Source organism: Pelagibius sp. Alg239-R121 (assembly GCF_947331435.1).
Lineage (GTDB): Bacteria > Pseudomonadota > Alphaproteobacteria > Kiloniellales > Kiloniellaceae > Denitrobaculum.
Map to the genome: position 1 here is coordinate 1 of NZ_CAMZOF010000010.1, position 57,671 is coordinate 57,671.

The 57,671-nt window shown below is 57.4% G+C and carries 51 protein-coding genes (1 of these 51 running past the window's edge); 27 read left to right on the plus strand and 24 right to left on the minus strand.

The features are described from left to right. Positions 1 to 539: 539 nt before the first annotated feature. From QMZ18_RS28105 to QMZ18_RS28120, 4 genes are all read right to left on the minus strand, one after another. Positions 540 to 1,376, minus strand: coding sequence for a flagellin (locus QMZ18_RS28105; protein ID WP_282609717.1), 837 nt, complete (start codon positions 1,374 to 1,376; stop codon positions 540 to 542). Positions 1,377 to 1,794: 418 nt separating this feature from the next. Beyond that, entirely contained in the window at positions 1,795 to 2,634 is an 840-nt protein-coding gene (locus QMZ18_RS28110) for a flagellin (RefSeq protein WP_282609718.1), read from the minus strand. A gap of 517 nt (positions 2,635 to 3,151) precedes the next feature. After that, positions 3,152 to 3,982, minus strand: a complete 831-nt coding sequence (locus QMZ18_RS28115) for a flagellin (protein WP_282609719.1) — start codon at positions 3,980 to 3,982, stop codon at positions 3,152 to 3,154. A gap of 358 nt (positions 3,983 to 4,340) precedes the next feature. After that, entirely contained in the window at positions 4,341 to 5,519 is a 1,179-nt protein-coding gene (locus tag QMZ18_RS28120; RefSeq protein ID WP_282609720.1) for a DegT/DnrJ/EryC1/StrS aminotransferase family protein, read from the minus strand. Between the two features lie 153 nt (positions 5,520 to 5,672). On the opposite strand from QMZ18_RS28120, the gene rfbA reads away from it, so the two are divergent. Genes rfbA through QMZ18_RS28135 form a run of 3 tightly spaced genes read left to right on the plus strand, consistent with a single transcriptional unit; the run spans position 5,673 to position 8,637 of the window. Further along, entirely contained in the window at positions 5,673 to 6,569 is an 897-nt protein-coding gene (gene rfbA, locus QMZ18_RS28125; protein ID WP_282609721.1) for a glucose-1-phosphate thymidylyltransferase RfbA, read from the plus strand. After that, complete coding sequence (locus tag QMZ18_RS28130; RefSeq protein WP_282609722.1) at positions 6,566 to 7,249, plus strand: class I SAM-dependent methyltransferase; 684 nt, start codon at positions 6,566 to 6,568, stop codon at positions 7,247 to 7,249. The genes rfbA and QMZ18_RS28130 overlap by 4 nt, the downstream gene beginning before the upstream one ends. Beyond that, positions 7,246 to 8,637 carry a hypothetical protein gene (locus QMZ18_RS28135; protein ID WP_282609723.1) on the plus strand — a complete coding sequence of 464 codons (1,392 nt, stop codon included), beginning with the start codon at positions 7,246 to 7,248 and terminating at the stop codon, positions 8,635 to 8,637. Before QMZ18_RS28130 ends, QMZ18_RS28135 begins: the two co-directional genes overlap by 4 nt. A gap of 68 nt (positions 8,638 to 8,705) precedes the next feature. Here the strand turns inward: QMZ18_RS28135 and QMZ18_RS28140 are convergent, their stop codons facing one another. The 5 genes from QMZ18_RS28140 to QMZ18_RS28160 form a co-directional block, all read right to left on the minus strand. Beyond that, entirely contained in the window at positions 8,706 to 9,632 is a 927-nt protein-coding gene (locus QMZ18_RS28140; protein WP_282609724.1) for a polysaccharide deacetylase, read from the minus strand. Positions 9,633 to 9,663: 31 nt separating this feature from the next. Next, the gene (locus QMZ18_RS28145) at positions 9,664 to 10,605 is read right to left on the minus strand and encodes an ABC transporter permease (RefSeq protein ID WP_282609725.1); all 942 of its coding nucleotides are present in this window, start codon (positions 10,603 to 10,605) and stop codon (positions 9,664 to 9,666) included. A 31-nt stretch (positions 10,606 to 10,636) separates the two neighbouring features. Further along, complete coding sequence (locus tag QMZ18_RS28150; RefSeq protein WP_282609726.1) at positions 10,637 to 11,719, minus strand: ABC transporter permease; 1,083 nt, start codon at positions 11,717 to 11,719, stop codon at positions 10,637 to 10,639. Next, positions 11,713 to 13,233: an ABC transporter ATP-binding protein gene (locus tag QMZ18_RS28155; protein WP_282609727.1), complete on the minus strand. Its 1,521-nt coding sequence runs from the start codon at positions 13,231 to 13,233 to the stop codon at positions 11,713 to 11,715. The genes QMZ18_RS28150 and QMZ18_RS28155 overlap by 7 nt, the downstream gene beginning before the upstream one ends. A gap of 108 nt (positions 13,234 to 13,341) precedes the next feature. After that, positions 13,342 to 14,322: a BMP family protein gene (locus QMZ18_RS28160; RefSeq protein WP_282609728.1), complete on the minus strand. Its 981-nt coding sequence runs from the start codon at positions 14,320 to 14,322 to the stop codon at positions 13,342 to 13,344. 215 nt (positions 14,323 to 14,537) lie between these two features. On the opposite strand from QMZ18_RS28160, the gene QMZ18_RS28165 reads away from it, so the two are divergent. Next, complete coding sequence (locus QMZ18_RS28165) at positions 14,538 to 15,155, plus strand: TetR/AcrR family transcriptional regulator (protein ID WP_282609729.1); 618 nt, start codon at positions 14,538 to 14,540, stop codon at positions 15,153 to 15,155. 221 nt (positions 15,156 to 15,376) lie between these two features. Here the strand turns inward: QMZ18_RS28165 and QMZ18_RS28170 are convergent, their stop codons facing one another. The 7 genes from QMZ18_RS28170 to QMZ18_RS28200 all read right to left on the minus strand — a co-directional run bounded on the left by QMZ18_RS28170 (position 15,377) and on the right by QMZ18_RS28200 (position 23,776). Continuing rightward, complete coding sequence (locus QMZ18_RS28170; protein WP_282609730.1) at positions 15,377 to 16,372, minus strand: GNAT family N-acetyltransferase; 996 nt, start codon at positions 16,370 to 16,372, stop codon at positions 15,377 to 15,379. Beyond that, a complete protein-coding gene (locus QMZ18_RS28175; RefSeq protein WP_282609731.1) occupies positions 16,372 to 17,250 on the minus strand; it encodes a methionyl-tRNA formyltransferase in 879 nt (292 codons plus the stop codon). The genes QMZ18_RS28170 and QMZ18_RS28175 overlap by 1 nt, the downstream gene beginning before the upstream one ends. Beyond that, complete coding sequence (locus tag QMZ18_RS28180) at positions 17,247 to 18,701, minus strand: MBL fold metallo-hydrolase (protein WP_282609732.1); 1,455 nt, start codon at positions 18,699 to 18,701, stop codon at positions 17,247 to 17,249. Before QMZ18_RS28180 ends, QMZ18_RS28175 begins: the two co-directional genes overlap by 4 nt. A 159-nt stretch (positions 18,702 to 18,860) precedes the next feature. Continuing rightward, the gene (locus tag QMZ18_RS28185; RefSeq protein WP_282609733.1) at positions 18,861 to 19,718 is read right to left on the minus strand and encodes a phytanoyl-CoA dioxygenase family protein; all 858 of its coding nucleotides are present in this window, start codon (positions 19,716 to 19,718) and stop codon (positions 18,861 to 18,863) included. Next, positions 19,718 to 20,512 (minus strand): TylF/MycF/NovP-related O-methyltransferase, encoded by a 795-nt coding sequence (locus QMZ18_RS28190; RefSeq protein ID WP_282609734.1) that lies wholly within the window; start codon positions 20,510 to 20,512, stop codon positions 19,718 to 19,720. The genes QMZ18_RS28185 and QMZ18_RS28190 overlap by 1 nt, the downstream gene beginning before the upstream one ends. A 49-nt stretch (positions 20,513 to 20,561) precedes the next feature. Beyond that, on the minus strand, positions 20,562 to 21,227 hold the full coding sequence (locus QMZ18_RS28195) for a WbqC family protein (protein ID WP_282609735.1): 666 nt from the start codon (positions 21,225 to 21,227) through the stop codon (positions 20,562 to 20,564). A 101-nt stretch (positions 21,228 to 21,328) separates the two neighbouring features. After that, on the minus strand, positions 21,329 to 23,776 hold the full coding sequence (locus tag QMZ18_RS28200) for a glycosyltransferase family 41 protein (protein ID WP_282609736.1): 2,448 nt from the start codon (positions 23,774 to 23,776) through the stop codon (positions 21,329 to 21,331). Positions 23,777 to 24,268: 492 nt separating this feature from the next. On the opposite strand from QMZ18_RS28200, the gene QMZ18_RS28205 reads away from it, so the two are divergent. The 15 genes from QMZ18_RS28205 (at position 24,269) to QMZ18_RS28275 (ending at position 41,475) form a co-directional block, all read left to right on the plus strand. Further along, the gene (locus QMZ18_RS28205) at positions 24,269 to 24,724 is read left to right on the plus strand and encodes a flagellar protein FliS (RefSeq protein WP_282609737.1); all 456 of its coding nucleotides are present in this window, start codon (positions 24,269 to 24,271) and stop codon (positions 24,722 to 24,724) included. A gap of 59 nt (positions 24,725 to 24,783) precedes the next feature. Then, entirely contained in the window at positions 24,784 to 26,331 is a 1,548-nt protein-coding gene (locus tag QMZ18_RS28210) for a flagellar hook-length control protein FliK (protein WP_282609738.1), read from the plus strand. A 26-nt stretch (positions 26,332 to 26,357) separates the two neighbouring features. Then, positions 26,358 to 27,059, plus strand: a complete 702-nt coding sequence (locus QMZ18_RS28215) for a flagellar hook assembly protein FlgD (RefSeq protein WP_282609739.1) — start codon at positions 26,358 to 26,360, stop codon at positions 27,057 to 27,059. A gap of 96 nt (positions 27,060 to 27,155) precedes the next feature. After that, positions 27,156 to 28,412 (plus strand): flagellar hook protein FlgE, encoded by a 1,257-nt coding sequence (flgE, locus tag QMZ18_RS28220; protein WP_282609740.1) that lies wholly within the window; start codon positions 27,156 to 27,158, stop codon positions 28,410 to 28,412. Positions 28,413 to 28,656: 244 nt separating this feature from the next. Then, positions 28,657 to 28,986, plus strand: a complete 330-nt coding sequence (locus QMZ18_RS28225) for a DUF1153 domain-containing protein (RefSeq protein WP_282609741.1) — start codon at positions 28,657 to 28,659, stop codon at positions 28,984 to 28,986. Positions 28,987 to 29,269: 283 nt separating this feature from the next. Continuing rightward, on the plus strand, positions 29,270 to 31,009 hold the full coding sequence (gene fliF, locus QMZ18_RS28230; RefSeq protein WP_282609742.1) for a flagellar basal-body MS-ring/collar protein FliF: 1,740 nt from the start codon (positions 29,270 to 29,272) through the stop codon (positions 31,007 to 31,009). 39 nt (positions 31,010 to 31,048) lie between these two features. Continuing rightward, positions 31,049 to 32,059, plus strand: a complete 1,011-nt coding sequence (gene fliG / locus QMZ18_RS28235) for a flagellar motor switch protein FliG (protein ID WP_282609743.1) — start codon at positions 31,049 to 31,051, stop codon at positions 32,057 to 32,059. 15 nt (positions 32,060 to 32,074) lie between these two features. Further along, positions 32,075 to 33,058, plus strand: a complete 984-nt coding sequence (locus QMZ18_RS28240; protein WP_282609744.1) for a FliH/SctL family protein — start codon at positions 32,075 to 32,077, stop codon at positions 33,056 to 33,058. 46 nt (positions 33,059 to 33,104) lie between these two features. Beyond that, the gene (gene fliN / locus QMZ18_RS28245; RefSeq protein WP_322097407.1) at positions 33,105 to 33,410 is read left to right on the plus strand and encodes a flagellar motor switch protein FliN; all 306 of its coding nucleotides are present in this window, start codon (positions 33,105 to 33,107) and stop codon (positions 33,408 to 33,410) included. 42 nt (positions 33,411 to 33,452) lie between these two features. Then, positions 33,453 to 34,295, plus strand: a complete 843-nt coding sequence (locus QMZ18_RS28250; protein ID WP_282609746.1) for a motility protein A — start codon at positions 33,453 to 33,455, stop codon at positions 34,293 to 34,295. A 20-nt stretch (positions 34,296 to 34,315) separates the two neighbouring features. Further along, positions 34,316 to 35,701, plus strand: coding sequence for a sigma-54 dependent transcriptional regulator (locus QMZ18_RS28255; protein ID WP_282609747.1), 1,386 nt, complete (start codon positions 34,316 to 34,318; stop codon positions 35,699 to 35,701). A gap of 116 nt (positions 35,702 to 35,817) precedes the next feature. Continuing rightward, a complete protein-coding gene (flhA, locus tag QMZ18_RS28260) occupies positions 35,818 to 37,935 on the plus strand; it encodes a flagellar biosynthesis protein FlhA (protein WP_282609748.1) in 2,118 nt (705 codons plus the stop codon). A gap of 89 nt (positions 37,936 to 38,024) precedes the next feature. Continuing rightward, positions 38,025 to 39,002, plus strand: coding sequence for a hypothetical protein (locus QMZ18_RS28265; RefSeq protein WP_282609749.1), 978 nt, complete (start codon positions 38,025 to 38,027; stop codon positions 39,000 to 39,002). A 2-nt stretch (positions 39,003 to 39,004) separates the two neighbouring features. Then, entirely contained in the window at positions 39,005 to 39,787 is a 783-nt protein-coding gene (locus tag QMZ18_RS28270; protein WP_282609750.1) for a MinD/ParA family protein, read from the plus strand. Then, positions 39,784 to 41,475: a hypothetical protein gene (locus QMZ18_RS28275; RefSeq protein WP_282609751.1), complete on the plus strand. Its 1,692-nt coding sequence runs from the start codon at positions 39,784 to 39,786 to the stop codon at positions 41,473 to 41,475. Before QMZ18_RS28270 ends, QMZ18_RS28275 begins: the two co-directional genes overlap by 4 nt. 81 nt (positions 41,476 to 41,556) lie before the next feature. Here the strand turns inward: QMZ18_RS28275 and rfbB are convergent, their stop codons facing one another. The 3 genes from rfbB to fliI form a co-directional block, all read right to left on the minus strand. Next, positions 41,557 to 42,657, minus strand: coding sequence for a dTDP-glucose 4,6-dehydratase (rfbB, locus tag QMZ18_RS28280; protein WP_282609752.1), 1,101 nt, complete (start codon positions 42,655 to 42,657; stop codon positions 41,557 to 41,559). A gap of 226 nt (positions 42,658 to 42,883) precedes the next feature. Further along, positions 42,884 to 43,312: a flagellar export protein FliJ gene (gene fliJ, locus QMZ18_RS28285; RefSeq protein ID WP_282609753.1), complete on the minus strand. Its 429-nt coding sequence runs from the start codon at positions 43,310 to 43,312 to the stop codon at positions 42,884 to 42,886. Positions 43,313 to 43,418: 106 nt separating this feature from the next. Further along, positions 43,419 to 44,789, minus strand: a complete 1,371-nt coding sequence (gene fliI / locus QMZ18_RS28290) for a flagellar protein export ATPase FliI (protein ID WP_322097366.1) — start codon at positions 44,787 to 44,789, stop codon at positions 43,419 to 43,421. Positions 44,790 to 45,115: 326 nt separating this feature from the next. On the opposite strand from fliI, the gene ctrA reads away from it, so the two are divergent. The 8 genes from ctrA (at position 45,116) to QMZ18_RS28330 (ending at position 52,975) form a co-directional block, all read left to right on the plus strand. Beyond that, positions 45,116 to 45,853 carry a response regulator transcription factor CtrA gene (ctrA, locus tag QMZ18_RS28295; RefSeq protein ID WP_282609755.1) on the plus strand — a complete coding sequence of 246 codons (738 nt, stop codon included), beginning with the start codon at positions 45,116 to 45,118 and terminating at the stop codon, positions 45,851 to 45,853. A 356-nt stretch (positions 45,854 to 46,209) separates the two neighbouring features. Further along, positions 46,210 to 47,856 (plus strand): cytochrome-c oxidase, cbb3-type subunit I, encoded by a 1,647-nt coding sequence (gene ccoN / locus QMZ18_RS28300; RefSeq protein WP_282609756.1) that lies wholly within the window; start codon positions 46,210 to 46,212, stop codon positions 47,854 to 47,856. Positions 47,857 to 47,860: 4 nt separating this feature from the next. Then, a complete protein-coding gene (ccoO, locus tag QMZ18_RS28305) occupies positions 47,861 to 48,655 on the plus strand; it encodes a cytochrome-c oxidase, cbb3-type subunit II (protein ID WP_282609757.1) in 795 nt (264 codons plus the stop codon). Then, positions 48,652 to 48,822, plus strand: coding sequence for a cbb3-type cytochrome c oxidase subunit 3 (locus QMZ18_RS28310; RefSeq protein WP_282609758.1), 171 nt, complete (start codon positions 48,652 to 48,654; stop codon positions 48,820 to 48,822). Before ccoO ends, QMZ18_RS28310 begins: the two co-directional genes overlap by 4 nt. After that, a complete protein-coding gene (gene ccoP / locus QMZ18_RS28315) occupies positions 48,813 to 49,688 on the plus strand; it encodes a cytochrome-c oxidase, cbb3-type subunit III (protein ID WP_282609759.1) in 876 nt (291 codons plus the stop codon). Before QMZ18_RS28310 ends, ccoP begins: the two co-directional genes overlap by 10 nt. A gap of 2 nt (positions 49,689 to 49,690) precedes the next feature. Continuing rightward, positions 49,691 to 49,885 (plus strand): hypothetical protein, encoded by a 195-nt coding sequence (locus QMZ18_RS28320; RefSeq protein ID WP_282609760.1) that lies wholly within the window; start codon positions 49,691 to 49,693, stop codon positions 49,883 to 49,885. Between the two features lie 45 nt (positions 49,886 to 49,930). Then, entirely contained in the window at positions 49,931 to 50,716 is a 786-nt protein-coding gene (locus QMZ18_RS28325) for a DUF2189 domain-containing protein (RefSeq protein WP_282609761.1), read from the plus strand. A gap of 39 nt (positions 50,717 to 50,755) precedes the next feature. Then, positions 50,756 to 52,975 (plus strand): heavy metal translocating P-type ATPase, encoded by a 2,220-nt coding sequence (locus QMZ18_RS28330; RefSeq protein WP_282609762.1) that lies wholly within the window; start codon positions 50,756 to 50,758, stop codon positions 52,973 to 52,975. 176 nt (positions 52,976 to 53,151) lie between these two features. On the opposite strand, the gene QMZ18_RS28335 is transcribed toward QMZ18_RS28330, so the two are convergent. The 5 genes from QMZ18_RS28335 to QMZ18_RS28355 all read right to left on the minus strand — a co-directional run. Further along, positions 53,152 to 53,991 (minus strand): protein-glutamate O-methyltransferase CheR, encoded by an 840-nt coding sequence (locus QMZ18_RS28335; RefSeq protein ID WP_282609763.1) that lies wholly within the window; start codon positions 53,989 to 53,991, stop codon positions 53,152 to 53,154. Beyond that, positions 53,988 to 55,133 (minus strand): chemotaxis response regulator protein-glutamate methylesterase, encoded by a 1,146-nt coding sequence (locus QMZ18_RS28340; RefSeq protein WP_322097368.1) that lies wholly within the window; start codon positions 55,131 to 55,133, stop codon positions 53,988 to 53,990. The genes QMZ18_RS28335 and QMZ18_RS28340 overlap by 4 nt, the downstream gene beginning before the upstream one ends. Before the next feature lie 2 nt (positions 55,134 to 55,135). Further along, positions 55,136 to 55,501: a PleD family two-component system response regulator gene (locus tag QMZ18_RS28345; RefSeq protein WP_282609765.1), complete on the minus strand. Its 366-nt coding sequence runs from the start codon at positions 55,499 to 55,501 to the stop codon at positions 55,136 to 55,138. 76 nt (positions 55,502 to 55,577) lie between these two features. Beyond that, a complete protein-coding gene (locus QMZ18_RS28350; protein ID WP_282609766.1) occupies positions 55,578 to 56,057 on the minus strand; it encodes a chemotaxis protein CheW in 480 nt (159 codons plus the stop codon). Beyond that, positions 56,054 to 57,671 carry the 3' portion of a chemotaxis protein CheW gene (locus QMZ18_RS28355; RefSeq protein ID WP_282609767.1) on the minus strand. 1,181 nt of this gene lie beyond the right edge of the window, so the window shows 1,618 of its 2,799 coding nt (coding positions 1,182-2,799); its start codon lies beyond the right edge, outside the window — the gene reads right to left on this strand; its stop codon occupies positions 56,054 to 56,056. Before QMZ18_RS28355 ends, QMZ18_RS28350 begins: the two co-directional genes overlap by 4 nt.

Genomic DNA, 57,671 nt, shown 5'->3' on the forward strand with positions numbered 1-57,671 from the left:
ATGCGCGAACCAGAGGCCAGCTTACCGACCGAGGACGAAGCCATAGCTGTGTTGTTGTTCAGAAAACGTGTGGCCGTGTTGGCGGCCGTATTCGTAGCAACTACAGGCATGTTAAAAAAATCCTTCTACTTGAAGTACGCAACCCCTCCTTCCTGGAGAGGTTCAAAAGAGACCGCCTACTTGGCCATCCCAGTGCCTTGAATCCATACAGCGGACACATGGCACCGGAAAGTTACACGCAAATTCAGTGCCATTTTTTCTGAATTTAAAATTTTAAAAAAACTATCTTTTCCAATGATTTACCCAACAGTATCAGCGGGACTAGGCAGTATTTACCCAGGCGCACTAAGAAAAATCTGCCCCGTGCTCCCAAAGTCGGCAAATTTTTCCCTGCCGATAGGCTCAAACCATAAACTGCAAGGCGGTGACTGAAGGTCAGGTTTCCATCTGGGTCAGCGTGAAAACGAAATTGAGCACCCGGAATCAGAAAGGGCGGCGTGAGACGCACGCCGCCCTTCCCTAAAAAGTGTCTACTAAGCCTACTGAAGAACTCGCAGGAGCGACTGCGGGATCTGGTTTGCCTGAGACAAGGCCGAGACTGAGGCTTGGACCAACACCTGCGACGACACCAGTTTGGCTTGTTCAGCCGCGAGGTCGACGTCGGAGATAGCCGATTCAGCGGCCTGGATGTTCTCGGTAGAGGTCGCAATCTGCTGACCGCGGAACTCAAAACGCGAAATGAACGCACCAGCGTTCGCCCGTGCTTCCGAGATCACGTCAATGGCCGTATCAACCTGACCCATTGCCGTGGTCGCATTGGCAGCCGTCGAAACAGATGCCGTCAGAGTCATGGTTGCCGCGGTAAAGTTCGTCACAGTCGCAGACAGTGACTGAAAGCCGACCGTAATAAGGTCGGTAGCATCGGTACCCACGAAGAAAGAAGTCGTTCCCGTTCCGGTACCGTCCAACAGGGAATCACCGTTAAAGCGGGTCGTCGCCGCAATACCGTTGATTTCGTTGATCAGCTCCTGATACTCAGCATCGATGAAAGCACGTTCGTTATCGGTCGGAACACCGGACAGCGAGGCCGCCGCCAGGGCTTTCATCCGCTGCAGAACGTCGCCGACACGTGCCAGGCCGCCGTCGGCAACCTGAACCATCGAAGCACCCTGGGAAGCGTTGATCGAGGCCTGCTGAAGAGCAACAACGTCGGAGTTCAGACGTGAGGCAATCGCCAGACCGGCAGCATCGTCAGAAGCCCGCACAATGCGCGAACCAGAGGCCAGCTTACCGACCGAGGACGAAGCCATAGCTGTGTTGTTGTTCAGAAAACGTGTGGCCGTGTTGGCGGCCGTATTCGTAGCAACTACAGGCATGTTAAAAAAATCCTTCTACTTGAAGTTCGTAACCCCTCCTTCCTGGAGAGGTTCAAAAGAGACCGCCTACTTGGCCATCCCCGGCCCGAATCCAATCATCCTGAACAGACTCTGGGCCTCTCACTAAGAAGCAACAAACATACCAAGGCACTCAAAGCTCTATAACCAATTGATAACGCACATATTAAGCAAATTTTTATACATCAAAACGCGGCATCAAACGGCAAAATTTTCCCGTTTTACCCGGCAAAAACTGCCGCGCGCAGGCACAAAGGGCAAATATTTCCCTGTCTGCCAAGCACGATCACTATGGTTCCCTACCCGCCAATTCTTCGGCGAGAACCAATCCCCTGGAAAGAAAGAGCGGGATGCGCAGTCACGTCCCACTCACAGTGACAGTAACGTTAAGGACCTTCGATTACTGAAGGAGCTGCAGCAAGGTCTGCGGTAACTGGTTCGCCTGGGAGAGCGCCGAGACCGACGCCTGTACAAGCACCTGGGAGGACACCAGTTTGCTCTGCTCTTCGGCCAGATCGACGTCCATGATCGCGGAACGTGCCGCAGCGACATTCTCGAGCGCGGTCGAGATCTGCTGCTCACGGAATTCAAAGCGTGACAGGATCGCACCCACGTTGGCACGTGCTTCGGAGATCACATCGATCGCCGAGTCGACCTGGCCCATCGCTGAAGTCGCATCGACGGTGGTCGCAACGCTGGAGAGGAGACCGAGAGCAGTCGCGCCGAATGTGGTTCCCGCGGTACCGCCGGCCAATGAAGTAAAATCAACGGAAATGAGATCGGCCGGATCTGTGCCGACGAAGTAACTTTGCTGTGTCGCCGTGCCGTCCAGCAGGGAATCACCGTTAAAGCGGGTCGTCGCCGCCATACCGTCGATTTCCGCAAGCAGGCTCTGGAACTCCGCGTCGATGAAGGCGCGCTCCGTATCGGTGGGAACACCGGACAGGGACTGTGCCGCCAGCGCCTTCAATCTCTGCAGAACATCTGCAATACGGGCGAGACCACCGTCGGCGACCGACATGATCGAGCCGCCCTGCGAGGCGTTGATGGCGGACTGCCGCAGTACGGTCACGTCGGAGGTGAGCCGCGTGCCGATCGCCAGACCGGCGGCGTCATCCGACGCCTTCACGATCCGCGAGCCACTCGCCAGCTTCGATACCGAGCTGGTGGACTGGGCGTTATTGTAATTTAGAAACCTTAGGGCCGAATTTGCTGCGGTATTTGTCGTTACTGTCGGCATTCCGCATCTCCTTAGTTCTTCTGCTCGCTTCAGAGCGTTTATCTATGACCGCATGCCGGAGCGTCTGGTCTTCCTGACTCAATGGCACGGCATGGAAATTCCGTCACAAGCAATTGAGCAAACTACGTGCCAAATTTTATCTATTCTTTTTTCTCTTTTGTTTTCTGATAGTTATAGTGTTTTTCTCACGGTTTTCTCTCTGATTTCCAGGTACGGATCCACCTTGTTCCGAGCAAAAAATTCCACCCCCCGGCAAAGACTGCTGCCGGCGGGACAGATTTACCCAGTGGGAGTCTCAAGCACGAAAAGAAGACGCAGGTTGGCTGGAGCGGAACCACTGTTCTGGTTTCGGTCACAGCCCGAATTAGGGAGGAATTTTCGATCCGGACAAGCGGCTGGAGTCTGACCGTTTTTCACTGAGCTAATGAAAAACGGTCACGCTCCAGAACGGCTTTGACGCTAAGAGTGTCTCGGCGTCACACACCGCTCATAGTGACAGTAACATTAGGGGCTCTGATTACTGAAGGAGCTGTAGTAGAGCCTGCGGTAGCTGGTTCGCCTGGGAGAGCGCCGAAACTGACGCCTGCACAAGGACCTGAGAGGACACCAGCTTGCTCTGTTCCTCGGCCAGATCTACGTCCATGATCGCAGAACGTGCCGCAGCGACGTTCTCGAGCGCGGTCGAGATCTGCTGCTCACGGAACTCAAAGCGCGACAGGATCGCACCCACGTTGGCCCGAGCTTCGGAGATCAGATCGATCGACAAGTCGACCGCCGTCATGGCAGAGGTAGCAAGGACAGTCGTCGATACGCTTTCACCGGCGAGCGAGATACCGCCAGTGGTATAGTTGGCCGCACCGAATCCCGTGAAATCAACGGCAATCACATCAGCCGGATCTGTACCGACGAAATAGCTTTGCTGTGTCGTCGTGCCGTCCAGCAGGGAATCACCGTTAAAGCGGGTCGTCGCCGCCATGCCGTCGATTTCCGCAAGCAGGCTCTGGAACTCTGCATCGATAAAGGCGCGCTCCGTATCTGTGGGAACACCGGACAGGGACTGTGCCGCCAGTGCCTTCAGCCTTTGCAGAACGTCTGCAATACGGGCGAGACCACCATCGGCGACCGACATGATCGAGCCGCCCTGCGAGGCGTTGATCGCGGACTGCCGCAGCACCGTCACGTCAGAGTTGAGCCGCGTGCCGATCGCAAGACCGGCAGCGTCGTCCGACGCCTTCACGATCCGCGAGCCACTCGCCAGCTTCGATACCGAGCTGGTGGACTGGGCATTGTTGTAATTTAGAAACCTTAGGGCCGAATTTGCTGCGGTATTTGTCGTTACTGTCGGCATTCCGCATCTCCTTAGTTCATCTGCTCGCTTCAGAGCGTTTATCTATGACCGCATGCCGGAGCGTCTGGTCTTCCTGACTCAATGGCACGGCATGGAAATTCCGTCACAAGCAATTGAGCAAACTACGTGCCAAATTTTATCTATTCTATTTTTTATTTTAATATCAATATCTTACTTATCGTTTTTTCGAAATGCCGACACCGAAACGACGAAACGCTGTTGCCGCTTTCTCAGCAAAAACTTCCATCACCCGGCAAAGACTGCCGCCGTGTGGACAGATCTTCCCGGTAATCAATGGAGACGTCTCGAAGGTCTGAAAGCACGGAGCGCCTAAGATCGAACTTCTTTAGCAAACGGCTCATTCCAGGCACTCGGCGAGCGCAGCCCGGACCCGAAGAATTTCGTCTCGTGTCATGCCAACGTAGAATGGCAGGCCGATAACGGAGTCGACCAAGCCTTCGGTCACTGGAAGGTCGCTCTGCGGATAACTGGAAAATGCCGGTGCTGCATGGCAACCGTCGCCCCACCATCGACGCGCCTGGATGCCACGTTGATCAAGTTCAAATATCAGGGATGTTGCTCTGGCACGGCGGATCGAGAAGTTGATTGTTGCGGACACCCAGTCTTCGCACCCGCCTGGTTGCGGCTGTAAAGCGGGCAAATCGGCCAAGGCATCCAGATAAGCATCCCGAACCTCCAGGAAGCGCTGTCGTGTCGCAGACCAGCTGTCCAGCCCCGCTAACCCGACAGCAGCGCTGTATTCGCTGAATTTGCCGTTGATTCCTGGCAGCAGCGCGGATCGGCCGGCAGCCTTACGCTCTAAAGACATGGGAAAGCCGAAGTTTGAGAGGCTGTGAACCTCGGAAATCAGTGCCTTATTGGTAGATAGAACAGCGCCGCCCTCGCCAACCCCAAAGACCTTGGTCCCGTGCAGACTAAGAATAACCGGCGCCTGCCCCACCTCGGCACCGTCAAAGCTGGCGGCACCGTCGATCACCACCGGGATTGACGTTTCGAGAGACAATTCGTCCCAGGCACTCACCGCGACCGGACGCCCAAAGACCGAAACGGGCATAATGGCCGCAACCCGCCCGGGGGCACTCTTTAGATAATCTTTCGCCCGGCCAGGCTCCAAGGCCCAGGTCAAAGGATCGACATCAACGAACCAAGGCACGAGACCGGCAGCAAGCACTGCAGAGGCAGAGGCGGTAAAGGTGAAGGCCGGAAGCATGCAAAGATCGCCGGGCAGAGGCGCCAGGGCTTTTAACGCCAATATCAGACCGACCGTGCCGTTTGAGACGGCGGCAACACAGCCGGTATCGTCCGTGAAGTGGGCGGACAGGCGATCCTCGAAACGGCAAGCCAGCGGACCAAAGTTGGAATACCAGTGATTGGCATCGATTTCCGACAGATAGGGGAAAATCTCCTCTGCCGCCGGCAGACGCGGCCGCATGACGGGAACAGGAGCAACCGCCGTATCGTTCGCGGCAGGCGTGGGGCGGCTGTTGAAGCTGCGTTCGTTTAGAATCTGCGACAAGTGAATCTCACGGCTGGCTGTTCATCCCGCAACGAAGAGACTGAATTTCCTCGTCTTTAAGACAGTATTAAGCAGTAACGTTAATAATTGTACACGACGAAAAACAACGGTTTGTTAACGCGTTCAGGCAAACAGCGGCGATCATGAGCAGACATGACAGAGATCGATAAAACCAACCGCAAGGGGATCGTTCTTGCCGGGGGCTCAGGCACGCGGCTGCATCCGTTGACCGTTTCCGTCAGCAAGCAGTTGTTGCCTGTCTACGACAAACCGATGATCTACTATCCGATTTCCAACCTCATGCTCGCCGGGATCAATGAGGTGCTGATCATCACCGCCCCGGATCAGGAGCATTTGTTCCGCAACCTGCTTGGCGACGGCACTCAGCTCGGCATGCAGTTCGACTACGCAGTACAGGAAAAGCCGGAAGGCGTACCGGAAGCCTTCGTGATCGGCGCGGACTTTATCGGTGACGATCCGGTCACGCTCATCCTGGGCGACAATATCTTCTATGGGCAGGGACTGGTGCAGCAGTTGCGCCACGCCGTCCGCTCGGACCGGGGCGCCACAATCTTCGCTTACATCGTCAGCGACCCGCAACGCTACGGTGTCGTGACCTTCGATGATACCGGCAAACCCGTTGAGATAGCCGAGAAACCTAAACGTCCGCGTTCCGACTATGCAGTGACGGGGTTGTACTTTTTCGACAACGACGTGGTGGAGATCGCGCAAAGCCTCAAGCCCTCCAAGCGCGGTGAAACAGAAATCATCGACGTGGTGCGCGCCTATATGACGCGGGGTGACCTATCAGTCGAACGCATGGGCCGCGGCATCGCCTGGCTTGACGTCGGAACCCATCAGGCCCTCGCCGAAGCCGCCGCCTACGTACAGGCGGTCGACCATCGCCAGGGCTTTAAGATTGCCTGTATCGAAGAAATCGCCTGGCGCCAGCAATGGATTGACGATGCACAGCTAAAGTCGCTTTCGGCCCACTACGGCAATTCGCCTTACGGCGAGTATCTCGCCGGCCTGTTGGAGAGCCGCCTGTGACCAAAGCGCGCCCAAACGGCGTTAAGGACACCGGAGTGAACGGCACGGCGCGCTACCGGCAGCTCGTTGATCACTACGAAAGCTGTTTCCTCGAACATGGTCCGACAGCCCTTGGAGTTGACTGGCCCGATGAAGGGGATCTGGCTGTTCGCTTCGATGTGATGACCGATCTCATTCGTCCCACCGGAAAGAGTATCAAGCTGCTGGACCTGGGCTGCGGCCCTGGCTTGCTGCTCGATCACCTTGCGGTCAATCCATTAACAGTGCCGATCGATTATCTGGGCATCGATCTGTCGGGAAAGATGATCTCCGCCGCAAGGCAGCGGCATGCCGACCGAAGTTTTGAGGTCCGGGATCTTCTGACCGATCCACTGGCCGAACAGTCGGTGGACTACGTGATCATGAACGGGCTGCTGACCGAAAAGCGTGAGCTCTCCCAGGGTGAAATGGTGACCTTTGCAAGAGAGATCATCGCCGCCGCCTATCGGGCCGCAAGAATAGGCATCGCCTTCAATGTCATGTCGACCCAGGTCGACTGGATGCGTGACGACCTGTTCCACTGGGCCTGCGACGATGTCCTCGAATTCGTGACCGGAGATCTCAGCCGGCATGCGGTTATCCGCGCCGATTACGGCCTCTACGAATACACCACCTACCTCTACAGAACGGCAAACAGATGAAGCACTATGACCTTGTAATTGTCGGCGGATCGGTCGGCTGTCTGGTGGCCGCGGTGCAATCAGCCCGCACCGGCAAGCGCGTCAAGCTCTTCCTGCCAGAACGGGGCGTCGGCAGTGGCTTCGGTGCACGCCCGTTTAAAGGCAGACGGCTCGACATCGGCACCCGCGTCTTCGATCTCAACGCCCCCCCAAAGTCATCGTCCCCCGCTTCAAGTCTCGACAAGTACCGGGGAAACGAAGACTTCCGCCTGTTCATGCCGCACATTCGCGCCTTCGTGGAGGAACTGTTGCAGGGTGCTGTGGAAGATCTGCCACCTGCCCAACTTTCCTACGGTGGAAAACTGGTTCCGGAGTTTTTGGCTAGCCTCGACCTTTCCAGTCTGCCGCAACTCCTCAATCAGCATCAGATCGCACAGGTTCGCGAAGAAACTGCAGAGATCCTTGTACATGAGCTCAATGGTACGCCGGTCTTGGGACGGTCCAGTGAACTCAACTTTGCTGGATTGGGCTATCAACTGCTCTCTCTCGCCAACCATGGCAAAAGCTTCCACGACCTCTTCATCGCGCCCTACAGCGCCAAGATATATCCGGAGAACTGGCAGGAAGTTCCCGCCGATCTGCGTCACAAAATCTGGTCGCCGATTTTCTATCCAAAGACACTGAACCAGGCCTGCGACGGCAGGCTTGAACGCGGCCGCGAAACTCTAACTTTCTCGACAGTCAGGGACGGCGATTTCGGTGTCTTCGTGGATCGGCTGATGACACGGATTGAGGCCGCGCCCGACATCGAGCTGGATCGCTTCAGCAAGTTTTTAGGACTGGCGCCGGAGGCCGGCGGCCACAGCCTCTCATTCGAAGGTCAGGAGATACCGGCCCGCGTTTCGGGACAATTGGTTCTCGGCCTCTCGGTTGCCGACATCGTCGCGCTCAATGGTCATTCCGCGGAAATCGACATGCTGAGTTTGGGTGTCGCCTGGGCCGAAGTATCTGAAAGCGACATCAACAGCGCAGCCAGCTACGTCACCGTCCACGATCCGGACAACCCTGCCTACCGCCTCTCCTTCGGCGGCAGCGGCGCGCCCTCCGGCAAGCGGATCGCGAACGTCGAACTGAGTTGCAGAGTCCCGCGAGAAGACTACGAAACAGCTGTGCGTTTCGCCTTGGAACAAAGCGGCATTCTGCGCGAAGGCGCGGCGATCGAGATGCTTGACGGAATTGCCGGCGTGCGCATTCCCGCCCCCACCCAGCGAAACCGGCTCAGCCTGGAGCAGGCCAAGCAGAGATTGTCAGACAACGGAGTTGAAGCCGACTACATCGGCACTGCGAGAGACATGTCACGCGACATTCTGAACCAGCACATTCTGCAAGGCTTGGCATTGGCAACCTGAAGCAGCAACAGCAGGCAATCCATTTCACAAGCCTTATCCGGAAGGTTCATCCCTTTTGGATGAGGCTGCTATGCACGAACCCGCGAATGGTCGGCAAATCCATCTTTGCCAACTTGGACTGGTCCCGAGTAATACGGAAGGGTATCGATACGCGGTTCATAAGTGCCGTCTTCGGCGACGGTCCGAACGTGTTCCGCGATTTCTTCCATGGTCGCGAACCAGACGCCGCCTTTGTCGACCATGTATTGAATCAGCTTTTCAACCTCGCGCCAGCGAGCGAGACGGCCGCTAACAAACGGATGCCAAACCGGCACCCAAAGCCCGCCGTACTCCCACATGGCGTCGAACTCCTCGCGGAAGCACTTCATGGCTTCTGACGGCGCCTTGATCGGCATGTTGAAGTCGATGTCAGGCATGTGGACGTAGGGTGGCCAGTCGTCCATACCCCAATGGCTGGGCAACTCAACCAGATCGCCGCGTTCACACCTGAGCAGATATGGCTGGTCGTCGCCCATCAGCGATGCGTCATAGAGAAATCCCTCCTCTGCCATCAGTTCGACGGTTTGCTCCGACATGTTGTAGAGGGGCGCACGAAATCCTCGCGGTCGCTGCCCCGTGTGTTTCTCGATGACATCAATGCTGCGCCTGAACCAGTAAGCTTCCTCTTCGCCAGATAATTCGTTCGGGTGTTCGTGGATGTAACCGTGGTGCGCGACTTCATGATCATCCGCAACCATTGCCTCGACGGCGCGCGGGTATTGCTCGACACACCAGGCCGGCACGAAAAATGTCTGTTTCAGACCGAATTCGCGGTAGGTGTCCAAAATACGGGGAACGCCGATTTCAGGGCCATAGCGCAGCGTCGAAATTGCAGACAGCCGCCGGTAGGAATCCTTCGGGTGGGCAAGATGCAGGATGCTGTCTGCATCCATATCGAAAGTGAAGGCAACCGCGCAGCGCGCGCCATTGGGCCAGGGAACGGGTTTCTTGATCATGTTTCTTTCCTGTACTCCTATGGCCGAGCGGTTATTTAGCGCCGCGCACGAACTTGACACCGATAGCGGCCGGCGGACGGACCTTGCCCGACAGCAGGACAAGGGCGAGGATCGACGCCAGATAAGGCGCCATTGAGAAGATCTGGTAAGGCACGTCGGGGCTATTGAACTGAAGACGCAACTGGAGCGCATCGAAGAGCCCGAACAGAAGCGCCGCCAGTAACGCACCGACTGGATTCCAACGGCCCAGGATAAGGGCCGAAAGCGCGATGAAGCCCTTACCCGCGCTCATATGCTCCGTGAACACAAACACCTGCGAAAGCACAATGTAGGCGCCGCCCAGGCCGGCCAGCATGCAACTGGCGACAACGGCGTAGTACCGCGTTGCCTGAACATTGATCCCGGCCGTATCGGCGGCACGCGGATACTGACCAATGGCGCGGATGTTGAGGCCCCAAGGAGTCCGAAACAAGATCCACCACGCGGCGGGAACCATCAAATACATCATATAAACAAGCAGATCCTGGTTAAACAAAACCGGCCCAAGCACGGGGATGAGCGCCAATCCCGGGATGGCGATGGGGTGAAAGCCGACCAGGGTCATGGTCGTCGCTTCACCGCCGAACAGGAAGCGCGCCAGGAACGAAGTGAGCCCAAGCATCAGGATATTGATCGCAATGCCGGCAACGATCTGATTGATGCCGAGGCTGACTCCGAGCACGGCCAAGATCAGACCGGCGCCGCCGGCACACAACATAGCAACGATCAAACCACCGAAAGGCGAACCCGTGTAGAAAGCACCGACGGCCGCGCCGAAAGCGCCGCCCAGGATGCATCCCTCAAGCGAAATATTAAAGACACCGGCCTTTTCCGAAATCACGCCTCCAACGGCCGCGAAGATGATAGGTATCGACAACCGCAAGGTCGTTGCCAGGAAGTCAGTGAGTTGTGATAGGTCAAATATGAAGTCCACGACGCTGTCTCCGGCTCCGGCTTAGTTCGTTTCAGGTTTTCTGTTCGAGCGTTTGGTGGAGCGCCTTGCGGCTGTCCAGGACCCGGCGCCAGTAAGTCCGGTCGAAGCGGAACGCCAGGCTCGCCGCGACGAAGATAATGACCAGCCCCTGAATGGCATCGATCACAGTGCTTTCCAGACCAGTCGCGCGCTGCATGATGTGCGCACCCGCCTTCAGACCGCTGAGGAACAGCGCCGAGAGCGGCACCAGGACCGGGTTGAGGCCGGCAAGGAACGCGACGACGATGCCGTCATACCCGTATCCGGGGCTGAACATATGGTAGAGACGGTACTTGAGCCCGATCACTTCAAAAGTGCCGGCAAGCCCGGCGATCGCGCCAGCGACGAACATGCTGACGAGAATCTGACGCTTGACGTTGATACCGGCATAACGCGCGGCGGTCAGGTTCTTGCCGACGGTATCCAGCGCAAAACCGATCGTCGTGTACCGCATTGCGACCCAGACGACGAAGGCAAGAAAGATGCCGACCAAGACACCGGCATGTGCGTCGGTGCCGTCCATAATCCAGGGGAGCCAAAGATGTTCGGCGATTTCTGGTGAGTATGGGTAGGGCGCGCCCTCCTGCATCATCGGGCCGCCGGCAAAGAAACTCACAAGATTGATACCGACATAATTCATCAGGATCGTGACGATGACCTCGTTGATGCCGTGATACGCCTTCAGATAACCCGGAATGAAACCCCACAGGCCGCCGCCCATGGCACCGGCGACAACGACGATCGAAATATGGATGAAAGCCGGCATTTCCGGCAGATAGAGCGCCGCCATCGATGCCGTAAGGGCACCGATATAGATCTGGCCCTCGGCGCCGATATTGAACAGGCCGGCGCGAAGCGGAATGACCACGGCGAGACCGGCCAGAAGGATCGGCGACATCTTGACCAGCGTGCTGGCGACTCCGTAGTAATCGAAGAAGGCGCCACTGAAGAGTTCCCTGTACGCGGTCCAGGCGCTGACTTCTGTCATCGAGATCAACAACGCGCCGACGAGCAGAGCGGCGAGGACCGCCCACAGAGAGCGGAATAGGTACAGCGTCTCGACAAACTTCAGCATGTCGACGCCTCCCTGATGCCGGCGATCAACATGCCCATGCGTTCGGGTGTTGCCTCCTCCGGGGTAACCACACCTGAGATCTCGCCATCGCACATGACGCAGATCCGGTCACAGACCGCGAGAATATCGTCGAGCTCGGTCGAGATGTAGAGAACCGCCTTGCCTGCTCTCTTCTGACCCAGAATCGTGTTCTGGACGGCCTCAATCGCGCCGATGTCCAACCCCTTGCAAGGCTGCATCACCACCAGAATATCCGGATCACTTTCGACCTCACGGGCAAACACCAGCTTTTGCTGATTGCCGCCTGAGAGGAACCGGGTCTGTTGATAGATCGACTGCAATCGAATGTCGTAGTCTTCCACCCACTTCTCAGCGATGCTATCGACGACCGATGACTTGATAAGCGTGTTTTCGGAAAAGGGTCGTTCGCTGAAGTCTCGCAGCATGCAGTTCTTGGAAACGGAAAAATCGAGAACCAGTCCGGTTCCGTGCCGGTCTTCCGGCACATAACCGATGCAATGCTTGTGACGGCGTTCGTGAACACTCGTCTCCGACACATCAATGCCATCCACACGAACGGAGCCGCTTTCTAGCTGCCGCATTCCAGTAGCGATCTCGGCGAGTTCCACCTGACCGTTCCCGTCGACACCGGCGATGCCGATAACCTCGCCGCGACGTACCGAAAGGTTCACCCCTTTCAGCGCCGGAAGACCACGGTCATTGATAGCAACCGCGTTTTCAAATTCGAGCGCGATGCCACCGGGCTCGATGTCGGGTTTCTCAAGTTCCATCACCACGTCGCGCCCGACCATCATGCGCGCCATTTCCCGGGTATCAGTGTGTTCGATATCTGTATTGCCGGTCACCTTGCCGTGGCGCATGACGGTGATCCGGTCTCCGACATGGGCGACTTCATCCAATTTGTGGGTAATGAAGACGATGGTCTTGCCGGCTGCCCGCAAGCGATCGAGCCCGGCCAGAAAAGCTTCAATTTCGTTTGGCGCCAGGACACTGGTCGGCTCATCAAGGATCAGCAAATCCACATCGCGATAGAGAACCTTGAGAATTTCGACCCGTTGGCGCATGCCCATGGGCAGCTTCCAGATTTCGGCGCGCGGATCGACTTCGAAATCGAACTCACGGCTTAGCTCGGCAATCCGTTCCTCGTGTTCCTTCAGGCTGATCGAAAGGCCGACACCTTCGAGTCCGAGGATGACGTTTTCGGTTACAGTCAAGGTATCCACGAGCATGAGATGCTGGTGGATCATGCCTATCCCCATGTGCAGCGCTTCGCGCGGATTGGGAATAACGGCCTCGTTGCCATTCAGGAAGATCCGGCCGCCATCCGGCTGGTAGAGACCGTAGATGATATTCATCAGGGTCGTTTTGCCGGCACCGTTCTCGCCAAGGATCGCGTGGATCGAAGCCTTGGCGATGTCCATGTCAACGCTGTCCAATGCCTTGAAATCACCGAACTTCTTGGTGATGCTTTGGAGACTGAGGTACGTATTCACGACTGTTCCAATCCTGTGATCTCACCGAGATTGAGCCGGGACTAAATTTTCGAGTCTTAGAAAAAGAGTGGGAGCGTTATTTGGATCGACGCCCCCACAACGCAGGAGTCAGGGAGTCATTTCTCCGGACTTGATCTTGGCGACGACGGATTCTACGTCGGCCTGCACTTCTGCGGGGACGGAGTCGTGGAATGAGCCAAGACGAAATGCACGCGGCGTTTCGAAACCGTACTTATAGGCCTTGCCCTCGAGCTTGCCGTTCTTGGCCGTCTCCAGAATCGTGCCCAAGGCACCACGCATGTCGAGGACGGCTGACTGGACAACGGTATCGGGCCAATCGACGACGGCATCGTAATAAATGCCGAAACCCTTTTGCCCCTTTTCCTTGACCGCCTGAAGGCTGCCGATAACGCCGTTGTCCATGGTCGGGAAGATGACGTCAGCGCCCTGGCTTATGAGGTTCAGAGCCGCTTCCTTACCCTTGGCGATATCGTCCCAATCGTTGGTCCAAGCGCTCTTGGCCGTGCCGTCTGGACGGGCCGCCTTGAAGCCGGCATCGAAACCTTCCCCAAGTTCGACGTAGGCCTTGATCTTTTGCGCCCCGACAAACCCACCGATACCGCTCTTGGACAACTTGCCACCCGTGTAACCGATCACGTAACCCATGCTCTTCATGTCGAAGACCATGGTGGCGACGTTGTCCTTCGGCTCGGTGCCGTTTACGACGATGAACATCGTGTCCTTGTGGCGGCGGGCGACCCGGTTGACTGATTCCTGAAATTCACCACCGTGGCCGATTACGACGTTGTAGCCGCGACGGGCATAGTCCGACAGCGCTTCGGGCTGGTCAGGCTGCGGCACCTTCTCGCTATGGGCCATCGGGAAGCCGAGGTCCTCCGACGCCTTTTTGACCCCCTCATAACCGGCTTGGTTAAAGGACTTGTCAGTCACCACGCCGGGTAACACGATCGCCACCTTGAATTCCTCGGCGTGAGCCGCGCCCACTACTGCACCGGCAATCGCGGAAATGCCGATAACGGCACAGCCCGTCAAAATTGATAGTTTCTTTAAGAAAGCTCTCCGTTTCATGTCGCCCTCCCTTGGCTGCATTAACCGGAACCCCTGTTCCATGTCTTAATCGACTTGAAAATTGAGTGAACAGGATGTTCCTAGGTTTGTTTCTGAAATAAATTATAGTCGATAAAAATTTTTATTCTATAAATTTTTTTATTCAGACAAAGAATGCTTTCACCCCGGTCTATGAGTAGCTATCTTCCAAAGCAGCGCGGCAAAGGGCGAGGAAGATGACGGGCCTTCGGGAGAAACAAAAAGAACAGCGCCAAAAGCGAATTCTCGAGGCGGCAAGGCAATTGATCCGCGAGAACGATTATCAGACCGTGAAGGTGGAGGCCATTGCCGCCGAAGCCGATTTGTCCGCCGTCACTGTTTTCAATTACTTCGGATCTAAAGGCGGTATCCTACTGGCTCTATTGGCGGAAAGTGATCGGCATCTTGTAGAAAAAATCGACCGCCTTGTGGAGAGCGACTTCGCCACAGCGTTCGAGGCCGTTGAAACCTATTCCAGAACCATATTCGACCATGCCTTTTCCTTTTTGGATCGACGCACCTGGGCACACGTGCATTCGATCTCGATTTTGGAGGCCGCTTCATCCTTCGGACGCGGCTTCATGGCATTAGAACAGGAACTGATACGCCTTCTTTTTCTTCTTCTCGAACGCCAGAAAACCGGAAGCCTCATTGTTCCTGACTGTGAGACAATGATCGCCGCACAGGTCCTCTACAACGTACACAACGCACGATTCATTCAATTCGCCTCTGATACGACGATCGAACGGGAAATAATGGACAAGTTGGTCAGCAGAGACCTGAAATTCATCTTGGATAAAATTCGAACAACGTAAGAGCGGCCGCTTGGAAAAAGCAAAGTTGCTGCGAACAACGCTGGACGACCTTGACCGTGGTGTCGCTAAACGATCGCTAACAGAGAGTTGAAACGGCCCGGTCTTTGAACACAGCCCTCAGCCGTGCAACACCCGGCGGCGGCAAAAATTTGGCATCGAGCAGACGGGACGAGCCAGGCATCCACGTGTCTGCCTACATCGGATCGCCCGTTTCCGCCTCATTACGGTGCGCGATATGCAGGGAAATAGCCGCTGCGGTCGTCCGGGTTCCGGGACTTTTCGGCGCAGAGAGTGTGATAAGTACTTTGATCGTAGATCTGCTTCAGGCAGGTGGTTGATGTGAGTGTCGCGCCGAAGCGGCGTTTGAATTCTCCGACCCCATCGCCTTCGCGAATGGCACCCCCCAGGTTGACCCAGTCGGCACCGCGCCGTCTGGCTTCACGCAGGCCGCACCAGATCAGGCCGACAGAGTGATCGCGGGCGTCTTCGGTGGCGGCGAAGAAAAGATAATCTGCACAGGGGGGCGTGGCTGCGACCATCGAGACGGCTTCGATTTCTCCGGCGTCGTTCCGGGCACCAAAGAGCACCACATCATCCAGTTCCGCCATACGCCTAAGTGCATCGTCGCCGAAAAAGTAAACCGAGGCCGCTCCCAAGCGAGACATATGTGGAGGATAGAGCCGCACAAAAGCGTCAACCAGCTCGGCCCGGTCCTCGACCACTTCGACCTCAGCAAGCCAGCGGCGCAAGCTGGGACGGCGGCGCCTGGACATACCGGCGATGATCGCTTCTTCTTCGGGCCGCAGATCGAGTAGATAGACCGGACTTGAGTCAAAACGCTCATCGGCCGCGCCCACATCACTGCAGGCCAGCGAAGGATGCTGTGCAAGATATCCCGCAACATACCCCCGGTGCTTGGAGAATTCCCGCCAGGCAGAATCCAGGCCGTTCAAATCTCCACGGCCGACAAATCCGCCAAAACCATAGGGCGTTGCAATATCCAGATGTCCCTCGACGCTGCGTTCCAGAATTGGGCAGAGTGCCTTGCCGTCGTCGTTCTCAGCGATAAAGAGAAGGCTGGTCACATCGTCACGGCCCCTATCCAGGGCCGCGCGAAACGCTGGGTCATGGGCAATAGAATGGGGCACGTCCTGGAGTTCGGCAGCCCAGAGTTCCGGATCGTCGAGTGTGATGGTTCGGGTGCGCATAGTCGCCATCAGCTCAATCGTTCTCCAACGGAAACCGGCAGATCGGCCTGGCACTTCAACGCCGTGCCGTCTCCGCAGGCCACATCGAACCAGCCTTCTCCGTTACAGGTCAATATCTGACCCGGTACGGCATCCGATACCGGATGACGATCGTTCAGAGAAGCCTGCCTGATTCTGATTTCGCCGCCGTCGGGCCGCTTAGCAAAGGCCGAGGGCAAAGGTGCTGGGAGAGCCCGAATCAGATTAAACAACGACCGTGCGCTGACCGACCAGTCGATCCGGCCATCGTCGGCCGACCGCCGCGGTGCGTAGGAGCCAGGCCCCGTCTGTTGCCGAACCTCGGGCAGTTTGCCCTTTACGGAAAGAAAATCGAAAACCTCCACTGCCAACCGGGCCGAAAGCCGGTCCAGATCCTCGGTCAGGCTCCAAAGATCGTGACGTTCCTCAATCGGGATGGCCTGCGTGGCGAGGATCCCGCCGGTATCCACCCCGGGGTCGATCCGGTGTAGCGTCACACCGGTTTCACGCTCGTCATTGATCAGTGCCCAGGAGACCGGATGGACACCGCGATAGGCGGGCAGCAGAGAAGAATGAACGTTGATCGCACCAAGCCGGGGGGCGTCGAAAACTTCGTGATCAAGCAGATTGAAGCGGCAGACAAGCAGCAAGTCCAGCTCACGCAGGCGCCCGGTCACAGATTTCAGATCACTGCTGGTAACGCATTCAACGCCATGACCACTGCACCAGGCCTGAAGGTCGTGCCGGTCCTGATCAGGCGCCTCGGGCATGCATGCCGCGAAGACCGGGACAAAGCCCCGGTCTTTGAGTGCCGTGAGAACCTCAATGGCTTGAGGCTTACAGCCTGCGAAGGCCCAGCGGGGTGTCACGCCACACGTTTCTTGGCTTTGAACTTCTTCCATTCCCAATCCTGCGGGAAGGTCGCGTACTGCGGCCGGATATGGTCTGTGATATCGGGATGGGATTTCCGGTCAAGCACTGCCTGAATGTTCTTGCTGTCGAGGTCGACATGGTACTCCAGCCAGAACCAGAACCGCCCCATGTCACGGGTGAAGTCGACATGCTGATCCGCCTGCCCTACCCACTGGACGATGTTCCACATTAACTTGCCCTGAAGAATGCCGGCCCAGATGTGCTCCGGCACGTAAAGTGTCTGCTGCACGGGTGCGTCATCAATCCAGTCAAAGGCGAAGCCGTCTTCCGGGTTGGCTTTGAGCACGAAACTGAAGTTCGACTTATCGCCCTCGATGAAAAGGCGGAAGCGTGCCGTGAAATCGATGTAATCCTTGGACATCCACTTCTGGACGACATTGCAACGCCACTGTGTCCTGGCTCTGAGGTCTTCGAGATCGACATCCTGCAGCCAGCTGTTGAGCGCATCGACCTTGGGCTGGAACGTCTCTTTGATCTTGCTGACTTCGCCCAGCATGTCGTCCCAATCGATTTCCGGATGGTTGCGCTTCACGCCACCGCTCATGGTCCAGGTATCCGAAGGATAAAGAACCACCACTTCCGTACCGCTATCAGGATAGTCCTGCTCGATCATTTCCCAGAATAGCTTCAGGGTCGTGCGATTAGCCCAGTTGTTGTGGAAATACTTGTCGTCGAGCCAGCAAAAATCGCCTGCGAAGGGAGCAATGCGCCCGGGCGTCACGAAGTCCATCAGACGGCGCTGGTCGCGGAACGCGACTTTACGTTTCTGCGCAGCTTCGCGCATTTCCGCCTCGTCCATCCGGAAGCAGCCTGGGAACATGGTCACGCCGCCGGACTGGATGAAGCCGATATCCACCTTCGGCCAGCGCGCCTTAATGTCCTTGCAGAGCTCCTCGTCGTTGACGTTGTCGTTCATGTTCAACAAGGTGCAATCGGGGTGCTCGATAACGAAACCGCTGTTTTCCCAATCCTGATCCCGTGTCTTGGCAGAAGGCACGACGGTAAAGGGCGTCACGTCACCGAGTTGGATGGTTTCCCAGGAGTGCAGTTTTTTGATCCTGTGAAAACCGAGTTCGCGCATCACTCGTTCAACGGTCAGCGCGCGCATTCCGGGATGCTCATTGTAGGCGGGTAAAAAGACCTGCACGTCGCGGTCGATGTAATCGATCGACGGGATGTGAAAATGATCTTCGTGGGAGTGCGTGATGTAGAGATAGTCGACGTCACGCGCCACTTCCTCGGGCGGCACGGCGGCCGCTGGGAATTTCCAGGTGCTCAGATTGTAGACCGGCTCGTTCAGGAACCAGGGATCACATAAGAAAGTGCCGAAATCACCGCGTATCTTCAGGGTCGCATGAGAAATAAATTCTACTTCGAGTTCACTCATTGGCTGACTTGCCCTCTTGAGATGGAGTACAGCCGGCTTCCACAGGCCGGCAAGAGAACCGCGGGATCGTTCCGTTGAGCATTAGATAACATTCATAGTTAATAAAGACTTACAGGATTGAACTCTGTACGCCGGTGCTGCCGTTGAACAGCCGTGCCGTCAACCTTTGTCCTCAAGACAACGGTTAACCTGCGCCGGGCGCGGGAAACAGGGATGAATCAGTTTTTCAGGTGCCGCATAGGAAAAAGGATTGAGAAAGGACCGCTCGACGAAGCTGGCTTCGAGCGCGTTGTTGTAGCGGAAGTTCACCGTCAGCCGCGTCGTGTCGGTCGCGTTCGAGCCGGAGCGGTGCACCAGAAAAGACGAGAAGAACAGGACTGAGCCGAGTGGAACCTCGACCTCGACGAAATCTTCGTCGCGCACGGCATCATGACTGAGCGCCAGCGGATAGTCGGCTTCGTCATCGCGGGCGAATGGCAGGAGGCCATCTCGATGGCTGCCCGGTACGACCTGCAGGCGGCCCATTTCAGGCGTGACCTCCACCAACGGCAACCAGGCGACCGCACCATCGAGGCTGCCCTGCATATTCGACCATTCCTGATGGGCCGGCAGACGGTGGTAACGTTCTGTCTTGGCCAGGCGTCTGGAGTGGAACCACATCAAGGGCCGCGCGCAAATCGATGGAAACGCCAGGCCGAGTTCCTTGAGCTGGTCGACGATCGGAGTAGAGGTGCCCAGCCGGTGGAGACTGACAAGATGATTACAAAGCTTTGCAGCGCCGAGATAACCGTCGAAATCGTTCTCGAACAGCCACTGCAGCGTCTCATCAAGGCTACCGGTTCCAGCCTTCCGTTCGGATAACGCCAGACGCGCAGAAAAAACGGCAGCAACATCGTCTCTCAAGGCCGCAAGCTCAGTGCGGTCGATAAGACCCGGCAGGATCACGAAGCCCTGATCGGCGAAGGCTTTCTGTAGAGACGAAGGGCCTGCGGGGCCGTTATCGTGGGCGAACGCCATCACCTCGCCTCATCCTTGATGAAGTAAGCATAGGGCACCGTCGAAAAAGGAAATTTTTTCATCTTTGGCACGCCGCCCTTGTCTGAAAAGTACTCCTCGATCGCCTCGGCTTCACCCTGCCACGGCGGCATACCGAAACCGTTGAAGGCAACGACGCCGCCGGGGATGACCAAGGGATAGAGATGTTTGAGGCCGGCAATGGTCGGTTCGTAAAGGCCGATGTCGAAGTAGAGCAGGCTCAGGCGCGTCCCGAGATTTTCGGATGCAAAGCGCGGGACGGTCTTTGATATCTCGCCATCGATGATGCGACAGCGTTCGACACCGGGCAGAAGGTTATCCTGATTGTGGAGATCGACCAGGCCATGCGCCAGTTCGCCATCGGAAACCATGGTGCCGAGGACACGTTCGACCCAGGGCTGCGCGTCTCCGTCACGCTCTTGGTAAGCGGCATAGCCCTCAAAATGATCGAAGCCGAAAGCCTTACGCGTCCTGTCTCCCGGGCAGAAGGTTTCCAGAAGGTTGGCCCAGGTAAAGAGCCCCGCGCCTCGGAACACCCCAAGCTCGGCAACAGAACCCGGCATATCGGCGATCAGCTTGAACAGTTCGTAATGACCGAGCATACGCGGCAGATCCCGGCGCTGAATGAACGCCGGATAGCTCTTGAGGACATCACGGATCGACAGTCCCGCGCCCGTGATCAGGCTCTCGAGTTTTTCCCAATGGGCGCTGTCCCGTGCGTCGTAGTCGGTCCGGACGTTGCCGCCAACGCGGTCTTCATAGGTTTGATCAGTCATACCAAAGACTTAGCTCACTGAAGCTTATATATGGTTAACAGAATGCCAATTAGGCGGCTTGAGGCAGGCTTTGACGTACGATCTCTGCCGCAAGCTGCTCTGGATCTTCGTGTTGCAACCGGTGCAGAATGCTGCCGAAGTCACCCTCGTAGGGTGCAAGAAAGGTCAGCTCCAGCGACTGCTGTCGGAAGGCCTCTTCCTGGTAGAGGGCCCTGCCCCCCGGCGCATTGACATAAGACAGGCCGCCGAGTTGTTTGACGATCTCAATAATCCGGTCTTGTCCCTTCAACTCATCCGGCAAGTTCAGATCGCTCGATCTGATGAACTCGGACTTCAAGCCAAGCAAGCGGCACGTCATGATGAGTGACTCCGCCAGCCAGGACGCCAGGGATCCCTCGGCGGCATGCAGATGCGCGACCAGGGGAACCGTTTGATCCCGCAGATCCGGAAAGCGTTGGGCTGCCGTCTCAATTCGTGTCCGCGTGTCGTCGGAAAACCGCATAGCAGAAATTGCCGTATCTTGCGGCGCTTTCTCCAAGGGCAAGGTGAACCACTGCTGTTGACCCGCTGCGTCCGGCAATTTATTTCGATGCACCCAGCCGCGCCGCGGGAACTGCACGCAGTCATAGATGACGAAGATGTCGCTCGCGGCGGCCAGCCGGAAGTATCCGGCGTAAGGTGCGAAGTAAGGCTGCATAATCGCAATCCGGGTCAAAACATGCTGTCCCTATTCGAACGCCCAGGTAATCCGAGATTAACCCTTGAACCTCAAGCACCCTGGTCCTCAAGCACCCTGGTCCTCAAGCACCCTGGTCCTTAAGCACCGCCGCGCTGCTTGCACCAGCGCTGCCAGAGATCCCGGTAGGCGTTTTCCACGTCGCGAGTCATGGCGACCGGGTCGGTAATACCGGTCGCAATGAAGCGCTCCCGCAGATCGGCACGTAGTGCAGTCAGTTTCCCAGGATTTTGGGCGAAATCCACAGCCTTGGCGATGTAGTCCTCAACCGAAGAGGCGATCAAACTTTCCTCCCCAATGGCTTGAAGGATCGCCGACCCGTTTCTCGAAACCCACGACTGCCCTTCCAGGGCGAGCAAGGGAATGCCCATGAAGAGCGCTTCAAGCGTAGTGGTACCACCGTTGTAAGGAAAGGGATCCAGTGCGAGATCAATGGCACCGTAACAGGCAAGGTAATCCTTGTGTTGCGAGGGCCCGTCAAAGGTGATGCGGGCGGGATCTATCCCACGTGCCTCAAACGCGGACCTGCTGGCTTCAACCGACTTTTCATTGCGATAGGCATGTGATTTGAGGACCAGTCTTGTGTCGGGCGCGGCCTGTAGCACTTCGCTCCAGGCATCCACAGCGGTCGCGCCTACCTTGATGACATTGTTGAAACACCCGAAGGTCACATAGCCATTTCGCTCAAAAGGAACACCGACGAGTTCAGGCGGATCGGATGGCGCTCTAAAGGTCGTTGGCACCCGCGGCAAGTAGTAGATCTCTTCGCTGAAGTAGGCTTCAGATCCGGGCGGCACATAATTCGGCGTGGTGAAGATGTAATCCATGTTCTTCAAGCCGGTGGTGTTGGCGTAGCCGATCCAGCTGGCCTGAATCGGAGCCGGTTTGAAGCCAAATACTGGGAGCCGGTTGTTGCCCGTATGTCCCGCCAGGTCGACCAGAACATCGATGCCGTCCGCGCGTATTTTCTGCGCGACTTCGACATGATTCCGGTCAACGGTGGAATACCAGTGATCGAAGTAACCCTTAAGACGCTCAGTGATAGGGTCGGGATTATGAACTTCCGCATAAGCGAAAAGCTCAACCTGATCCCGGTCGTGCGCCTTCAGAATTTCCTCAAAAAAGGTCACGACAACATGCTGCCTCAAGTCAGGCGAAACATATCCGATTTTCAAGGGACGGTCTGGGTCCGGAGGGTTCGTGAAATTTGAATCATCGTATTCACGGTCCCAAATCTCGCCGAATTCAAAGTGTTGCTGTGCGATCTCCTCCAATGAGATGTTCGGCACATAGGTCGTTGAATAGAGCTTATTGGAGTGTGCCAGGCTAAAAGTTGGAATTGCCTTGATCGCATTGTCGAAACAGTCGATCGCCGTCTCGAGCTGCCCCAACAGGATATGCGTCATGCCAGCATTGTTATAGGCAATCCCGTCCTCCGGATCACGTTCCAGCGCCATGTTGTACGCCTTCAGCGCCTGATCGAGTTGACCGTTTTCCGAAAGGGTCAGTCCAATCTCACGATAGGGTTCGGCCAGTTTGGGTGCCAGCTTGATTGCGGTGTTCAGGGCATCGATTGATTCAAGTTTCTTGCCCCGAGATCTGAGGATCTTACCCAGGATGCAATAGGCTGCCGAGGAATCGGGCGATATCTCGATGCCCTTACGCGCTTCTTCTTCGGCGCGTTCGGTATCGCCGAAGGCGTAATACATTGCGCCCATATTGTTGTGAGCGTCGCCGAAGCCCGGCTTTATCTCCGAAGCCCGCGCAAAACAGCTCATGGCGTGGTCGAGAAAACCCTCGCGACGCCACGCGACGCCGATATTGTTGTAGGCCTCCGCATTTTGCGGATCAATTGCCAGAGCCTGCTTAAAGGCGGATTTTGCCTCTTGATAGTCGTTGCGATCGAGCAGGATCGCACCGATGTTCAGATGCGCGTCGGCGTATTCTGGGTTCAACTCCAACGCCCGGCGGTAGGCCGCCATCGCGCCTTCTGCATCGCCCTTCGACTTTGAGGCTCGTCCCAGATTGAGGTGTGCCTCGATTGACTTGGGAGAGAGCTTGATGAGTTTGCTGAAAGTCGACGCCGCGCGATCGAACTGCTCAAGGTCCAAATATACGTTGCCCAGATTGAGATGCGCCGGAACGAAACGTTTATCGCCTTTGATCGACTGGTTATAGGCCTTGGCGGCTTCCTTTAATTTACCCTGTTCCTGGAGCGCAACCCCCAGATTAAAGTGACCTTCTGCAAACTTGGGCTGTTTACGCAACGCTTTGGTCAGAAACTCCTCTGCCGCATCCTGCACTCCGTTCTGCAGGTAAAGGACGCCTAAGTAATAAAGCGCATCGATCTGCCCCGGCTGCACGGCAAGTGCCTGCTGGTACAGGCTTTCAGCTTCTCGGATCCGGCCGGCTTGATGATGCTGAAATGCAAGCTCGATTGACTGCTTCGCCAGATCAGTGCGTTGCGGCACAGCAGTCGCCTGCCCCACAGGGGTCGCAGCAGCTGCACCTTGAAATTTCCCGGCCATTCAGCCCTCTTCACAGATTTGAGTCCGTTAAAGCCGCCCAGCGCAGCTCATACAGCGCACAGCAAGGCTAAAACGTCGCAATGATGGTGAAGAGAGTTTGACTAAACAGAGTTAACGAACACTTTACCGCCGGTTGCCTGTGTCAGTCGATAGCGAGGCCGTCTTATTGCGCCTCTGTCCATGGCGCTTATTTCAACCCCGGCAAAGACCGGCGGCGCGCCAGAAATCGGCAAGGAAAAAATTTCCGCAGGAGCCATTTGCGACTAGGAAAAGACCGCCTATCCCGCGAACACTTCGCTCGAGCCAATGTATTTTTCCTATAAATTACAATAAGTTGTAATATTTTTGTTTTCTGGCCCGCGCTTTGCACAGATTGACCCGAACCAATCCGTCCATACACCGGCAACAGAAGGCGCCGGAATTTTGCGGAGCGGTATCAGAGGACGAATTCGATTTCGATCGAAAGGTCCGAGACAAGAATGGAGTGAAGCAATGGCACTACCCGCTGCTCAATACAATTACGGCGAGATCACAGAATCCCGTCCTGGCCGAGTCATGGTCGAGTTGCATGACGAAGCAATCCTGGCTCTTTCCGATGTGCTCGACGCCATCGGCGCACAAGACATCGAAACCAGGTTCAATGAAACCGCGGCCGCAATGCAGGCAGTCACGGCTCTCTATACGATGCTGGATCACGTCAACGGTGGTGAGCTGGCTGCAAATTTGGGCCGTATCTACAGCACGGTTCTTGCAAATCTGGGCCGGATTTCATTCACCAACGATCCCAGCCTTGCCAGCGAGTCAGTCGAGCTCCTGACCCCCTTGCGCGACGCTTTTGATGATCTCGACCGGCGAGAGCACGGTGAGCAGGAAAATCTGGATCACGCTCGAAACATCGTTTCCGGCGCCAGGGCAATGTCGCTTCCGACGGAGGCCAGTGGGGCCTGACCGAAGGATCTTTGCAAGCGAACTTCAGTACCAAAGCAACAGAGAGCAGACGCAAAGCTATGAGTTCGATCTTTTTCGATCCGGCAGCAGCCTCAGGCAATCAGGCCGGAACACGGAGCCAGTCAAAGTCTCACGCCTATACGGCAGGCAATGTGTCATTTGATGCACTGCTGGCCAAAAGTCAGAGCAGTTACGAGTCAGGCGCCGCGTTCCGTACAGAAAAATACGATAACGAGCGCGGTTACGATTCTGATTCAGTGGACGACTTCGATTCCGAGCTGGATTCGGATGTTCGGACGGAGAGCACCGACGAAGACTACAGCAATTGGGACGATGATGACGACCTGGTTGCCGCTGAGCCGGAGGATGACGTCGTCTATAGTGAAGCGGATCACAGCGACAACGAGGCGGACACCGACGGTAACGAGATTGCCGCTGCTCAGCCCGACAATCAGATAGAACCCGACGATGCCGGCCGTGACGGCGATCAGGTGGCAGCCGCGGCGGTTGGCACTTCGGGTTCCGCCGATCGCACCGCGACAGGTAACTCGGCCAACGCCACAGCCAACGCAAATCGGCCGGCGCATCCAACGGCACAGGCGGGCCCGACAACAGCACCGGCAACCGCTCAGCAGGCAAGTGGCCAGGCGACTTCAGGCGGCAATCAGGCGGCGAATGCTACCGCGAGCGTCGTCAACAATTCTCTCGTCTCTCAGTCGAACACGGCCCTCACCACGGGCGCAGCCGTAATTGCACTGCAGTCCGTTGACTCCAAAACCGGCGGATCGGCTGGCAAGGTACCCGCCTTCGACGCCCTGGCGGCTGCCCAGACTGCAGCTAAACCCGAAGCCGCCGCTGAGCCCAATTCAAATCAGAACGCAGCTCAATTGGCTAAGCTCCAACAAATAGGCAATAGCACGCAGAACTCTGTCGGTCAGCCAAGCGCTAACATCCCCGGCATTGCAACACCCGGTATCGGAGCTCCTGCTTCTGCGCCCGGAGCAGCCGGAAATCTTTCAAGTGGCGCTGAAACAGCAAACAACCCAACCGGCTTACAGACCGCAGCGACCTCTACGGGCAGCCCGACCTTTACCAGCCTGGCCCCAGTAGGTGGTGTCGTCCAGACCGCGAGTGCCACCGCCGCCGGTGCAGCAGCAACCGGAAACGCTTCGGCAGGTGCGGCAGCACCGAGCGAGCAAGTTGCCGTGGAGATCCACAAAGGCATCACCGCCGGCAAGGACACCATCACGATCAAGCTCAACCCGGCCGAACTCGGCAAGATCGACGTCAAGATGGAGCTTTCCGACGACGGAACGCTGCGGGCAGTCATTGCGGTGGATAAACCCGAGACTCTCGATTTGCTGCAAAGAGACGCAAAAGGCCTCGAACGCGCTCTTCAGAATGCGGGCCTCCAGGCCGACAGCGGAAGCCTGAATTTCAGCCTCCGCGGCGAAGGAGAGAATCAAGCAAACGGCAATGACATGGCGTCCGGCTCAAAAGCTTCTTCCGGGACACAGGGCGAGGACGCCGCGCCTGACGATCCAACCGCCGGAGCTGAACAAAACAACAGATCGTCCCATGACGGTGCGCTCGACATATCCGTCTGACGGCAACGATTAAGGAGACCAGGACCATGGAAACAACTGCAACCAGGGACCCCGTCAACGGCGTCAACTACGTTGACACCAGCGGCGGCAGCACAGGCATCGCCGGCGCTCAATCTCTTGCGGAAACCTTTGACAACTTCTTGGTCCTGCTGACCGAGCAACTTAAGAACCAGGACCCTCTGTCACCGATGGAATCCAATGAGTTTACGTCTCAGTTGGTGGAGTTCACCGGTGCCGAACAGGCGGTGCTGACCAACAACAAACTCGACAGTCTGATTTCATTGCAGAACGGCAATCAGTTGAACTCGGTTGTCTCCTATATCGGCAAAACCGTCACTGCCAACAGTCTCGCGCTGAATCTGGACGAAAGTGGCGAAGCGACCATCAAATACAGTCTTGGTGCGAATTCAGAGACCACCGAGATCAGAATCATCGACGCAGACGGTAATACCGTAACGACCCTGGACGGCGAGACCGACGGCGGGTCCCACGAAATCGTCTGGGATGGCAAGAACGCTGCCGGCGAAGAGATGAAAGAGGGAATCTACGGATTCCTCGTCGTGGCGAAAGACGCCAACGGCGACGTCGTCAAGACAACTCAGGGAACCAAAGGCAAGGTAACCGGGGTCGAGTCAGACAACGGTACGCTCGTGCTGAAGCTGGGCGAGCTGTTTATCCCGCTGGATCAAATCTCATCCGTGGAGGAAACGAAAGATGCAACAACCTAATCAGACTCCACCGCCAATATACAATCAAATCAGCTACATGGACGACTCAATCAAGATCAGCGCTTTGCTTCCCACCATGACAAGGGAGATTCAAAAATGAGCTTATACGGCGCACTCTACGCAGGTGTCTCGGGTCTGTCGGCGCAAAGCAATGCGATCGGCATTATCTCGGACAACATCGCCAATGTTAATACCGTCGGCTACAAGGGAACCAGCGCACGCTTTTCGACACTGGTCACCCAACAGGCGACCCAGAGCCTGCATTCTCCCGGCGGTGTGAAGTCTCAGCCCTTCAATCATATTGATCAACAAGGCCTGTTGCAGGCAACTGCGTCGTCCACCGACATTGCCATCGCCGGCAATGGCTTCTTCGTCGTGAACGAATCCGCCACCCCAGGCGTCGGCGATGAATACCTCTTCACCCGTGCCGGCTCCTTCTTCCCGGATCAGAACGGTGATTTGGTCAATACGGCCGGTTTTTTCCTTCAGGGCTATGACCTCGGCGCCGGACCGGCCACCACCAGCGCCAGCACGGTGACGGGTCTGCAGACTGTGAACGTTGCCAATCTTGCGGGTACCGCGACACCGACTTCGACACTTGAGATTGGTTTGAACCTCCCATCGACGGCTGCAGTAGCCGACACCGAAACGCTAACGATCCAGGTTTACGACTCACTTGGTAACTCGCACGATGTCGACATGGTCTTCGCCAAGACCGCAACCAATGCCTGGTCGATCACACCGCAAAACCCCACCCTGACGTCGAGCGGTGTCGCGAGTGGTACCATTACTTCCGCCGCGGGCAGCATCACCTTTAACGGCGACGGCACGCCAGCCACCATCACCATGCCGACAGTCGATATTACCTGGACGGTCGGCGGCGCCAACAACAGCTCGATCACCGTCAACGCCGGTACGCTGGGTCAGACCGATGGCATCACCCAGTTTGCGGGCGAATTCACGGTATCCAAATCGAACCAGAACGGCGTGAGCTTCGGCAACTTCGCCGGTGTCTCGATCGACGAGCAGGGCATCGTCACAGCCCTATTCGATAACGGTGAAACTCTGGACATCTACCACGTCCCGGTCGCAATCTTCCAAAGCCCCAACGGGCTTTCTTCCGAGACAGGAAACGTGTTCCAGCAGACCTCCCGCTCCGGGCCTTTCCTGCTCAACTTACCTCAGGTAGGTGGCGCAGGTGTCGTTGCTCCGTCGTCTCTGGAAGCCTCGACGGTGGATCTGGCCAACGAATTTACCAACATGATCGTGGTTCAAAGAGCTTACTCAGCGAGCGCGGAAATCATCACAACAGCAGATGAAATGCTGGAAGAGTTGATCCGTATTAGCCGTTAGAGTTTTCGATAAGTTTCTGCGCAAACCTCAATTGCGTATCAAAAACAGTGGCCTGGATGAAGGAACCTTTCTTCGTTCGGGCCACTGTCTTTTTAAGCCTCCGTTAAGGTTCCCGGGCCGGCGTAGGCGCAGGCAAGTAAAATCATAGATAACATTGTGTTAAACCCTTGAATTAAGGGTTTTTCAACACCGAGACGATAGTTTGTTCGAACCATCAATTGAGAGGAAAGATGGAGACGTCTTGATGGAGTCAGATCGCCCAGGTAGGCCAACAAGAGTCATTGGACCGGCAGGAGAGCCGTTGACCCTTGATGACTTGCCGCCACCCAGTACCAAGCGTTGGGTTATTCGACGCAAAGCGGAAGTTGTAGCGGGTGTCCGCAGCGGCCTCATCACCATTGAGGAAGCTTGCGAACGCTACAAGCTGTCGATCGAGGAATTGCTGTCTTGGCAACGCCTAATTGATTCGCACGGCATGCGCGGCCTGCGCACAACCCGCCTACAGCAATACCGGCGCAAAATAGAACACGCGAGCGCTGATCCGGGCGGTATCTCCTCCGGCGCGTCTTCATAGGAATTCGCCTCTTCAAGGACCGCAGGACTATTGAATTAATTCCTTTCTTCAGTCAGTGGCATCCTCTCGACAAGCCGGCAACCTTCGGGTTAGCCGGCTTTTTCGTTGGCCTTTCATGTCTACCCGAGGGTGTCGGCAATTTTTTCCCAAAGCTAGGCAAGATTTGCCCGCCCGTTAACGCCGTATTTACCCAAACCGCTTAGCGTAATTCTCACAGGCGAGGATATCGGCGCGGTCTCCAGGAGCCTGAGAACCAGTACTTCCAGGCAGGATCGATCGCAGCGTGAATTCTACAATTGTCGACACCTTTCGCAGTCTTGGCCCTGCCCGTCTTGGGATCATGGCGGCAGTCGCCGCAGGCGTCCTGGCCTTCTTCGTCTATCTGACCAGCCGCCTTGCAACCCCAGATATGTCTTTGCTTTATGCTGAGCTGGATAACCAGGACAGCGGCCAGATCGTTTCGCGTCTGGAAGAGCTCAACGTTCCCTATCGCATCGACGGTAACGGCACACGCATCATGGTCGCTCAGGATCAGGTTGCCCGGGTGCGTCTGCAGATGGCTCAGGAAGGCCTGCCCAGCGGCGGCTCCATCGGCTATGAGATCTTTGATCGCTCTGAAGGTTTCGGGTCAACGAACTTCGTCCAAAACATCAATCACCTGCGTGCACTCGAGGGCGAACTGGCACGGACCATCAAATCCCTTGCCAATGTGAAGCAGGCCCGGGTGCATCTGGTCATGCCTCAACGCGAGCTCTTTAGCCGCGAGCGGCAGGATCCCAGTGCATCGATCGTACTTGTGATGCGCAACAAGGGCCGGCTCGATCGGGCACAGGTCGCGGCAATCCAGCATCTGGTCGCAGCCGCAGTTCCCGAACTGAAGCCAACCCTGGTCTCCATCATCGACGATAACGGAACGCTCCTGGCGCGTGGTGCTTCCGATGACGATCCGACGCAGTTGGCAACAACCGCCGAGGAACGCCGGATTGCACACGAAACACGCCTGATCCGGACGGTCGAGGAAATGCTCGAACGGACGGTCGGTCCGGGCAACGTCCGCGTGCAAATCTCTGCCGAGATGGATTTCGACCGTATCACGGAAAACTCTGAGACCTATGACCCGGATGGCCAGGTTGTGCGTTCGACCCAGACCGTCGAGGAAAACGCCGGTTCGAACGAAGGACAGGAGCCGGGGGTCACGGTCGGCAACAACCTGCCCGACGCCGAACTGGATCAACTCGGTGAAGGCGGCGGCAGCCAATCGAATTCATCGCGCAGCGAAGAGACTGTAAACTACGAAATCTCGCGCACGGTCAAAACCGCGGTGCGGGAAACCGGTCTCGTCAGGCGCCTGTCTGTCGCGGTTTCGGTCAACGGCCTTACCTCGGTCGGCGAAGAGGGTGAAACCGTCTACGAGGCCCGTGGTGAAGAAGAAATGGCCCAGCTCGCGGCCCTGGTCCGCGCTGCTGTCGGTTACGACGAAGCCCGTGGCGACACCCTTGAAATCGTCAATCTGAGGTTCACCGGCATCGACGCCGACCTTCAGGCCGATGACACCATCTTCGGTTTCGAGAAGGCTGAACTGATGCGGTTCGCCGAGCTGGTGGTCCTGGGCATCGTCGCCATTCTCGTGCTCCTTCTGGTTGTACGCCCGCTGATTGCGCGTGTCCTTGACGGTGACTTCGAAGCGGGGTCCATCGATCCGGAGACCGGTTTGCTGCGCGGCCCGGAGGGCATGCAATACGCAATCGCAGGACCGGGTGGCGAAGCCATCGCGGGTATGGACGGCGGTCCGATGCTGATCACCAATCCCGATGGCACGACGACAACAGTTGCCCGGCGCATCGGCGACGGCGGCGGCGCAGACGATGAGGGCTCGGTCGCCGATGAAATCGAACAGATGATCGACCTCAACAAGGTCGAAGGCCGCGTGCGCGCCTCCTCCATCCGCAAGATTGGCGAAATCGTCGAGAAGCATCCGGACGAGGCGGTCAACATTCTGCGCGGCTGGCTGCATCAGCAGTGAGACATGTGGTTTTCAACGATGAACGAGAGCAATTGAACCATGCGTGACGATTACCGCACCATGACAGGCCCGGAGAAGGCCGCACTGTTGGTGATGTCTGTTGGCGAAGAGAACGCGGCACGCCTCTTTTCGATCATGGAAGACGACGAGATCCGCGAAATTTCGCAGGTCATGGCCAGCCTGGGGACGGTCAGTTCCGACATCATTGAGCGCCTGTTGATGGAGTTTGCTGAAGGCATCTCTTCGACGGGCACCATAATCGGCAACTACGACAACACGGAACGGCTGCTTACCAAGGTTCTGGACAAGGACCGCGTGACCTCGATCATGGAAGAGATTCGCGGTCCCGCCGGCCGTACCATGTGGGAGAAGCTCGCCAATGTGAACGAGCAGGTTCTCGCCAACTACCTGAAGAACGAATACCCGCAGACCGTCGCCGTCATCCTGTCGAAGATCAAACCCGAACATGCATCGCGGGTCATGGGCCTGCTGCCTGAACCCTTCGCCATGGAGGTCATCATGCGCATGCTGCGTATGGAGGCCGTGCAGAAGGAGATCCTGGACGACGTCGAACGGACGCTGCGCAACGAGTTCATGTCGAACCTCGCGCGGACCAACCGCCGCGATTCGCACGAGTTGATGGCGGATATCTTCAACTTCCTCGACCGTAACATGGAAGCCCGCTTCATCACGGCGCTGGAGGAACGCAACCGCGATTCCGCCGAACGGATCAAAGCCCTGATGTTCACCTTCGAAGATCTCGGAAAGCTGGATCCGGGCGGTGTTCAGACCCTGATGAGCAACGTCGAAAACGACAAGCTCGCGCTCGCGCTCAAGGGTGGATCGGAGACGGTCAGGGATCTCTTCTTCTCCAACATGTCCGAACGTGCCGCGAAGATCCTCAAAGAGGACATGGCTTCCATGGGTCCGGTCCGGCTGCGCGACGTCGACGAAGCGCAGATGTACATGGTCACCATCGCCAAGGACCTGGCCGCCAAGAACGAAATCGTCATCGCCGATTCAAAGGGCGACGACGAGTTGGTCTACTAACGAGTGCCGGTAAAGATGTCCGCAAACCAGAAATTCCTTTTCGACAACGCTTTCGAGGCGCCCCTGCCTTCGGGTCAGGAGCCGGCGGCCCCGCCTCCACCGGAGCCGGAAACCCTGGAGCCCGAGATCAGCGAAGCCGATCTGCAGCAGGCCCGCGAAGAGGGACGTCAGGAAGGTGTCGAGCTGGGCCGCGAAGAAGGCCGGACGGAAGCTTTTGCCGGAATAGAACAAACGACACAGAACCTGCTGCTCAATATGACCGGCCGGCTTGGCGAGTTGATGACCGAACAGCCCCGTATGCGCGCGGATGCGGCGCAGGAAGCCCTGCAGACCGTCACGACGATCCTGCAAAAAATGCTGCCTTCACTCGAAAAATCCGCGGCAATGAAGGAAATCGAGTCCGTGGTTTCCGAATGCCTGCTGCGCGCGCAGGATGAGCCCCGTCTGGTGGTCCGCGTTTCGGAGCGGGTACTCGATGCGGTCAAGGCACGCGTCGACGCCCTGGTCGCAAGCGAGGGATTCGAGGGCAAGATCGTCTTCCTTGCCGCTGAGGGATTCGGTGACAGCGACGTGCGTGTCGAGTGGGCAGACGGCGGTGCCGAACGCAAGCTGGAAGACCTTTGGCAGGACATTGATCAGATCCTGGCGCGTTTTCTCAAGCTGCCAAATCTCCCGCAAGCCACCCAAAGTTCTGCCGCCCAAAGTCCTGCCGAGCAAACTCCGGCCCTGCAAACCCCAGCCGACCAAACCGGAGCGGCAGAAGTACCTGCAGACACGTCTTCCCCGGAAGCTGCCGACGAAGAAACATCGGAAGCGCCACCGCTGGTCTCGCCGGTCGAACAGATGGGCCTCACCGCCACCACGGGAACGCCGGCCGGTGACGCCCCGCACGAGCCCATTACGGCGCCTGCGACCGCTACCAATCCTGCCGATTTAACACAGACCCATTCTCAGCCGGCAGCCTCCGCTGTCGGTACTCAGGAGCCAAGCCATGACTGACACGGATACCCTCACTCTAGATGACCTGGACATGGCTCAGCCCGATATGGCCGAAGAGTCAGGAGAAGGCGGGCTGCCGGAAGTGGCAGGCAAGCCGCCGACCAACGCCAAGGAGCTGGAGGCGGTTTATGACATTCCGGTCCAGGTTTCTGCAGTGCTGGGCAAGGCCAATATGCAGGTCAGCCAGCTCCTGAAACTCGGCCGCGGTGCGGTCGTCGAACTCGACCGCAAGGTTGGCGAGGCCATCGATATTTACGTCAATAACAGGCTGGTGGCCCGTGGCGAAGTGGTCGTCGTTGAAGATCGTTTGGGCGTGACCATGACCGAGATCATCAAGATGGACCGGGGCTGACGCGCGTGCCCTGCAGGAATCCTAATATGAGAGCAATCTGTCATGGCTAACATCACAGCCAATTCGATAACCGGCCGCTCCGGGGCGAAAACCCGTAACGCGCAGGGCGGCAGCATGATTGACTTCGCTACCCTGTTCGGTGCCCTCGGCGCTTTCTCGGTGATTGCAGCCGCCATGACCCTGGGCGGGTCACCCGGCTCCTTTGTCGATGTTCCCGCCATGCTGATCGTGCTTGGCGGAACTTTCCTGGTCTCGTCGATTTCCTTTTCGGTCTCCGAAGTGGTACAGGCGCAACGCGTCATGCTGCGCGCCGTGCTCTACCACGTCATCGAGCCGGACGACGCGGCGCGGCGCGTGCTCTATCTTGCCGATCACGCCCGTAAGAAAGGCATCCTGGCGCTGCAGAACAATCTGCTCGAACTCAAGAACGCGCCTTTCTTGTATCGCGCCACGATGATGGTCATCGACGGCATGCCGCCGGAGCAGGTCGAGAGCATCCTGATGCGCGAAGCCGACGCCATCCGGCAGCGCCACATCCGCTCCGCCGGTGTCTTGCGCCGGGCCGGCGAAGTGGCGCCCGCGATGGGCCTCATCGGCACCCTGGTCGGCCTGGTGCAGATGCTCGGCAACCTTGAAGACCCCTCGACCATCGGGCCGTCCATGGCGATTGCCCTGCTGACCACCTTCTACGGCGCGGTGCTGGCCAACATGCTGTTTCTGCCGCTCGCCAACAAGCTCGACCGGAACTCCGACGCCGAAGCCATGATCAATCAGATCTATGCTATCGGCATCGCATCGATCAGCCGCCAGGAAAATCCCCGGCGGCTGGAAGTCGAAATCAACACCATTCTGCCGCCCGCACGCCGGGTTGCCTACTTCGATTAAAGGGACTTGGAGAGAATATCATGAGACTCCTCATCGTCGGATCACTCGAGGGTCATATCGTCACCGCAGGCAAGATTGCGCTGGACCGCGGCGCAAAGGTCGCGAACGTCGATGGCATCGATGCGGCCCTGGACGCACTGCGGTCCGGTCAGGGGTCAGACCTCCTGATGGTCGACGTCGACCTGGACATCAGCCGGCTCTGCGAAAGCCTCGAGGCCGAGCGCATCTCCGTACCGGTCGTCGCCTGCGGGATCGGCACCTCCTCGGCGCGTGCCGTGGACGCCATCAAGGCCGGCGCAAAGGAATACATCCCCCTGCCCCCTGACGCGGAACTGATTGCCGCCGTTCTGGCCGCCGTCACCGAGGAGACTTCCTCTCTCGTCTTCCGTGATCCGGCCATGAACGGTGTCTTGCGGCTGGCCGAACAGGTCGCCCCTTCCGACGCCAGCGTCCTGATCACCGGCGAATCAGGTACGGGTAAGGAGATCATGGCGCGTTACCTTCATACCAAGTCCCGGAGGTCGAAGGCGCAATTCATCTCCGTCAACTGCGCGGCCATTCCCGAGAACCTGCTTGAATCTGAACTTTTCGGCCACGAGAAAGGCGCTTTTACCGGCGCGGTCACCCGCCGGGTCGGTAAGTTCGAAGAAGCCAGCGGCGGCACGCTGTTGCTGGACGAGATTTCGGAGATGCACCCCCGCCTGCAGGCAAAGTTGCTGCGCGCCGTGCAGGAGCGCGAAATCGACCGGGTCGGCGGCGGTCAGCCGATCAAGGTGGATATCCGCCTGCTCGCCACCTCGAACCGCAATCTGGAAGATGAAGTCAGGCAGGGCAACTTTCGAGAGGATCTCTATTTCCGCTTGAATGTGGTCAATATCGCCTTGCCGGCACTGCGCGAACGCCCCAAGGACATTGAGGTTCTATCCGATCACTTCATCGCCAAGTATGCCGATGCCAATGGAGTTCCCACACCGCCGATAAGTCATGAAGCACGCCAAATCCTGTTGAACCATCACTGGCGGGGCAACGTGCGCGAACTGGAGAACACCATGCACCGCGCCGTGCTGCTTGCACGCGACGGACAGGTGACCGAAGAGTCGATTATGCTCACGGGTGAAATGCTGGTGCCTGAGGGCCACGAGACAACCTCAAACGGCACAGCACAGGCCCCGGCGGCTGCGTCCGCTTCAAAACCGCACGACGCCAGTGAGCTGGTGGGCCGGACGGTTGCGGATGTCGAGCGCGATCTGATCCTCGACACGCTGCAGCACTGCCTCGGAAACCGGACGCATGCGGCAAACATCCTGGGCATCTCAATCCGGACCTTGCGCAACAAGCTGAAGCTTTACAGCCAGGAAGGTTTGCCCATCCCCATGCCGGGTGAAGCCGAACGGTCGATGGCCTGAACAATTGATGGCCTGTGTAATTCGATGGCCTGAGTAATTCTATGGCCTGAGTAAGTAAGAGCGGTATCGATTGGGGATCGTTGGTCGAACGCCCCGATATAAGACTGGATTAGTTTATGTCCGACACGAGCACATCCGGCGACGCCCAAGGCAATGCGTCCCGGGAGTCGTTCAATTCAGCACTGGACTTTTTAAGGCGCGGCGACATCGCTCTTGCGCTCGGCGTTGTCTGCATCCTGGTGGTCCTGATCCTGCCGATGCCCGCCTGGCTGCTGGACGTTGCGCTCGCCCTCTCGATGACTCTGTCGGTTCTGATCCTGATGACGGCGCTCTTTATCAGCCGCCCCCTGGATTTCAGCTCCTTTCCGACCGTCCTGCTAATCGCGACCATGCTGCGACTTTCGCTGAATCTGGCTTCGACGCGGCTGATTCTAGCCAATGGCCACGAGGGCACCTCGGCCGCCGGCAAGGTTATCGAGGCATTCGGTGGCTTTGTGATGAGCGGCAACTTCGTGATCGGGATCATCGTCTTCTCGATCCTCGTGATCGTGAACTTCATCGTCATCACCAAGGGTTCAGGACGTATCGCGGAGGTCTCCGCCCGTTTCAGCCTGGACGCCATGCCCGGCAAACAGATGGCGATCGATGCCGATCTTTCGGCAGGACTGATCGATGAAACCGCGGCCCGCGACCGGCGCAAAACACTGGAAGACGAAAGCAACTTTTTCGGCTCCATGGATGGCGCCGCCAAGTTTGTACGCGGCGACGCAATCGCCGGCCTTCTGATCACCTTCATCAACGTCATCGGCGGGATCATCATCGGTGTGGCCCAGATGGATCTGGATTTCGGTCAAGCCGCCGAAGCCTATACCATGCTGACCGTCGGCGATGGTCTGGTCAGCCAGATTCCCGCCATCATCGTCTCAACCGCCGCCGGTATTCTGGTGTCCCAGACCACCCAGACCGGATCCGCCGACAAGGCCGTGTTCGGACAGCTTGGCGGCTATCCCCGCGCCTTGGGCCTATCGTCCTTTCTGATGGTTGCTCTCGCGCTGCTGCCCGGCATTCCAGCTGTACCCTTCCTTGTCATCGCAGCGGCCACCGGAGGGCTCGCGTGGAAATCCAACCGGAAAATCGACACCGCCGAACAGGAAGTCGTCGCGGCGGACAAAGCCAAGGCCGAGGCCGTTCCGGTCGCCGAAGAGCCGATCTCCAATTCACTGCAAATCGACAATCTGCGTCTTGAGCTGGGATATGGCCTGCTGCCGTTGATCAATGGCCAGGGCGGTCAGCGCCTGACCGACCAGATTAAGGCGCTTCGCCGGCAGATGGCGCAGGACCTGGGCTTTGTGCTGCCATCGGTGCGCATCCAGGACAACCTGCAACTGCCCGCAAACAGCTATGTGATCCGCGTAAAGGAAATCGAAGCCGGTACCGGCGAGCTGCGGCCAAACAGCCTCTTGATCATGGATCCACGCGGCGAAACCATCACCCTGCCCGGCGAAGACACGATCGAGCCGACTTTCGGCCTGCCGGCCAAATGGGTCGACGAAGCCAGCCGGGAGGAAGCGCTGTTCCGCGGCTACACGGTCGTCGATCCGCCGACCGTCGTGACCACGCACCTGACCGAAGTGGTCAAGGACAACGTCGCCGAATTGATGTCCTACGCTGAAAGCCAGAAGCTGATGGACGAGCTGGATCAGGATCAGCAGAAGCTGATCTCAGATATGATCCCGTCGCAAATATCCGTCGGCGGTGTGCAGCGGGTACTGCAGAACCTGCTCAACGAACGGGTTTCGATCCGCGATCTGCCGACCATTCTGGAGGGCGTTTCCGAAGCCTGCGGATACACGCGCAATGTCACCGCCATCACAGAACATGTGCGTGCTCGTCTCGCGCGGCAGATCTCCAATGCGCAGGTCAACGAGAGCGGCTTCATCCCGATGGTCACCCTGACGCCCAATTGGGAGCAGGCCTTTGCCGATGCGATCATCGGCGACGGCGAAGAGCGGCAACTGTCCATGGCGCCGTCAAAGCTGCAGGAATTCATCGGCGAAGTCCGCAAGACCTTCGAACAGCACGCCATGATGGGGGAAACCCCCGTGCTGATGACCAGTCCCGGCATTCGGCCTTACGTTCGATCGATCGTGGAACGTTTTCGTCCCTCGACCGTTGTTCTTTCACAAAACGAAGTTCACCCCAAGGCCAAGATTAAGACTCTTGGTCAGCTCTAGATATGGTTTGTTGCGTGTGATTTGGAAGTTTTTGATACATCGGCACGGCGTGACTTTCGCGCCACTATCTGCAGGAGGCAATAGGTCCTATGCGACTTAGAAGCTTCACTGCCGATACCTTGCCCGACGCCATGCATCTGGTGCGTGAGACCCTTGGCCTGGACGCCGTCATTCTGTCCACCGAGGAGCTCGGCGACGAGCTGGGAGTCAAAATTACGGCTGGGCTGGACGACGATCTCGATGACGAGCTCGATCTCCAGGCTCCGGAGGAACTTGTCGAAGCAGTTGACGATATCGCCGAGGTTCTGGATTTTCACCAGGTCCCCGCGCCGCTCGCCAACCGCCTGATGAGTAACGCATCGGGACTGACCGCCGCGGACAATGTGATGGCCCTCGCCGGCGCCCTCGACGGGGCCTTCGACTTTGCACCACTTCCGACGGCCGCCAGCAAACGGCCGGTTATGATCATCGGCCCCAGTGGTGCGGGCAAAACAGCGACAGCGGCAAAGCTCTGCGCGCGGGTCCGACTTGCCGGGAGCGAAGCAAACATGATCACCATGGATGCCGAGAAGGCCGGCGGCATGTCTCAGGCTGAGACCTTTGCGGCAGCGCTGGAAGTCTCCCTGCAACGTGCCGACGAAAGCGGGCAGTTAAAAGACCTCGTCGCCAATGTGCCGGCGGGCCAGCTGACGGTCATCGATACGCCGGGCATCTCGCCCTACGACGAAGCCGCGCTGCAAAACCTCCGGGACACGGCCGAAACCATCGGTGCGCAAACCATTCTCGTGATGCCATCCGGCGGCGACTGTTACGAACAGGCTGAATCAGCTCTCGCCTTTCGCGACACGGGCACCCGCTACCTGATCATGACACGGCTGGATTCCAGCCGCCGTTACGGCGGATTGCTTTGTGCCGCACACGCTGGTCGCTTCAGCCTGATGGGAGTCGGAATCTCGGCGCAGATCGGTGCCGGGCTTGCACCGATCAATCCGGTTTCGCTGGCACGCCTGCTTCAACCTGCAAAAAATACACAAGAGCATCTGTCGCTCGTTTTGGGAACGCTTTGATAATGGAAGTTTCAAACGCTATGGCCGCCGACAGCAAATCGTCCGCGAACATCGTCGCGGTTGCATCAGGCAAAGGCGGTGTCGGCAAAACCTGGCTGTCGGTTTCGCTTTCACAGGCGTTGGCAAATTCGGGTCAGGCGACGATGCTGTTCGACGGCGACCTGGGCCTCGCAAACGTCGACATCCAACTCGACCTCGCGCCGGAACGTGACCTGGGCGGTGTCATCGCCGGGCGTTATGGCCTGGAAGCCGCAAAGGTGCGTTATGACGTGGGCGGCTTCGATGTCATCGCCGGGCGCTCAGGATCAGGTAATTTGGCAAATCTGCCCAGCAACCGGCTCGGCGGTTTGATCTCGGATCTGGTAACCCTCTCCTCGGATTACGGTCATGTCATTCTCGACCTGGGCGCGGGGATCGAGCGGACGGTCCGTCAGTTCGCTGCCCTCGCCGGGACCTGTCTGGTCGTGACGAATGACGAACCAACATCACTGACCGACGCCTATGCCTTCATCAAACTAACGAGACGGCAGTTTCCCGGCATGGATCTGCGGGTGGTTGTTAATATGGCCGAAAGCGTTCAGGAGGGTCAGCGTACCTACGGCACGATTCGCAAAGCCTGCGAATCCTTCCTGAAATTCACACCGCCGCTGGCCGGCATCATCCGCCGCGACAGCTCGGTAAAGGACAGTATCAGGCACCAGACTCCCTTGCTCACCCGGCACCCGAATTCAAAGGCGGCCGAGGACATCGAAGCCCTGGCAAGGCGCCTGACCAAGGGTCCATGAGCGGCGTCTCCGCCCCTCCTCCACCGCCTTTGCCATCCGCGGCATCAGCGTCCTCTCCGGCGGTTGCAGGACCCTCTGCGCCAGCAGCGGCGACGACGCCTGTTCCACAGGGCAGTCCATCTGTGCAGCCGGTGCTGGCTCCAATCGCCACCGCACCCGAAATTCTCGCTACTCTGCCCAAGGGTACCGTTCTATCGGGCTCGGTCCTTGCTGCCGAACAGAGTGCCGGTCTCCAGGTTCTGACCAAGTACGGCACGATCGAGCTGGATGCCAAGCTTGCCTTGGTGGCCGGTACCAAGGTTGCTCTTCAGCTCCGCGAAGGTGGCCAACTTCATCTCCAGATCATCAGGTCCGACGCAGCGGCAGCGCCACCTGAAGGCACGGCCAAGGCGCTCGCAGATGCTGCGATCCGGCTTCCAAACCAGGTCCTTACCGCGACGCTGGAATCAGCGGTTCTGGCGAATCTCTCTAAAGGTGAAGCAGGCGCTGCTTCCGGCGCAGCTCCAGTCGGGTTCAACGCTTCCAGCGGCAACTTGACGGGCGTGCATTCCCAGGGCCTCGGAACCGCCGCGCTTGCGCAATTACCACCGGCCTTGCGTCATCTCGCCGTCGGCACGCAGTTCCAGATCCAGATCACCGCGATCAACACAAACACTTCAACCAAAGCAGTTGGAGCTGGTCAGCAAGCTGTTGTGTCAGGCGGCCCATCCGTGCAACCGGCCGCAGCATCGCCCGCCCCGCCATCGACTTCTGGCTCACCTTCCCGTGCCGCGTCTGCATCTTCTGCCCCACAGGCGGCCTCGACCAGCGATCCGATCGTCGCAGGCAGCGTCGTTGCCTCCGCCGCCAAAGGCAAACCTGTGATCCAGACCAGCTTTGGCATCATATCTTTGAGCGAACCGCTGCAACTGCCTTTGGGCGCGCGGGTCCGCATTCATGTTCTCTCAAACAGTCTGCCGCAGTTCTTGCAGGGGGCGCTGCCCATGACAGATCCCATGGCACAGCGGCTGACCGACTTTTCGGCTGCCTGGCCAAGCCTGAACGACTTGGCGAAGCAAAACCAAGAAGGCCGCATCCCCAGCGCGTTGGCTTCCCAGATTATGCAGCGGGTCCCCACTGCCGGTCCGAATTTGAGCGCTAATATCCTCTTCCTGATGTCAGCGCTCAACGCAGGTCAGCTGAGCGGTTGGCTTGGACGCCCGGCTCTTGATCAAATGCAGCGCGACGGCCACGGAGATCTCGCGGCACGCCTCGACAACGAGTTGTCACAGGTCGGAAGGGTCGCGGAGATTAATACGGGCGAGTGGCGCACGCTCATTCTGCCGTTCCTGGATGACGGGCAGATACGCCAGCTGAGGCTGTTTATCCGGCGCCGGGACGAAGATGCAGAGGGAGACAGCGAGGCTCAGTCCAGCCCCGATGCGACACGTTTTCTCCTAGAGATCGAGCTATCCAAATTGGGAGATCTGCAACTGGACGGTCTCATCCGCTCAAAGCTTTTTGATTTAATCCTGCGGACCCGTCAGCCGTTTTCCCATGCGATGCGCGAAGAGATCATCAGGATCTTCAACGAGTCTAATCACAGCCTCGGCCTGGCCGGACAGATTCTCTTCGAAGCATCGGACCAATGGCGCTCAACGACTGAAGCAGACGCGGAACTTCAGGACCCGCCGAACCTGTTGATCTAGCGAGCAATCGTTCTTGAGGGATTCGCGCATTTCACAACTGCAGTGAAAAACGATCAGACGCTAGCAGCAGAAAAACGTTTCTTATCCGTTGGCAGCGCGTGCCAGTGAAACCTCGGGCACGGCAACTTTGCCAAGCCCCATGCGATGGCCGTCGTAACTGCCACCGAGGATCGGTTTCCAGAAGTCGGGGTTTTCCAGGTACCAGTCGATCGTCTGTTCAATCCCCGCATCGAATTCCATTTCCGGCTTCCAGCCAAGACACGTTTTTAGCTTGGTCGCGTCCAGCGCATAGCGGCGGTCATGACCCGGTCGGTCGGCCACGAAGGAAATCAGTTCCTCGTGCGGCGCGCCGCCGGTCAGCGGCTTACGACGATCCAAGGCAGCGCAGATTTTGCGTACGATATCCAAGTTAGACGCCAAGTTGTCGCCGGCCACATTGTAGGTTTCGCCAGTTTTGCCTGTCTCGAGAACAGACAGAACCGCCCGGCAATGATCTTCCACATGAAGCCAATCGCGTACGTTTTCGCCGTCGCCGTAGACCGGCAAGGGCTCTTCCCGCACCGCCTTTACGATCATCAAGGGAATCAGCTTCTCCGGAAACTGCATCGGTCCGTAATTGTTTGTGGCGACTGTAACAAGCGTCGGCAGGCCGTAGGTCGTATGATAGGCGCGTACCAGATGATCGGCAGCGGCCTTGCTGGCAGAATATGGCGAGTTCGGGCGATAGCGGCTGTTCTCGGTCGCCGCTTCACCTTCGATCGAACCGAACACTTCGTCGGTCGAGATCTGCAAGAACCGGAAGCTTCGACTTTCATTATCCGCAAGACCAGCCTGATAGTGAACCGCCGCATCCAGCAAGTTCTGCACGCCGACGACATTGGTCTGTACGAAGATCCCTGGATCATCGATCGAACGGTCGACGTGCGTTTCAGCCGCGAAGTTAATAATAGCCGAGGGTGCGTATTCACGCAGAAGGGTATCGACAATCTCTCGGCTTTCGATCCGCGCGTTGATGAAGTGATGCTCGGGATGCCGCAACAGATCATTCAGAACGAAGGGGCCGCCCGCGTAGGTAAGCGCATCCAGGTTCAATACGCGGTACCCAAGCTTGAGGGCGTGGCTGACGAAGTTGCCACCGATGAACCCGGCACCGCCGGTTACGAGTATGCAGCCCTTATCCATTTTCACCACCGTAGTCTGATCGACATTTTGGTCGATCCTTGGGAAAACCCCGCCTGTGTTTCACAATTGTGACTAATAAAGATCACCGAATGCTGAAGGCCCGAGATTTCATAGTGTGCATTTTATGAACGCTTCGATCTGTGCCTGCCTTCAGGACCGGCGTCTATGATCGAGCTCAATGTCCAAGACAAAACTCGACGCCTATAATCAGGTTCGGCGCTTACGGTTACGCTCGGCGCGCCGTCTTACGACGGCGGTAGAGGTTCAGCCCAACTTCATCGAGCGCCTGCTGTTCGCGCTTGACCTGTTTCGCCTGTTCGCGGCGCTGCTGATTGCTTTCCGCAGTCTGGTACTTCTTCAACTCCTGAAAGGCGCTGCGCACTTCCTCACGGGTTTCCTCGATCGAACCCTGCAGCGCCTGGATCGACTCCTCGACCCTTTGACGGCGCTGTTTGACCGCCGCGGCATAGTTGGGAAAGGCGGCAGATGCCTCCGGCGTGGTTCCTGCGATCACCTTTTCCGACTCGTAGGCCTGATCGATCATCGCCAGATCGTTTTGCAGCTTTTCGAGCAATCGCTCCATGTCGGCGAGTTTTTGACGCTTTTCGTCAAGCTCCCACTGATGCACCCGCACCAAACTGTGTAACGCTGTCACTTGTCCCCACACCCTCTTTGAATAGCATTCTTACAACAGGCACCCGTCAATCCGGCCTTCGTCCTTAAGCACCGGGGTCCTTAAGCACAGGGACGACGTCGCCCACTCATTGTTCCAATGCGGCCTGTGCCTCCGGCATCTGCCACGGTTCGTTCAGCAGGCGCGCGAGTTCGGCATAGCCGTCTCCCAATTGGAAGCGCTCCTTCTGCCCTTGCGAAAGAAAGGATTCGAGCAAGGGGTAATAGCCGAGCGCTTCGTCGGTCGCGGCATCGCTGCCCTGCTTGTAGGCGCCGATACGGATCAGTTCGGCCATGTCTTCATAGGTCGAAAGTAAGGTCCGTGCGCGTGTCACAAGCGCGCTCTCGGCATCGTTGTTACAGCCCGGCATGGTCCTGGAGATACTGCGTAGAATGTTGATCGCCGGATAGCGGTTGCGCTCGGCAATGCCACGCTCAAGCACGATGTGGCCATCCAGAATGCCGCGCACCGCGTCGGCTATCGGTTCGTTGTGGTCATCGCCTTCGACCAACACCGTAAAGAGACCTGTGATCGAACCTTGATCGACGCCCGGACCGGCACGTTCCAAAAGCTGCGGCAACTCGGCAAAGACCGACGGCGTGTAACCTTTACTGGCCGGCGGCTCTCCTGCGGCCAGACCGATTTCACGCATGGCCATGGCGAAACGCGTCACGGAATCCATCATGCAGAGCACATCTCTGCCCTGGTCGCGGAAATACTCCGCAACGGCAAGTGTCAGATAAGCCGCCTGCCGGCGCATCAAAGGCGGTTCGTCCGACGTCGCAACAATCACGACTGAGCGTGCGAGACCCTCTTCACCGAGATCATCTTCAAGCCACTCCTGAACCTCACGGCCGCGTTCTCCGATCAGGCCGATGACGTTGACGTCTGACTGCGTGTAGCGTGCCAGCATGGAGAGCAGCACGGACTTACCGACTCCCGAGCCCGCGAAGATCCCCATGCGCTGACCGAGGCAGCAGGTCAGGAAGGTGTTGATCGCACGAACCCCCAGGTCGAGCTTGCCCCCCACGCGATTGCGGTTGTGCGCAGGCGGCGGAGAAGCACGCAGACGATAGGATTCCAGTCCGCTGGCAAGCGGCCCTTTGCCGTCAATGGGTTCACCCATCGCATTAATGACCCGCCCCAACCAGGCGTGATGCGGCCGGATGACCGGGTCAGAGTCGGCGAGTTCGGCCTTACAGCCCAAACCAACGCCGTCGAGGGACCCGAACGGGAGAACCAGGGCCCTTTTGTCCCGAAAGCCGATGACCTCCGCCGGCACTCTTCTATTACCCCGGGCCACGAGGTTGCAGCGCGCGCCGATTGAAAGCACCCGGTCCAGGCCTGCGACTTCGACCAGCATGCCCAGGATGCCCGCCACGCGTCCATAGATCTGATAAGATGGAATTTGATCGATTTCAGAAATTAGGGACGAAGATAAATTGGGCACCGACACCATCCAAAATTCAAGGGCTTATAGCTAACCCCACAGACGGGAAAGATGTCCGATTACGCTTAATGTTTATTTAAAAAACGGGAGCCCGACTCTTTTTTGTCACCTCGAAACGGAAGCTGTTCGCCAAGCTCGATTTTTTTACAAATTCGACTTAACTCTGTTTTTATACGTGTTATCAATTCCTTACCAACGCGCGTTCATGTTTTCGTCACAGAAATTAGAAATTTGTTCGTACATAAGCGTCTTCGGGTAAGGAATTGTTAATAAAGCTTCCCCAAAATGGTTAACAGACTTAATCTTAACTAATCTTAACCATTTGGGTTGCAGCTATGAGAGTACTTCTGGTCGAGGACGATTCCGCCACAGCACAGGGCATCGAAATGATGCTGCGGTCCGAAGGCTACGTCTGTGATACCACCGATATGGGTGAAGACGGCCTCGAGATCGGCAAGATCTATGATTACGATATTATCATTCTCGACCTCATGCTGCCGGACATCGACGGCTATGAGGTTTTGCGGCGCTTAAGGGCCGCACGTGTCAGGACACCGATCCTTATCCTGTCCGGCCTGAACGGTCTTGACGACAAGATCAAGGGTCTGGGCGTCGGCGCTGACGACTACCTCACCAAACCCTTCGACAAGCGCGAGTTGATTGCCCGCATTCAGGCAATCGTACGGCGCTCGAAAGGACATTCAGATTCGATCATCCAGACTGGCAAGCTGACTGTGAACCTGGATACCCGGACCGTCGAGGTTGACAGCCAGCCGCTGCATCTCACCGGCAAGGAATACGGTATTCTGGAACTGCTGTCGCTGCGCAAGGGCACGACCCTGACCAAGGAGATGTTCCTGAATCATCTCTATGGCGGCATGGATGAGCCGGAACTCAAGATCATTGATGTCTTCGTCTGCAAGCTTCGCAAGAAGCTCTCCGCTGCCACCGGCGGTGCGAACTACATCGAAACAGTTTGGGGCCGCGGCTATGTGCTGCGCGATCCGGTCGGCAGCCAGGAAACCCAGCCTCAGGCCAACTCGGAACCGGAACAGCAAGCTGTTCCAGCGTAACGCCTGATCGTTCCAGGTCTTCGACCTTCACGCCCATCCGGGCGAATAGCGGCCCGCACCTTCCGGTGCGGGCCGTTTGCTATTCCGGCAAATTCCCTTACCAGCAACAGCAACGCTCCCTGCGGCCGACCGGCGTGCTATGATCGGCGTGTATTACTTCGGGAGCATCCCGCGAATCGCGATTGTGACCGTTGACATTAAAAGAAGTATTTTATATACCTCTTTTAATGTCAACGGAACGTACAGCCGATTTGGCGGCGTCCCTGCTTCGGAGGCGATGACGCGAAGCGCCTGAGATTTCTTGTTGGGCTGTTTCACGTCTTTGGGTTTTGGGTTCTGGTTTAGGACGACTGTAAATGGTTTCACAACTGACGCCCGGCGAACGGATCGCCGCCCTGATCACCCTCATCCTGCTTGCCGTGATCGGCCTCTTTATGGCAGCAGCCGGACGGGCCGATCCGCTCGGGGCACACGGCTTTGTCGTGCTGCTGTCGAGCACCGGGCTGATTTTCCTTCTGCTCTCCAAAAGCAACGGCACCCCACCCGACCCGGCGCGCCTGCTGCAATACTACGACGACCCCACGAAACTGGGTATCATCCTTTCCATGATCTGGGCCGTCTTCGGATTGTTCATCGGTGTCTGGGTTGCCAGCCTGCTTGCCTGGCCTGATCTGACTTTCGATGCCGCTTGGGCAAGCTTCGGCCGTTTGCGGCCCGTCCATACCACTTCGGTAATTTTCGGCTTCGGCGGTAACGCGCTGATCGCCACTTCGCTGCACGTCCTTCAACGCACTTCGCGCGCGCGCCTTCCGGAACAGTTCAGCCCCTGGTTCGTACTCCTGGGCTACAACCTCTTCTGCATACTCGCCGTCAGCGGTTACTTCCTGGGGGTCACGCAGTCCAAGGAGTATGCCGAGGCCGAGTGGTACGCCGATATCTGGCTGGTCATCGTCTGGGTCGTCTATTTCGGAATTTACATCCGCACCCTGGCGCGGCGTCAGGAACCGCACATCTACGTCGCCAACTGGTACTACATGGCGTTCATCCTGGTCGTCGCCATGCTGCACATCGTGAACAATCTGGCCATCCCGGTATCGATGGGCCACGCGAAGAGCTACTCGGCTTTCTCGGGTGTGCAGGATGCCATGACCCAGTGGTGGTACGGGCACAACGCCGTCGCTTTCTTCCTGACGGCCGGGTTCCTGGGCATGATGTATTACTATCTGCCGAAGCGGGCTGAACGGCCGATCTTCTCCTACCGGCTTTCCATCATCAGCTTCTGGGGCATTACCTTCATGTACATGTGGGCAGGCTCCCACCACCTGCACTACACGGCACTACCGCACTGGGTGCAGACTCTGGGCATGAGCTTCTCGATTGTACTTCTGGTGCCGTCCTGGGCTTCGGCCGGCAATGCGCTCGCAACACTGAATGGCGCCTGGCACAGGGTAAGAGACGACGCGACCCTGCGCTTCATGATGGTTGCAGCAGTCTTCTACGGTCTGACGACCTTCGAGGGATCCTTCATGGCAATCCGCCCGGTGAACTCCCTCTCCCACTACACGGACTGGACGATCGGCCATGTCCACGCGGGCGCACTCGGCTGGGTGGCGATGATCACCTTCGGGACCTTTTACTGCCTCGTGCCATGGATGTGGAAACAGGAACGTATCTATTCGCCAAAATTGGTGGAGTGGCACTTCTGGCTGGCACTTTCAGGCACCATTGTCTACGTCTTCGCAATGTGGAACTCCGGCATCATTCAGGGCCTGATGTGGCGGACCTACAACGAGAGCGGCACCCTCACCTACTCCTTCCTGGAGTCCCTGGTCGCAATGGAGCCCTACTACATCGCCAGGGCGTTCGGCGGCTTCCTGTTCCTCGCCGGCGCCGTCGTCGGTTCCTACAACATCTGGATGACCATCCGAATGGCGAGAGGCGTGCCGGCGACGCCCATGGACGATCTGCCGGTGTCACGGCTCGCACCGGAAGCGGGGGAGTAGAGAGATGTCGGAACTCCATCGTAAGCTCGAGCGCAGCGCCGTCGGATTTGTCGTTGCCATCATCTTCATGGCCAGCATCGGCGGCTTGGTGGAAATCGCACCTCTCTTCACGATCGACGAGACCGTCGAAGACGCCCCTGATATGCGTGTCTACACGCCCTTGGAACTCGCTGGCCGGAACATTTATATCCGTGAGGGCTGCTACGCCTGCCACTCGCAAATGATCCGAACCCTTCAGGACGAGGTCGAGCGTTATGGCCCCTACTCCCTGGCGGTCGAATCGCAATACGATCATCCGATGCTTTGGGGATCGAAGAGGACCGGTCCGGATCTCGCGCGCCTCGGCGGCAAGTATTCCGATGCCTGGCATGTCGCCCATTTGATCAACCCGCGCGACGTGGTGCCTGAATCAGTTATGCCGAAATACGGTTGGCTGCAGAGAAACGATTTGAGAATCGATGACCTCGGCGCACATCTCTCAGCCATGAAGGCGGTTGGTGTTCCCTACAGCGATGAAATGATCGCGAACGCCACCAACGATGCCTTTGGGCAAACCCTGCCGGACAGCGACTTCGCTGAAGGCGTGAGTGAGCGCTACGGCGAGGAAACCAATATCAGAGAGTTCGACGGCGACACCTCACGAGTGACCGAGATGGATGCGCTCGTTGCCTATCTTCAGATCCTAGGCCGCCTCACCGACGCCGCCTATCAGCAAGCCGCCGGGAACCAGTCAAGCCAGGATCAGCAAGCCCAGAGTCAGCAAGCCCAGAGTCAGCCGTTGGGGAGTACCGCCAAATGATTGCTGATCACGAAACCCTGGTCGCCATCGCAAAAAGCTGGGGGCTCTTCTACCTCATCGCGATGTCGATCGGCGTTCTGCTCTATGCCTTTTGGCCAAGGAACCGAAAGCGCTTTGAAAAAGCCAAGATGAGCATTCTCGAAAAGGACGACCGGCCATGGCACTAGAGGAACGCGATCCGGTCACAGGACGAATGACCACGGGCCATGAGTGGAACGGGATCAAAGAGCTCGACACGCCCGTTCCAAAAGTTGTGATTTTCTTTTTGTCGCTGGCCAGCCTGATCGCCGTCATTTACTGGGTCCTCCTGCCGGCATGGCCTTTGGGCACGACCTACACGAAGGGTATTCTCGGCGTAGACCAGCGTGCAACAGTCAAGCAGCGGCTGGAAGACGCGCAGGCCGAAAGATCCGCCTGGATGCAGCAGATCGAGCAAGGCGACGCCGAGAGCATCCGGGCCGACCCAAACCTGATGCGGATCGTGCGTGAATCGGGCCGCACACTCTTTGGCGACAATTGCGCGGTCTGCCATGGAATAGAGGGAACCGGAGGAAAAGGCTATCCGAGCCTCACAGACGAAGCATGGCTGTGGGGCGGCGATGCCGAGAGCATTGCGGAAACCCTACGTGTCGGTATCAATGCCGCGCACGATGAGACACGGGCGTCGCAGATGCTGGCGTTCGGCAAGGACGAGCTACTGACCCGCAGTGAAATCGGTGATCTGGTGAGTTACGTCCGCTCACTGGGTAAGCCCGGCGTAGATGACCGGTCTTCGGCAGAAGAAATCGCGCGTGGCGAAGAGGCCTTCATTGAGAACTGTGCTTCCTGTCACGGTGACAGTGCCGAAGGCGATATCGAGCAAGGCGCACCGAACCTGACCGACAACGAGTGGATTTACGGCGGCGACCGCCGGACACTCCACACCACGATCTACTCCGGTCGGCAGGGCCAGATGCCGAGTTGGCAAGGCCGGCTGTCGGACGCGGAGCGTCAAATTCTGACACTCTATATATTGTCGCTGCAGGAGAAGTAGAAATGAGCCGTTTCGCACTTCGCCTTCCAGGAAAGCGTATTGGACTCCTTGTCGCTGTCGTTGTCCTTACGGGTTTCGCCGCCGCCAACATCCATCTGGTCTATGTCGCGACGTCATCCCAGCCGGATTGCGCAGCACACTTTAAGACACCACAAGAAAACGGTGCGGGATTTCGCGCCGCAAAGTCGGCCTGTTGAAACTCTTTTTAGGTTCAATCCGTCGCCGTCGAGAGGATCCTTGATATGCCAGGTACCGATCTGACAGAACAACCGGCCCCCCTGCTGAAACACGATCGGGATAAGGGCCTCGCACCTGCCGATGCCATGCTTTGGCTGCGCAGCGGTTGGGCCGACCTTGTCGAGCAGCCAGGTGTCAGTATCATCTATGGCTGCGGTGTATTTATGCTGTCTGTCCTCACGATCGCCGGATTGTTTTTCCTGGCCATGGACTATCTGTTGCTCCCGGCGATGGCCGGCTTCATCGTCGTCGGTCCATTATTGGCACTTGGGCTCTATCAGAAAAGCCGGCTGCTCGAAGCCCGTCAAACGGTCGCCCTCTCCGAGATGGTTTTCGTCAAACCCCTGTCGGGCGCGCAAGTCCTGTTCACAGGCGTAATCCTCTGTGGACTGGTTCTGCTCTGGATGCGCGCCGCCGTCATCATCTATGCCTTGTTTTTCGGCCTGCATCCCTTTGCCGGTATCGATGAATTTATTCCGACCCTGTTCCTGACCTGGACGGGATGGGCGATGTTGTTTGTCGGCAGTTGTATCGGCGCCCTGTTCGCGGCCTTTTCCTTTGCAATCAGCACCTTCTCGATCCCCATGTTGCTCGATGAGAAGACCGACGCCTTTACCGCGATGGGTACCAGCATTTCCTTGGTCTGGAACAACCTGCCGGTGATGATCGCCTGGGGCTGCCTTGTGCTTGGCCTTACACTACTGGGTCTCGCAACGGCGATGATTGGTCTCATCGTGGTCTTTCCCCTCCTGGGGCACGCAACCTGGCACGCTTACAAAGCGATCCGTTAACTCGTTTCCTGAGAAACCGATGGCCGGGGCAGCACAGACATGACGTGTTGTGAGACACAGTTTTCCAAACCGGAAACTAACGCAATCAGCGCTGCGGAAGATCAATTTCTGGTCAGCCGGGATCTTGGTGAAGGTCTGCGCCAAACCGACCTTTCCGTGCCTGGGATTCACTGTGCCGGATGTATCGCCTCCATCGAGAAGATGTTCGCTGCGATGCCAGGTGTGGCTTCCGCCCGGGTGAATTTCTCGTTGAAGCGCGTGGCGGTCCAGTGGCGCCCCGCAGATAACGCAAAACCGGATCTGATCGCTGCCCTGAACAGGCTTGGTTACGACGCACATCTCTTTTCGCCAGAAACCGTCGAGGAGGATCCGGAATTCAAACGCCTGATCCGGGCTCTCGCGGTCTCGGGCTTCGCCGCCATGAACATCATGCTACTCTCAGTCTCGATCTGGTCGGGAGCCGAAGGAAGCACACGGCAGGCGTTTCACTGGTTGTCCGCAATCATCGCCGTACCGGCCGTTGCCTATGCGGGCCGCATATTCTTTGCTTCTGCCTGGTCGGCGCTGCGGCACGGACGAAGCAACATGGACGTGCCGATTTCCGTCGGCGTGATTCTTGCCATCGGTTTGAGCCTTTACGACACCCGGCAAGACGCGCCCCACGCCTATTTTGACGCCGCGACCTCGCTGCTGTTCTTTCTTTTGATTGGCCGCACGTTGGATCACGCCATGCGCCGTAAAGCCCGCTCAGCGGTTTCCGGCCTGATCAAGCTGATGCCCCGAGGCGCGACAGTCATCGGGCCCAATGAAATTCGATCCTACCGTCCACTCGAGACGATCGCGCCAGGGACAACAATTTTGGTCGCCGCTGGCGAACGCATTCCGCTCGATGGAATTGTTCTGTCAGGCAGGTCGGAGATCGATCGTTCCCTCGTCACAGGTGAAAGCGAGCCCGCCACCGTAGCCCCTGGGGCCGACCTCCAGGCGGGGGCGTTGAACCTGACCGGGGACTTGAAGATCAGAAGCACGAAAGACGCCGAAGGGTCCTTCGTTTCCGAGATGATCGCGTCAATGCTGACCGCAGAAAACGCAAGGGCCCGTTTCCGCAGCCTTGCCGAGCGCGCGACAGCCTATTATTCGCCGGTGGTTCACACCTTGGCCCTACTGGCCTTCATTGGTTGGTATTTCGCTTCGGGGGATCTGCACAGTTCGCTCACCATTGCGATCGCGGTCCTCATCATCACCTGCCCCTGCGCGCTTGGCCTCGCCGTTCCCATGGTACAGGTCGCTGCGGGACAGCGCCTTTTCAAACGAGGTATTTTGGTCAAGAACGGATCCGCATTGGAGCGCCTTGCCGGCGTAGACTCCGTGTTTTTCGACAAAACAGGAACCTTGACACGCGGGAGGCCGTCGCTGGTCGACACCCAGGTCCACGATTCTTCCGGGCTACCGGTTGCGGCGTCGATCGCCCGCCATTCAATTCATCCCTTCGCGAAGGCCATATCGAACGAACTCGCTGCTTCCGAGCCAGACTCGCCTGGGTTTGATTCTGTTGAAGAACATGCGGGCCTGGGATTGGAAGCCAGATCCGGCAGTACACTCTATCGCCTCGGCCGCCCAGATTGGGCGCTGTCGGATCAGGGAGCAGCACTGCCGATAAGCTCATCAAAGTCTCTGTCCGTGCTCGGTAAAAATGGGCAGTTGCTTGCCGCCTTTACGTTTTCTGACCGGCTGAGGGCTGATTGCGAACAAACAGTCAGGCATCTGGCCGGCCAACAGTTACAGGTTCGAGTTCTTTCCGGTGACAGGAAGGCGGTCGTCGAAAAATTGGCTGACGACCTTTCGATCGAGTGTTTTTCCGCGGAACTTCTACCCATCGAAAAGCTCGAACAAATTGAGCAAAACCGGGAGAACGGCCATCGGGTTCTGATGGTGGGTGACGGACTGAACGACGCACCGGCCCTTGCAGCAGCGAATGTATCGATTGTTCCGGCAACGGCAGCGGATGCGGGGCGCGACGGCGCAGATCTGGTATTTACCAGACAAAGCCTGCTTGCAGTGCCGCAAGCCATTGCGATCGCGAAGCGGGCAGTCACACTGATCAAGCAAAATTTCTGGCTCGCCGTGATCTACAACGCACTGGCCATTCCCTTTGCAATCGGTGGCTACGTCACTCCACTTATCGCAGCCGTTTCCATGTCGTTGTCGTCGGTCCTCGTGGTCGCGAACTCCTTCAGGTTCAATGATCGTTCCTGTTGAATTAAAGGGAAACGCGCGTCAGCACCTCTGCGGGTGACCGATCCGCCTAGAGCATGTTCCAATCATACGGGATGAAATTGATGGGGGAAAAGAGTCAGGGCCCCAGAAACTGGAGCCCATGACAACAAGAACGGCGCTAGGGTCTGGATAAGACCGGCACCCGATGACAGATGAGATCAGCCGGCAGCCTTGACTGCATGCTGTTCATTCGCGAGGCCATAAATACCACGCTGGCCCGGAATCAGCAGGAAGCGATCGGATATCCCCAGAACCGTTTCGGCGCCACCGAGATAAAGAAATCCGTCGTTCGCCAAAAGACCGGCCATCTGATCGAGAACCTGCGATTTTGTGGGCTGGTCGAAATAGATCAGCACGTTGCGGCAGAAGATCACGTCGAACTGCCCCATGCCCGCCATGCTTTCGAGCAGATTGAATTTCTTGAAGGTGACCATCTTGCGGATGTCATCGCTGATCTGCCAACGGTCTTCCATTTGGGTGAAGTACTTGACCAGCAGATTGATTGGCAGGCCGCGCTGCACCTCAAACTGGGAGTAAACCCCTTCCTTCGCCTTATCGAGAATCTCCTGGGAAATATCGGTTCCCACAATCTCGACACGCCAACCCGAAAGTTTGGCCTGAGCCTCCTTGAGCAGCATCGCAAGAGTGTAAGGTTCCTGACCGCTCGACGCGGCAGCGCACCAGATCCGAAGCGACTTTTTCGTCGCACGGTGCTCGAGCAAATAAGGGAGTACGACATCCCGGAACTGATCGAACGGCTTTTGATCCCGAAAGAAGAACGACTCATTGGTCGTCATGGCTTCGGTGATATCGACCAGAAGCTTCTCGTCGTTGGATTTCCGCACCTGTTGCGCCAGCTCATCGAATCCACTCAAGCCCCACTTGCGCGCAACCGGGTTCAACCGGCTTTCAAGCAGATAAGCTTTGTCTTCCGACAGTACCAACCCCGACCGTTTTTTCAGGAGTTGAGAGATGAGTTCGAAATCGTTCACGTTCATGCCGCCGACCTCATAACAAGCTTGAGCAACTGGGGACCAATCTCTTTAAGCGGCAGCACCGCGGAGCAAAGACCGTTGCTGGCAACCGCGCCAGGCATCCCCCAAACAACACTTGTTGCTTCGTCCTGAGCAATCACTGCGCCACCAGCCGCAGTCACTACTTCAGAGCCTCGTTGTCCATCAGACCCCATCCCCGTCAAAATAAGAACGAGAAGCCTGGGTCCATAAATTTCACTCAAACTTCTGAGCATCGGATCAACCGAAGGCCGGCAGAAGTTTTCTGGTGGTTCCTGTGTCAGACGAATGATTTTCTTGCCGCCACTGTCTTCGAGCACCATGTGGAAATCACCGGGCGCAACGTAGACCTGCCCTCCCACAATCGCTTCGCCGTCCGTCGCTTCGCTGCAAGTCATTCCGCTTACACGAGAAATATGTTCGGCCAGCAGCTTGGTAAAGGTCGCTGGCATATGTTGGGTTATCAGGATCGGCTGCGTGACTTGTCCAGCAATACTCTTGATCACTTCGAAAAGCGCCTGCGGGCCACCGGTCGAACTGCCAATCGCGATAATATCCGGAACCGTTGTCGGCATCGCCCGTAATGCAATCGGCTTCTTCGCCGCTGCGGGCTTGGCGACGACATTACCTGTCGACGCCCTAGCCGCGGGCGCTGCCGCCGATGCCGCAACCGGCGAACGGCCACGCGCTGCAAGACCGAGCGCCTTGACCTTTTCCGTCAGTTCCCGTTTGAAATCGCCGGCGGTAGAAATCGCGCCAGTCGAAGTCGGCTTGGGAATGTAATCCGCCGCACCGGCCTGCAAGGCCTGCATCGAGATTTCGGCGTTCTTCAACGTCAGGGTCGAAGCCATGATTACCTTGACGCCTGGATTGGCTTTGATAATCAGCGGCAACGCGGTCATGCCGTCCATAACAGGCATTTCGATGTCGAGAACAACCACGTCAACCTTTTGACGTTCCAATGTCGACAACGCGATCTTGCCGTTCTGAACAGAAGCAACGATTGATATTTCTGGGTCCGACTCCAACGCACGCGTCAGGAGCCCACGAATGACGGCCGAATCATCGACTATCATTACCCTGTAGGGACCCGTCGACGCGTCGGCTGAATCTTGCCCAACCGCCATGATCAAATCAAACCCACCTGGGTGAATTTTGATTCGATAATCTCACTATCAAACGGCTTCATAATGTACTCGTTGGCACCGGCTTGAATCGCCTTTTGAATGTGCGACATATCGTTTTCTGTCGTACAAAAGACAACAACCGGCTGCTCGACATCCTTCATTGCGCGAAGGTCGACGAGGAACTCAATGCCGCTTTTAACCGGCATATTCCAATCGAGCAGAACAGCGTCCGGCATGCTTTTTTCACATGCCTCGATGGCTTTCTGGCCATCTTCGGCTTCATCGATTGCAAAATTGAGACCCTCGAGAATTTTTCGGGCCACCATTCGAACGACCTTAGAGTCGTCGACGATCAGGCAGGACTTCATATTGAAACTCCGGATCGAGTTATAAACTCATGAAACGCAAACAATTCTTACTCTTGTTGCTCACGTCACTCTGATCTTACGCAGCCGCTTCGCGGCCATAGTCAAGAAGACGAGTCACGTCGAGCACCACCAAGAGTTTATCGTCCAAACGGTAAATGCCGTCTGAATACTCGCGAAACTTTTGATCGAGTGTCGGAGGATTTCTTTCGAAATTGCTGGTCTTGAGCTGCAGCACTTCACCAACCGAGTCGACCATCAGACTGTAAAGCTCACTGTCATGTTCAACGACGATGCTCATCCCCTCGTCTCCTTCGTCGCGGCCGCTCAAGCCAAGACGAAGCCGGACATCGATAGCCGTAACGATGCGGCCACGCAGATTGAGCGAACCAGCAATCTCTGGCGGTGCCAATGGAATTGGCGTAATCCGCTGCGGGCTGAGGACATCCTGAACCTTCAGCACAGGTACGCCGAACAACTGTCCCGCAATGACGAAAGTGATGTACTCGTCGGTCTGGCCCCCAGAACCTGACGTGGAATTTTCCATTTGGTCGCTCATGCGGCACCTCTTACTTCGGCTAGGGTGTCTTGAAGGGTGTGAAGCAGCGCGTCACGGTCGTTCTTAGACACATAGTCTGAGAAACCCACCTCGCGGCCCCGCGCCATGTCGTTGGGAGAAGCAAAGGACGACAGAGCGACCATCGGAACATTCGACCAACGGCCGTTGTTGCCTTTGACGGCTTCGGCAAATTCGAAGCCGCTCATACCAGGCATCTCGATATCCGACACAATCACGTCGAACTGCTTCCCGGCGTCGCAAAGCTCCAGGGCGTCTGCAGCGCTCTCGACCGTGGTGACCTCGTAGCCGGCGACCGAAAGCAACGGCGCCAGGAGGTTGCGGAAGAAAGGACTATCGTCGACGACGAGGACTTTTGAGCTGCCCGCGACCGTATCGCCGTCAACGCGGTCACCACCGGCAAACCAATCGGAGAAGGCCTGCTGCAGGTAGAAGCTGGCATCGATGATGTCAGTTGCCTTGTCGTCGATGATGGCACTGCCGATGCAGCCCTCTTTCTCGGTGCCCAGCTCGATGTTCATCCGATCTTCGACAATATCGACAATCTCATCGACAACGAGGCCCATCGTCCGATCCCGGTCGTTGAAGACCAGAACAGGCTGGCGGCCCTCGGTTTTCAGCTCTTCGGCACCGTCCATCTGCACCAGCGGCATCAAAGCACCGCGATACTGTACGACGCGCTGTCCGCCGGAATTTTCTACGCTCGCAAGGTCGATTTCCTCAAGCCGCGCAACAAGGCCGAGAGGCACCGCCTTGGGAGCAGCGTCCGCGGCGCGGAAGACCAGCATGGCGACCGTCTCGTCGTTGTGGCCGACATGACGTTCTGCAGCGCCTTCAGCAGCGTTGCCCGAAACGGTAATCTCACCGGTTGCGGCGGCAATGCCATTGGGATCAAGGATCATAACAACGGCCCCGTCTCCAAGAATTGTGTTGCCTGAGAAAAGCTGGATGTTTCGCAGGATCGGTGCGACCGGCTTTACAACGATTTCCTCGGTGTCGAACACGCGATCGACGATAATGCCGAAGCTATAGGTGCCGACCTGCGCAACAACGATGAAGTTGTCGTTTTTGATCGCTCCGCTGGATGCAGTCGTGTTGTCTTCACCGTCGCCTTCTCCCTCTTCAACCTCTGCTTCCAAGGGGGGCAGGCGCAAAAGTTCGCGCAGATTGACGAGCGGTAAAAGACGATTGCGGAGGCGCAGGACCGGAGTGTCGTTGATCCGTTCGATCGAATGCTCCGAATTTCCTGAGGCCCGGACCAGCTCAACTACGGAAAGCTGCGGAATAGCAAAACGCTCGCGGCCGCAGGCCACAATCAATGCGGAAACGATCGCCAGGGTCAGCGGGATCTTAATAGTAAAGGTCGTGCCCTTGCCTTCGACTGAGTTGAGTTCGACCGTACCGCCGATCTTTTCGATGTTTGTCCGCACGACATCCATACCGACACCACGGCCAGAAACTGACGTCACGGCAGCGGCGGTCGAGAAACCGGCCTTGAAGATAAACTGCTGGATCTGCTGCTCGCTCATGGATTCCAGCTCGGCCTCAGTAGCAAGTCCGTTGCTGAGAACCTTTTCTTTGATCTTGGAGCTCGCA

Coding starts and splice junctions, on each gene's coding strand:
- QMZ18_RS28105 (WP_282609717.1), bottom strand. CDS start 1,376: ATGCCTGTAGTTGCTACGAATACGGCCGCCAACACGGCCACACGTTTT.
- QMZ18_RS28110 (WP_282609718.1), bottom strand. CDS start 2,634: ATGCCGACAGTAACGACAAATACCGCAGCAAATTCGGCCCTAAGGTTT.
- QMZ18_RS28115 (WP_282609719.1), bottom strand. CDS start 3,982: ATGCCGACAGTAACGACAAATACCGCAGCAAATTCGGCCCTAAGGTTT.
- rfbA (WP_282609721.1), top strand. CDS start 5,673: ATGACAGAGATCGATAAAACCAACCGCAAGGGGATCGTTCTTGCCGGG.
- QMZ18_RS28135 (WP_282609723.1), top strand. CDS start 7,246: ATGAAGCACTATGACCTTGTAATTGTCGGCGGATCGGTCGGCTGTCTG.
- QMZ18_RS28140 (WP_282609724.1), bottom strand. CDS start 9,632: ATGATCAAGAAACCCGTTCCCTGGCCCAATGGCGCGCGCTGCGCGGTT.
- QMZ18_RS28150 (WP_282609726.1), bottom strand. CDS start 11,719: ATGCTGAAGTTTGTCGAGACGCTGTACCTATTCCGCTCTCTGTGGGCG.
- QMZ18_RS28160 (WP_282609728.1), bottom strand. CDS start 14,322: ATGAAACGGAGAGCTTTCTTAAAGAAACTATCAATTTTGACGGGCTGT.
- QMZ18_RS28165 (WP_282609729.1), top strand. CDS start 14,538: ATGACGGGCCTTCGGGAGAAACAAAAAGAACAGCGCCAAAAGCGAATT.
- QMZ18_RS28170 (WP_282609730.1), bottom strand. CDS start 16,372: ATGGCGACTATGCGCACCCGAACCATCACACTCGACGATCCGGAACTC.
- QMZ18_RS28180 (WP_282609732.1), bottom strand. CDS start 18,701: ATGAGTGAACTCGAAGTAGAATTTATTTCTCATGCGACCCTGAAGATA.
- QMZ18_RS28185 (WP_282609733.1), bottom strand. CDS start 19,718: ATGGCGTTCGCCCACGATAACGGCCCCGCAGGCCCTTCGTCTCTACAG.
- QMZ18_RS28190 (WP_282609734.1), bottom strand. CDS start 20,512: ATGACTGATCAAACCTATGAAGACCGCGTTGGCGGCAACGTCCGGACC.
- QMZ18_RS28200 (WP_282609736.1), bottom strand. CDS start 23,776: ATGGCCGGGAAATTTCAAGGTGCAGCTGCTGCGACCCCTGTGGGGCAG.
- QMZ18_RS28205 (WP_282609737.1), top strand. CDS start 24,269: ATGGCACTACCCGCTGCTCAATACAATTACGGCGAGATCACAGAATCC.
- QMZ18_RS28210 (WP_282609738.1), top strand. CDS start 24,784: ATGAGTTCGATCTTTTTCGATCCGGCAGCAGCCTCAGGCAATCAGGCC.
- QMZ18_RS28215 (WP_282609739.1), top strand. CDS start 26,358: ATGGAAACAACTGCAACCAGGGACCCCGTCAACGGCGTCAACTACGTT.
- flgE (WP_282609740.1), top strand. CDS start 27,156: ATGAGCTTATACGGCGCACTCTACGCAGGTGTCTCGGGTCTGTCGGCG.
- QMZ18_RS28225 (WP_282609741.1), top strand. CDS start 28,657: ATGGAGTCAGATCGCCCAGGTAGGCCAACAAGAGTCATTGGACCGGCA.
- fliG (WP_282609743.1), top strand. CDS start 31,049: ATGCGTGACGATTACCGCACCATGACAGGCCCGGAGAAGGCCGCACTG.
- QMZ18_RS28240 (WP_282609744.1), top strand. CDS start 32,075: ATGTCCGCAAACCAGAAATTCCTTTTCGACAACGCTTTCGAGGCGCCC.
- fliN (WP_322097407.1), top strand. CDS start 33,105: ATGGCCGAAGAGTCAGGAGAAGGCGGGCTGCCGGAAGTGGCAGGCAAG.
- QMZ18_RS28250 (WP_282609746.1), top strand. CDS start 33,453: ATGGCTAACATCACAGCCAATTCGATAACCGGCCGCTCCGGGGCGAAA.
- QMZ18_RS28255 (WP_282609747.1), top strand. CDS start 34,316: ATGAGACTCCTCATCGTCGGATCACTCGAGGGTCATATCGTCACCGCA.
- flhA (WP_282609748.1), top strand. CDS start 35,818: ATGTCCGACACGAGCACATCCGGCGACGCCCAAGGCAATGCGTCCCGG.
- QMZ18_RS28265 (WP_282609749.1), top strand. CDS start 38,025: ATGCGACTTAGAAGCTTCACTGCCGATACCTTGCCCGACGCCATGCAT.
- QMZ18_RS28270 (WP_282609750.1), top strand. CDS start 39,005: ATGGAAGTTTCAAACGCTATGGCCGCCGACAGCAAATCGTCCGCGAAC.
- QMZ18_RS28275 (WP_282609751.1), top strand. CDS start 39,784: ATGAGCGGCGTCTCCGCCCCTCCTCCACCGCCTTTGCCATCCGCGGCA.
- rfbB (WP_282609752.1), bottom strand. CDS start 42,657: ATGGATAAGGGCTGCATACTCGTAACCGGCGGTGCCGGGTTCATCGGT.
- fliI (WP_322097366.1), bottom strand. CDS start 44,789: ATGGTGTCGGTGCCCAATTTATCTTCGTCCCTAATTTCTGAAATCGAT.
- ctrA (WP_282609755.1), top strand. CDS start 45,116: ATGAGAGTACTTCTGGTCGAGGACGATTCCGCCACAGCACAGGGCATC.
- ccoN (WP_282609756.1), top strand. CDS start 46,210: ATGGTTTCACAACTGACGCCCGGCGAACGGATCGCCGCCCTGATCACC.
- ccoO (WP_282609757.1), top strand. CDS start 47,861: ATGTCGGAACTCCATCGTAAGCTCGAGCGCAGCGCCGTCGGATTTGTC.
- QMZ18_RS28310 (WP_282609758.1), top strand. CDS start 48,652: ATGATTGCTGATCACGAAACCCTGGTCGCCATCGCAAAAAGCTGGGGG.
- ccoP (WP_282609759.1), top strand. CDS start 48,813: ATGGCACTAGAGGAACGCGATCCGGTCACAGGACGAATGACCACGGGC.
- QMZ18_RS28320 (WP_282609760.1), top strand. CDS start 49,691: ATGAGCCGTTTCGCACTTCGCCTTCCAGGAAAGCGTATTGGACTCCTT.
- QMZ18_RS28325 (WP_282609761.1), top strand. CDS start 49,931: ATGCCAGGTACCGATCTGACAGAACAACCGGCCCCCCTGCTGAAACAC.
- QMZ18_RS28330 (WP_282609762.1), top strand. CDS start 50,756: ATGACGTGTTGTGAGACACAGTTTTCCAAACCGGAAACTAACGCAATC.
- QMZ18_RS28335 (WP_282609763.1), bottom strand. CDS start 53,991: ATGAACGTGAACGATTTCGAACTCATCTCTCAACTCCTGAAAAAACGG.
- QMZ18_RS28340 (WP_322097368.1), bottom strand. CDS start 55,133: ATGGCGGTTGGGCAAGATTCAGCCGACGCGTCGACGGGTCCCTACAGG.
- QMZ18_RS28345 (WP_282609765.1), bottom strand. CDS start 55,501: ATGAAGTCCTGCCTGATCGTCGACGACTCTAAGGTCGTTCGAATGGTG.
- QMZ18_RS28350 (WP_282609766.1), bottom strand. CDS start 56,057: ATGAGCGACCAAATGGAAAATTCCACGTCAGGTTCTGGGGGCCAGACC.